A 54,776-nucleotide genomic window follows, 5' to 3' on the forward strand; every position below is an offset into this window, starting at 1 on the left:
TGAGTTCTCAAGGAACGGTCGCTTCCTTTGTACTCACCCTCTCGGGCTTTCCTCCGGGCTTCCCTTCGTTCTTGCGTTTCCGACTCTATCAGATCCTTTCGGCGTCCGATTCCCGGTCGGCGGGATTGTCTGGGGCTTTCCGGCTTTCGCCTGTCGGCCTTTCGACATTCACTACGTTAGCCGATTCCCTGCGAGACTCATAATCGAGTTCCGCGAGTTCGAATTCGGGCATGCGGGCATGACGAATTCGACCCCGCCAAGGGAAGTCGTAGTAGTGGGTGGCCGCTTCCGGCTGCTGGCGAATGCCGTACCCGGTTCAAGCGGCTCGGGCTACGTTACGCACCTTCCAGGGACGCGTCAACTTGAGCGGCGCCGGGGTGCATGTGCCCTATAGGGGCTGACCGTCGGGTCATTGGCGATCCAGTACCGCCAGGGATGGACGTCACCATTGCCTCCCTCGCCGGCGACTCCGGTGCGTGGACCGTTCCAGACCTGGTCGGGAGGCACGGGGGTGCCGGTCAGTATCCGCAGCGGTGTCTCGCCGGCGGCACACGCGTCCGTGCCGTCCAGGGCCCGGTCGACGCCCAGTGCGGTGGCCAGGCGGGCCGGGCCTTTGGCCAGTTCTCTGTCATATCGGGCCGAAACTCGACGTTTGCGTGCGAGCTCGGCGCCCTCGACGATCTCGCCGGCGCGGAGCAGGACCGCGCTCGCGGTGCCCGCCGGACCGCAGACGAGGTTCATGCAGAACCACATGCCGTAGGTGAAGTAGACGTACACATGTCCGGGCGGACCGAACATCACCTCGTTGCGGGGTGTGGGCCCGCGATAGGCGTGCGACCCGGGATCGTTCGGGCCGTCGTACGCCTCCACCTCTGTGAGGCGCACCGCGATCGGACCGTCCGGGGTGGTGCGGAGGAGGATGCGGCCGAGGAGGTCGGGGGCGACCTCCAGTACAGGGCGGTCGAAGAAGTCCCTGGGGAGTGGCGTACGGTCCGGGGGCGCGATCATGGCGTCCGAGCCTAGTCCAGGCCGGGCGTGCCAAGGGGTGGTCAAGGATTCGTCTCCTTGCCAGGGTGTGGGCCGGAACCGGTCGCGGCCGGATCGCGTTTGTAGGGATCAAGGGTCCGTACGTAAAGGGAGAGTCATGGGGTTCAAGAAGCTGCTCGCGAGCCTGGGGGCCGGTGGGGCTTCCGTCGAGACGGTGCTCACCGAGGTCAACGTCGTGCCGGGCGGTGTCGTCCAGGGCGAGGTGCGGATCCAGGGCGGCTCGGTGAACCAGGAGATCCAGGGGCTGTGCGTGGGTCTTCAGGCGCGGGTCGAGGTGGAGCGCGGCGACGAGGAGTACAAGCAGAACATCGACTTCGGCAAGGTGCGGCTCGGTGGTGCCTTCGAGCTTCAGGCCGGGGCGGTGCACGCGGTGCCGTTCGGGCTGGAGATCCCGTGGGAGACGCCGGTCACCATGATCGACGGGCAGGCGCTGCGCGGAATGCACATCGGGGTGACCACCGAGCTGGAGATCGCGCGGGCCGTGGACTCCGGTGACCTGGACCCGATCAACGTGCACCCGCTGCCGGCGCAGAAGGCGATCCTGGACGCCTTCATCCAGCTGGGCTTCCGCTTCAAGAACGCGGACCTGGAGCAAGGCCACATCCGGGGGACCCGGCAGACGCTGCCGTTCTACCAGGAGGTCGAGTTCCACCCGCCGTCCCAGTACCGGGGTCTGCACCAGGTCGAGCTGAGCTTCGTGGCGGACGAGCACGCCATGGACGTCATCCTCGAAATGGACAAGAAGCCGGGGCTGTTCAGTGAGGGCAGTGACACCTTCCGGTCCTTCCAGGTGGGTCTGCACGACTTCCAGGGGACCGACTGGGCGGCTTATCTCAACCAGTGGCTGTCCGAGGTCGGCAGCAAGCGCAACTGGTTCTAGGCTCGGGAACCACGGAGTCCGTATCGGCCTCCGTAAGCGATTCAGTATCGATCAGGAGGTACCGAGGTGACCGAGCTCAAGCGGCGGCCGCTCCCCCATGACTTCCACCCGCCCGTCCCGTCGTTCACGGTGACGAGCGAGGACGTCGAGGAAGGGGCGACGCTCAAGGACGCTCAGGTCTACGCGAAGGGCAACACCTCGCCGCAGCTGCGGTGGGAGGGCTTCCCGGCCGGGACCAAGAGCTTCGCCGTGACCTGCTACGACCCGGACGCGCCGACGGGGAGCGGGTTCTGGCACTGGTCCGTGTTCGACATCCCGGCCTCGGTGACCGAGCTGCCGGCGGGTGCGGGCAGCGGCAAGTTCGAGGGCCTGCCCGAGGGCGCCGTACAGGTGCGCAACGACTACGGGTCGAAGGACTTCGGCGGTGCCGCGCCGCCGCCCGGGGACGGTTCGCACCGGTACGTCTTCACGGTGTACGCGGTGGACCAGGAGAAGCTCGGCCCGGACGCCGATGTGTCGCCGGCCGTCGTCGGGTTCAATCTGCGGTTCCACGCGATCGCCCGTGCCCAGTTGATCGGCGAGTACGAGAACCCCGAGAAGGGCTGACGCACCGCGCGAAATCAGCCAAGCGTTCATTGAACGTTTGCCCGTCCCTGGTCTTGGAAGTGATCAGGGGCGGGCAGTTTTTATTGCGTTGTCCATCTCGGCGCGCCCGTCCAGAGTTGATCCAAGCCTGCCGGGGGTGGGCACGGTGCACATGGGAGGTGGGCTGGATGCGTGACACGCTGGTGCTGAACGCGAGCTTCGAGCCACTGTCTACGGTGACTTTGAATCGAGCCGTCGTCCTGGTGCTCCAGGACAAGGCCGTCGTCGAGCAGGCCCACCCCGAACTGCGCATGCGCGGTGCGGATGTGGACATACCCGCGCCACGGGTGATCAGGCTGTGCCGTTATGTACGGGTGCCGTTCCGGAGACAGGCGCCCTGGTCGAGGCGGGGGGTGCTGGTCAGGGACCGGCACCGGTGCGCGTACTGCGGGCGGCGGGCGACGACCGTCGACCATGTGGTGCCTCGGGCCCAGGGCGGTCAGGACTCTTGGCTGAACACGGTGGCCTCGTGCGCGGAGGACAATCACCGGAAGGCGGACCGGACGCCGGAGCAGGCGGGGATGCCGTTGCTGCGGAGGCCGTTCGAGCCTTCGCCGCAGGATGCGATGCTGTTGGCGATGGGGGCCGAGGACTTGGCCGCGCTTCCTGAGTGGCTGTCGGGGGATGTCGCAGCCTAGTCGTCTGCCTGGCTGAGCCCGTCGCGCGAGTGCGGGTGGTTCGTGGCTTCTCGCGCAGTTCCCCGCGCCCCCAAGAAGGTGGGCGCGGGGAACGTTCGCTTACAGGTAGCCCTTAGTCGATGTTCGGCTTCTCGCGGCGTTCCTGGGCCGGGACGCTGCCGCTGCCGCCCGAACCGCCGCCCAGGTTGCCGAAGTTGCCCATCGCGCCGGACAGGCCCTTGAGGGCGTCGCCGATCTCGCTGGGGACGATCCAGAGCTTGTTGGCGTCGCCCTCGGCGATCTTCGGGAGCATCTGGAGGTACTGGTAGGAGAGGAGCTTCTGGTCCGGGTCGCCGGCGTGGATCGCCTCGAAGACCGTGCGGACCGCCTGGGCCTCGCCCTCGGCGCGCAGGGCGGCCGCCTTGGCCTCACCCTCGGCGCGCAGGATCTGGGACTGCTTCTCACCTTCGGCGGTGAGGATCGCGGCCTGCCGCGTACCTTCCGCGGTGAGGATCGCGGCGCGCTTGTCACGGTCGGCGCGCATCTGCTTCTCCATCGAGTCCTGGATGGAGGTCGGCGGCTCGATCGCCTTGAGTTCGACGCGGTTGACGCGGATGCCCCACTTGCCGGTGGCCTCGTCGAGGACGCCGCGCAGGGCCGCGTTGATCTCCTCGCGGGAGGTCAGGGTGCGCTCCAGGTCCATGCCGCCGATGATGTTGCGGAGCGTGGTGACCGTGAGCTGCTCGATGGCCTGGATGTAGCTGGCGACCTCGTAGGTGGCCGCTCGCGCGTCGGTGACCTGGTAGTAGATGACCGTGTCGATGTTCACGACCAGGTTGTCCTGGGTGATCACCGGCTGGGGCGGGAACGGTACGACCTGTTCACGCAGGTCGATGCGGTTGCGGATGGTGTCTATGAACGGGACCACGATGTTCAGGCCCGCGTTCAGGGTCCGCGTGTAGCGGCCGAAGCGCTCCACGATGGCGGCGCTTGCCTGTGGGATGACTTGGATCGTCTTGATCAAGGCGATGAAGACCAACACCACCAGAATGACCAGGACGATGATGACCGGTTCCATCGTCGCTCCCCGTACCCTTCTCCGCCTCGGCGCTCGGCAGATCTTATGGTTGTTGAAGATCTTGCTGGACGAGCATGACAGACCCTCGCCCAACTCGGGAGTCCTTCCGCTGAGTTGCGTCGTACGAGGTCAGATGACGATGGCCGTGGCCCCCTCGATCTCCACGACATCCACTTCCTCTCCGGCTTCGTAGGCGCGTCCGCCGTCGAGCGAGCGTGCCGACCAGACCTCGCCGGCCAGCTTGATCCGGCCGCCGGAGCCGTCGACGCGTTCCAGTACGACGGCCTGCTTGCCCTTCAACGCGTCTATGCCCGTGGCGAGTTGGGGTCGCTGGGCGGCGTGCCTGGCCGCGATGGGCCGTACGACGGCGATCAGGGCGACGGAGACGAGGACGAAGACGAGTACCTGGAGCACGACGCCCGCGCCGAGTCCGGCGGTGGCCGCGGCGGCCAGCGCGCCGACCGCGAACATGCCGAATTCCGGCATCGCGGTCACCACGAGCGGGATTCCGAGCGCCGCCGCGCCGACGAGCCACCACACCCATGCGTCGATGCTGTTCACATCGTCATGGTAGGGCCGCGGGTGCCGACCCCGACAGGGCGCTTTCCCGGGGCGGAACGCCCGTCAGGACCCGTCAGGACAGGGGGAGTCCGTGGGCCGTCCAGCGGTCGCCGAGCTGTTCGACGACGAGCGGGAGGCCGAAGCAGAGGGAGAGGTTGCGGGAGGAGAGTTCGAGCTCCAGGGGGCCGGCGGTGAGGACCTTGCCCTGGCGGATCATCAGGACGTGGGTGAAGCCGGGGGCGATCTCCTCGACATGGTGGGTGACCATGATCATGGAGGGGGCGATCGGGTCGCGGGCGAGCCGGCCGAGGCGGCGGACCAGGTCCTCGCGGCCGCCGAGGTCGAGGCCGGCGGCGGGCTCGTCGAGCAGCAGCAGCTCGGGGTCGGTCATCAGGGCGCGGGCGATCAGGGTGCGCTTGCGCTCGCCCTCGGAGAGGGTGCCGAACTTCCGGTCCACGTAGTCGGTCATGCCGAGGCGGTCGAGGAAGGCGCGGGCGCGCTGCTCGTCGACCTCGTCGTACTCCTCCTGCCAGTGGGCGGTCATGCCGTAGGCGGCGGTGAGCACGGTCTCCAGGACGGTCTGGCGCTTGGGGAGCTTCTCGGCCATGGCGATGCCGGCCACGCCGATGCGGGGGCGCAGGTCGAAGACGTCGACCTTGCCGAGGGTGTCGCCGAGGATGGTGGCGGTGCCCTTGCTGGGGAAGAGGTAGCTGGAGGCGATGTTCAGGAGGGTGGTCTTGCCGGCGCCGTTGGGGCCGAGGATGACCCAGCGCTCGCCCTCCTTCACCGACCAGGAGACCTGGTCCACCAGAGCCCGGCCCTCCCGGACCACGGATACGTCCTGAAGCTCCAGAACATCGCTCATGAGCGCGTTGTCTCCCCTTGCAGTGTGGCCGGTCTCGGCTGGCGCGTACGCCTGTGGCTCGGGCGGCGGCGCCGGTGGGCGCAGCCCTTATGAAATCTACGCCACGAGTGCGGCGCCCCATTCCATCGGTCCGGTCCTTAGGGTGGAGGCATGCTTTCGGAACCGCGTTCAGGACGCCTTGCCGCATGGGGAAATGCCCTATTGCTCGGACTTGTCTCCCCGGATGACGCCGTGCTCGCCATCGTCGGCGAGGACGCGGTGCATCGGGTGGAGGGGCTGCCCGGGGAGTCCGCTCCGGTCGGGCTCACGCTGGCGCTGGGGCGGCTGCGGTCGCTGGGGGCGACCGGGCTGCGGGTCGCGCTGCCGGCGTCGGGGCATCCGCTGGGGCTGAGCGGTCCGCCGGAGTTCAACGCGCGGGCCCTGGAGGCCGAGGAGGCCGTGCTCTGTTACGGCACCGCGCTCGGGCTGGTGCCGGAGGTGTACGAGGCCGGTCCCGCCGGTGATGTGCATGTCGAGGTGGTCTGGCATGTGCTGCCGGTGCGGGAGGCGCCGCCTGCGGACGTGCCCTCGCTGGGCGAGGCCGAGCGCGAGCTGGCGGAGGCGCTCAGGGACGCGACCGAGATGCTGTCGAAGCTGGATGTCGCCGGCTCGGGCCCGGTGGCGGAGGCGGCGATCGACGCGTACCGGGCGCGGGCCGAGCGGGGGCGGGAGGTACTGGCTCCCGGGTATCCCCCTCGGGCGGTGCGGGTCCTCGAGCTGGCGCAGCGGGTCGGGTTGCTGATCTCGCTGGCCCACGAGAACGGTCACGGGGGCGCGGTGAGCGCGTCGGAGATGGCGGCGCGGTCGCTGGCCCTGCGGCCGGTGGAGCGGACGGCCCGGCGGGCGCAGGTGGCGGCGTACAACTCGGTGGTGGAGGAGCGCGAGCGGGGGCGTTAGAACGCCCGAGGGCTACGCCGGACGGCGTAGCCCTCGATGGTGGCGCCGGTCCTACTTGTTGACCGCGGTGTTGCCGAACGCGGGGTTCAGGAGGCCGACCAGGTGGGCGGTGAGACCGCTGGCGTTGACCGGCACGTGGAGCGGGATCTGGGCGACCAGGCCGGAAGCGACGCCCGGGGAGGCGACCGCGGCCTTCTTGGCGATGTTCATGGGAGGGGTTCCTCCTGCGTGTGCGGGTCCGACCCGGCCGTGGGTCGCGCGCTGGTCAACGTCGGAGGAGTCCTCGGTGGTACGGGGCCCCGGACCCTGACTGCCCGTTCGGATCATTGGACGTAAGAGTCACTGGGCCTGAGAGTCACTGGGCCTGAGAGTCACTGGCCGTAGGAAGCGTTGGGAGTAAAAGCCGACCGGCCTTCCGGGGGTGCCCGAAAGGCCGGAGGTCGATGCCGCTGTGCGGCGCGGTCTCAGTGGTTGAGGCCGAGGTTGCCGAAGGCGGGGTTCAGCACGCCGATGACGTTGACGCTGTTGCCGACGGCGTTGACCGGGATGTGCACCGGGGCCTGGATGACGTTGCCCGAGACGACACCCGGAGAGCCCTGGGCCTGGCCGTCGGCGTGCGAGCCGCCGGTGTGGGCGGAGGCCATCCCCGCGCCCGCGGCCATGATCCCGCCGGCCACCATCGTCACGGCCGCTGCCTTCTTCAGGTTCTTCACTTCTTGAGCCCTCCTTGGCGATCGCCACGGCGGTCGCCGCGGCACGCACTGAAGAACGCCGGTGGCCGGGAGAGGATGCGCCGTCCGGGTGACATTCCCACGACGGTATGAATCTCAGCCCGGAAGGCGACCCTCCATGTTGCCGTCGGTGAAGCGTTGCGGAGGGCGTTTCAGCCGGCCACGCCATGGCGTACGGCCCACAGGGCGGCCTGGGTGCGGTCGGCGAGGTCGAGTTTCATCAGGATGTTCGAGACGTGCGTCTTGACGGTCTTCTCGGAGAGCACCAGGGCGCGGGCTATCTCGCGGTTGGAGCGGCCGTCGGCGATCAGCCCGAGCACCTCGCGCTCCCGCTCGGTGAGCGAACCGCCCCTGCCCTGGCCGGAGTTGGCCTCCTCCTGGGAGAGCAGGGCGCCGGCCACCTCGGGCTGGAGCAGGACGTGTCCGGCGTACACCGAGCGGATGGCGGTGGCGAGCGCGTCGGGATCGACGTCCTTGTAGACGTACCCGGCGGCGCCGGCGCGCAGGGCCGGGATCACCGTGCGCTGCTCGGTGAAGCTGGTGACGATGAGCACGCGCGCGGGGTTGTCGAGTTCGCGGAGCCTGCGCAGGGCCTCCACGCCGTCCATGCCGGGCATCTTGACGTCCATGAGGACGACGGCGGGGCTCAGCTCCTGGGCGCGCTCGACCCCTTCGGCTCCGTCGGCGGCCTCGCCGACGACCTCTATGTCGTCCTGGACCTCCAGGAAGGTACGCAGGCCCCGGCGGACGACCTGGTGGTCGTCCACGAGCAGGACCCTGATCGCGTCAGCCACCGGGGACCTCCATCTCGATCGTGGTGCCCTTGCCGGGCGCCGATTCCACGGTCAGCGTGCCACCGGCCCCGCTCGCCCGGTCCCGCATGGAGACCAGGCCGAGGTGGCGTCCGGCACTGCGGGTGAGGTGCGGGTCGAAGCCGCTGCCGTCGTCCGTGACCCGCAGCACGGCCCCGCCGCCGCGCCGGTTCACCGTCACGTCGACGTGCTCGGCACCGGAGTGCCGCAGGGCGTTGTGCAGGGCTTCCTGGGCCACCCGGAGCAGTGCCTCCTCCTGGGCGGCGGGCAGGGCGCGGAATCCGCTGGCGGCGAAGGTCACGCGCGCGCCGTGGGCACGGTCGAGGACCTGGACCTGGGTGCGGAGGGTGGCGACCAGGCCGTCCTCGTCCAGGGCGGCGGGGCGCAGCTCCACGACGGCCGCGCGCAGTTCGTCGGTGGCCTCGGCGGCGAGCGCGGCCACCTGCTGCAACTCGCCCTTGGCCCGGGAGGGGTCGCGGTCGACCAGGGCGGCGGCGGCCTGGGCGGTCAGGCGCAGGGAGAACAGTTTCTGGCTCACCGCGTCGTGCAGCTCGTGGGCGAGCCGGGAGCGTTCCTCGGCGATGGTCAGCTCGCGGCTGCGCTCGTAGAGGCGGGCGTTGGTGAGGGCGATCGCGGCGTGCTGGGCGAGGATGGAGAGCAGTTCCTCGTCCTCGGCGGTGAAGCCGCAGCCGCCCTCGGGTTTCTGACAGTTCTTGTTGGCCAGGAACAACGCGCCGATGATCTCGTCGCCGTCCCGGATCGGCAGGCCGAGGAAGTCGGACATCTCGGGGTGGGCCGACGGCCAGCCCTCGAAGCGGGGGTCCTTGCGGACGTCGGCCAGCCGCTCGACCTTCGCCTCGTGGAGCATCGCGGCGAGGATGCCGTGCTGGCGCGGGAGCGGGCCGATGGCCTTCCACTGGGCGTCGGTGACGCCGTCGACGACGAACTGGGCGAAGCCGCCGTGGTCGTCGGAGACCCCGAGCGCGGCGTACTGCGCGTCGAGCAGCTCACGGGCGGAGGCGACGATCGTCTTGAGGACGTCGCGCACCTCCAGGTGCCTGCTCATGGCCAGCAGCGCGGAGCTGACCGCGGCGAGGCCGGACCGGGGACCTTGACTCATGCCCTCACGGTACCGGCGGGGTGTGACACCGCGGATCGGCCGATGGTGGCGGGGCCCGGGCCGATGGCCGTAGGACCAGGGTCCTAGGGCGCAGGCCCCGGACCGGCGGCGTAGTCCGAAGGACCCCGCCGGATTGCGGCCCGCGTCCGAGGCGGCCGGGGCGGTGCGGTTCCTAGGTTGAGGTCACCGCCGACGGAGGCGGACGGAGCCGAGGGGACGGTTGTCATGCCGGTAGCGATCATCACGGGGGCGTCGAAGGGTCTGGGGCGGGCGCTGGCGGAGGCGCTGGCCGCGCGCGGCTGGGACCTGGTGCTGGACGCCAGGGGTGCGGGGGCGCTGAAGGAGGCGGCGGAGTCCGTCGCGGGGCCGGGGACGCGGGTGGCGGCGCTGCCCGGCGATGTCACGGACGCCGGGCACCGGGCCGAGCTGGTGGCCGCCGCGCGTCGGCTGGGCGGGCTGGACCTGCTGGTGAGCAACGCCAGCGCGCTGGGTGCCGAGCCGCTGGTGCGCCTCGGCGAGCTGCCCCTGGCGGGGCTGCGCCGGGCGCTGGAGGTGAATGTGGTGGCCGCGCTGGGCCTGGTCCAGGAGGCGCTGCCGCTGCTGCGGGAGTCGGCGGCGGGGGCGGTGATCGCGGTCAGCTCGGACGCGGGCGCGGAGGCGTACGAGACGTGGGGCGGCTACGGCGCCTCGAAGGCGGCCCTGGACCAGCTGGCGGCCGTGCTCGGCGTGGAGGAGCCGGGGCTGCGGGTGTGGGCGGTGGATCCCGGGGACATGGCGACCGGCCTGTACGCGGCGGCGGTACCGGACGACGACGATCCGCGGCCGGCACCGGTGAGTGTCGTACCGGCCTTCCTGCGGCTCCTGGACGAGCGGCCGGCGAGCGGGCGGTACGGGGCGCCGGCTCTGGTGGCGGGGCGATGACGACGGCTCTGCGGGTGCCGGAGGAGCTGTCCGCGCGGGTGCCGGCCGAGCAGCGCGGGCCGGGTCTTGAGCGGGATGCCGTACGGCTGCTGGTGTCGCGCGGGACGGCGGTGTCGCATCACGCCTTCGCCGAGCTGCCGGTGCTGCTGCGGGCCGGGGACCTGCTGGTGGTGAACACCTCGCCTACGCTGGCGGCCGCCGTGGACGGGCGGATCGGGCACGCGCGCGTGGTGGTGCACTTCTCCACGCGCGGCGACGACGGCCGGTGGGCGGTCGAGCTGCGGGAGCCGGACGGCACGGGGACGACACGCGCGCGTGCGGGCGCATTCGCGGGGAGCGAGGTGCGGCTGCCCGGGGGCGGGCGGCTGGTCCTGGCGGAGCCGCTGAGTGCGCGGGGCGAGCGGCTGTGGTGGGCGCGGGCCTCGGGGAACGTGCCGGGGATGCTGCGGGAGCACGGGCGGCCCATTCGTTACTCCTATACGGAGCGGGATCAGCCGTTGTCCGTGTACCAGACGGTGTTCGCGCTGCCCTCGGCCGACGGGGCCGGGAGTGCGGAGATGCCGAGTGCGGCGCGGCCCTTCACCGCGCGGCTGGTGGCGGAGCTGGTGAGCCGGGGTGTGCAGTTCGCGCCGATCACGCTGCACACGGGGGTGTCGTCGGCGGAGGCGCACGAGCCGCCGTACGCGGAACGTTTCGCCGTGCCGGCGGCGTCGGCGCGGCTGATCAACGCGGCCAGGGCGGGTGGCAGGCGGGTCGTCGCCGTCGGGACGACCGCCGTGCGGGCCGTGGAGTCGGCCGCGGGCACCGACGGGGTGGTGCGGGCGGCCGAGGGGTGGACGGAGCTCGTCGTGACGCCCGAGCGCGGGGTGCGGGTGGTGGACGGGCTGCTGACCGGGCTGCACGAGCCGGAGGCCTCGCATCTGCTGATGCTGGAGGCGGTCGCGGGCCGGGCCGCCGTCGACCGCAGCTACGAGGAGGCGCTGCGTGGGCTCTACCTGTGGCACGAGTTCGGGGACGTGCACCTCATCCTCCCGGAGGAGGAGCCTCACACAGAGCATTGCGTCAGCAACTCCCGGTGAGATTCATGTGTGGCTGATGTGAGGCCGCACATAGGGCGCACATCACGTACGAACGGACATAGGAGATAAAGGGTCCCACGGTGAACGGGGCAGACTGCCTAATCTGTCCCGTTTTGCCCTTCCGGTCTCTACTACCGGGGATCGTACGTCACACCTTTGCCAGGGCATTTTGCGGCCGCTAACAATGGCTCCCGTCGCTCGGCACCGCGGGTTCCCCCCGCGGTGTTCGTGCAGGAGGAGCCGGTCTCCCCCACGGACAACGAGCGACCTCCGCGCTATCCGAAGAGGTCCACCGCTATGCCCAAGCACTCCCACAGTCCCACGCTGACCAAGCATCACAAGATCGCGCTCGCCGGTGTCGCCACGCTCGGCGCCGCCGCCCTCGCCTTCTCCGCCGTGCCCAGCAGCGCGGAGACCGTCGCGACCGGGTCCCCCCAGGCCGCGGCCCAGGTGGCCTACGGCACGGAGCAGATCAAGGACGTCAAGGGCACGGTCACCGACCAGCTCGCGTTCCAGAACGTCAAGGTCGAGGCGATCGCCGCCAAGAAGAAGGCGGCCACGCCCCACACCCTGCACATGGCCCACGTGAAGCAGGCCCACGCCCTGCACGTGGCCCACGTCAAGAAGGTCCAGGCGGCGCACGCGGCCCACACGGCGCACGTGAAGAAGGCCCACGCGGCCCACACCGCCAAGGTCAAGGCCGCCCACGCCGCCCACGTGAAGCACGTCGAGGCCGCCGCCAAGCAGGCCGCCCACGCCGCCCACGTGAAGCACGCCGCCAAGCAGGCCGCGAGCCGGTCCGCGCTGCGCCCGCAGATCCAGCAGGTCGCCGCGAAGACCTACTCGAACACCCTCGACGGCTGGATCCGCCAGGCCCTCGACATCATGAAGGCCAAGGGCATCCCGGGCTCCTACAACGGCCTGCACCGCAACATCATGCGGGAGTCCTCCGGCAACCCGAACGCCATCAACAACTGGGACATCAACGCCATCAACGGCATCCCGTCCAAGGGCCTGCTCCAGGTCATCCCGCCGACGTTCGCCACGTACCACGTCAACGGCACGTCCTGGAACATCTACGACCCGGTAGCCAACATCACCGCCGCCGCCAACTACGCGGCCAACCGGTACGGCTCGATCGACAACGTCAACAGCGCGTACTGAGGCCTGCGCGGACCTCTGCACGCACACGCCGAAGGGCGGCACCCCATTACGGGGCGCCGCCCTTCGGCGTCGTACGGGCGACTACTTGCGCATGACCTCGGGCTCGTGGCGGCGCAGGAAGCGGGCCACCAGGAAGCCGCAGATCACCCCGAGGACGATCAGGGCGGCCATGTCCATGGTCCAGGCGCCGGCCGTGTGGTTCCACAGCGGGTCCGTGTTGGTCGGGTCGTCGGTGTTGGGCGCGATGTTGTTGAAGTCCAGCGTGGCGCCGTCGGCGCCCACCGCCCAGCGGGACGGCATCAGGTACGAGACCTGGTTGACGCCGACCGCTCCGTTCAGGTTGAACAGGCAGCCGGTGAAGACGACCTGGATGATCGCGAACATCACCAGCAGCGGCATGGTCTTCTCGGAGGTCTTCACCAGCGAGGAGATGACCAGGCCGAACATCATCGAGGTGAAGCCGAGCCCCATGATCGGGATACAGAGCTCCAGGAGGGTGGAGTGGCCGAGGACCACGCCCTCGGCGGGGATGTCGCGGCTGGAGAAGCCGATCAGCCCGACCATCAGGCCCTGCAGCACGGTGATCACACCGAGCACGACCACCTTGGACATCAGATACGCCGACCGGGACAGGCCGGTCGCCCGTTCCCGTTCGTAGATGACCCGTTCCTTGATCAGCTCACGCACGGAGTTCGCGGCGCCCGCGAAACAGGCGCCGACGGCGAGGATCAGCAGGACCGTGGTCGCCGTGCCGTTCGGGACGGGCACCCCGGTCTTCGAGTTCACCGGGTTGACCAGCAGGCCCTTGTCGCTGTCGATCAGCAGGCTGACCGCGCCGAGCACGGCCGGCAGGATCACCGTCAGCAGCAGGAAGCCCTTGTCGGAGGCGATGACCGCCACGTACCGGCGCACCAGGGTCAGCAGCTGCGACCCCCAGCTCTGCGGCTTCTTCGGCCGCATCGCCTGCATCGCGGGCATCTGTACGGACTGCGGGGCAATGGCGTCGATGTCCGCGGCGTACATCTGGTAGTGCTGGGAGCCCTTCCAGCGGCCCGCCCAGTCGTAGTCGCGGTAGTTCTCGAAGGCGGAGAAGACATCGGCCCAGGTGTCGTAGCCGAAGAAGTTCAGCGCCTCCTCGGGCGGGCCGAAGTAGGCGACCGAACCGCCCGGCGCCATCACCAGGAGCTTGTCGCACAGCGCCAGCTCGGCCACCGAGTGGGTGACGACGAGGACCGTACGGCCGTCGTCGGCGAGGCCGCGCAGCAACTGCATGACATCGCGGTCCATGCCCGGGTCGAGGCCCGAGGTGGGCTCGTCGAGGAAGATCAGCGACGGCTTGGTGAGCAGCTCCAGGGCCACCGAGACACGCTTGCGCTGGCCGCCCGAGAGGGACGTGACCTTCTTGTCCTTGTGGATGTCGAGCTTCAGCTCGCGCAGCACCTCGTCGATGCGGTCGTCGCGCTCCTGCCCGGTGGTGTCGGCCGGGAAGCGCAGCTTGGCCGCGTACTTGAGGGCCTTCTTGACGGTCAGCTCCTTGTGCAGGATGTCGTCCTGCGGGACCAGACCGATGCGCTGGCGCAGCTCGGCGAACTGCTTGTACAGGTTGCGGTTGTCGTACAACACCTCGCCCTCGTTGGCCGGGCGGTAGCCGGTGAGCGCCTTGAGCAGGGTCGACTTGCCGGATCCCGACGGGCCGATGACCGCGATCACGGACTTCTCCGGGACACCGAAGGAGACGTCCTTGAGGATCTGCTTGCCGCCGTCGACCGTGACCGTCAAGTGCCGTGCGGAGAAGGAGACTTCGCCGGTGTCGACGAACTCCTCCAGCCGGTCGCCGACGATCCGGAAGGTGGAGTGGCCGACGCCGACGATGTCGTTCGGGCCGAGCAGCGCGGTGCCGCCCTTGGCGATCGCGACACCGTTGACGTACGTGCCGTTGTGCGAGCCCAGGTCACGGATCTCCATACGGCCGTCCGGCGTGGAGTGGAACTCCGCGTGGTGGCGCGAGACCTGCAGGTCGGACACGACCAGCTCGTTCTCCAGGGCACGGCCGATGCGCATCACGCGGCCGATGGAGAACTGGTGGAACGTGGTCGGGCTGCGGTCGCCGTAGACCGGCGGCGCCCCCGCGCCACCGCCGGAGGCCATGGCCGGGGCGCCCTGCTGCTGCGGGATCGCCGACGAGGCCTGCTGCCAGTCCTGTTGCGGAGCCGACTGCTGCGGAGCCGGCGGCTGGGACCAGCCCGCGCCGCCCGCGCCCTGCGCCGCGAACGGCTGCTGCTGGGGCTGCGGTTGGGCGACGGCGGCCGCGGTGCCGGACAGGCTCAGCAGCGGTCCGTCGTTCGCGTTGCCGAGGTGTACGGCCGAGCCCGGGCCGATCTCCGTCCGCTGGACCCGCTGGCTCCGCACGAAGGTGCCGTTGGTACTGCCGTGGTCCTCGATGGCCCAACTGCGGCCGTCGAAGCTGATCGTGGCGTGCCGCCAGGAGACCCTGGCGTCGTCGAACACGAGGTCCCCCTGCGGATCGCGTCCGAGGGTGTAGGACCTGGACGGGTCGAGCGTCCAGGTACGTCCGTTTGATTCCAGTACGAGTTCCGGCACTCCAAGCCCCATGAGTAGTCCCCCGAGTTACCCCCATCACAGGGAGTCTAGGGATGTCGAACATCGTCGGGAACTATTTCAGGCTCGGCCCTCTGACCGAAAGTCGGGCCTTGTGGAGGCCTCGCCCGAGCGCTTCAACTCTTTCCGTTGACGGGGTTGAAACCGGGCCGGAGAGTGGTAATCCACGCGAGGGGGACAAGCGCGGCGGAGCGGTCCGGCGCGTCCGCGGATCGGGGGGTCAGCCATGGGTTCTGGCACGTCCGGCACGGGAGTCGAGAACACGAGGCACGGCGCGCGGCTGCCGTGGGGCGACATCCTGCTGTCCGCGATCGCCGCGGTGAGCTGGGCGTTGATCGGCATGGCGGGTACCGCGGCGTTGGGTCTGCACCTGCTGCAGGCCGACGCTGCGGGCTCGCTGGGCCCGATGACAGCGGCGGTCGTGGCGCTCGGGGCGGGTGGTTCGGTCACGCCGAACGGCGATCTGTCTGCATTCGGTCTGAAAGGGGCGGAGGCCACCACGGCCATCGAGATCACGCCATTGGGTGTGAGCCTGGTGGGAGCCCTCCTGCTGTCCTGGTTCTTCTTACGGTCCCTGCGCACGGCCGGAGTTGTGATCGCACCGGCCGAACTGCTCGCCCGCGCGGGCTCGGTGGTGGTGCTGTTCGTGGCGACGCTGGGCGGACTGGCCTGGGCCGGGCACTCGGTCGTGACCATCGACGGCGGTGCGCTGGGGCTGGACAAGCTGCCGGGCACCGGCGGGGGCGGGGGCGGTCTCAAGATCCCCGGCATCGGGGATGTCGGCGGGCTGCTGCCGGACCGCCTCGGCGACCTCGTGCACGCGAACGCGGCGGTCGGTTTCAGCGTGGACACGGCGGCGACCCTGCTCGGCGGCCTCGGCTGGTCGGCCGGCGTCCTGCTGATCGCCCTGCTGGCCTCGCGCCGCACTCCGCTGCCGCGCGGCTGGGAGGCGGCGCACCGGGTGGTACGGCCCGCGGCCTCGGCGCTGGTGACGGTCCTGCTGGTGGCGGTCGCGGCGGGCTGGGCGGCGGCCGCCTTCGCGGCGGTCGGCGACCCGCACCCGGCCCGGATCATGGGCGCGGCGCTGCTCGGCGCCCCTGACGGCGTCTGGCTCGGCATCCCGATCGGCCTCTTCGTGCCGTTCGACGCCAGGGCGACGGGCGTCCTCACCATGTTCCTGCCGCACCCCCTGGACGACCTCCTGAACTCGCCGTCCGACCAGTCGGTGACGCTGGGCCGCCTGGCCGACCTGGACGGACGGGTGTGGCTGCTGGGCATCGCCGCGGCCCTGCTGATGCTGCTGGCCGGGGTGTTCACGGCGGTCCGGACGCCGGTGGCCGGCCGCGGGGCCGGGGCGGGTACCGGGGCGGGTGCCGGCGGGGGTGGTACGGCGGGTGCGTCGGGTGCGCCGCGGGGCTCACGCGGTGACGCGGACGGCGGGGGCGGCGGGGGCGGGGGCGGGGGCGGCGGGGGCGGATGGGACTCACGCGGTGATGCCGGCGGCACGGACGGGCGGGGCTCGCATCCGGGCGCGCTCGGGTTCGCCGGGCGGTGTGCGGTGCGGCTGGGGTTCGCGACCGCGCTCACGCTGCCGCTGCTGGCCTGGCTGACGAACGTGTCCGTGAACGCCTCGCTGTCGGTGCTGGGCTTCGACGCCTTCGGCGCCGGCATCGAACTGCACGGGCAGCTGGGCATGGCCCTGCTCCTCGGCGCGGCCTGGGGTGCGGCGGCGGGGGCGGCGGGGGCCCTGCTGGCATGGGCGACCGGCGCGGCCGGCACCCGCACGGCACGACTGGCACTGGGTGACGCGGGGGCCGGTGACGCGAGCAGCGGGCCGGCGTACCCGGTGGGGCCCGGGACGCCGGGCCGGGCCGGAAGCGGCGGGGCGGCGGGGCCTTACGCACCGGTGCCCCCGCACCGCGCGCCGAATCCGCACACGAACCCCTATCTCCGGGTACCGGACGAGCTACGCGAGCCGGGGAACACCGACCGGAAGGCCCGGCCCGAGAGCCCGGCGGATCGGCGGGGACCGGGGCGGTACGACGGAGGGCCACCCTGGCCCGATGCACCGCAGGAACCGCAGGCCCAAGCGCCGTACGAAAGCCGGACGCCCCGGCCCGACACGCCGTGGCAACCACAGGCGCCGGGCCCGTACGACCGGCAGACGCCCCGGCCCGACACGCCGCGGGAACGGCAGCCCCCGGGGCCGTACGACGGACTGGCGCCCTGGCCCGACACGCGGCAGGAACCGCAGGACTCCATGCCAGCTGACGAGCGAGGCGGCCGGCCCGGGGGCGGGCAGGGGTCGCGGGATGCGGTGGGGCCGTACGGCGGTCCGGGGCCGGGGGCTGCGGGCGGTTCTAGGCCGGGGACGGCGCCGGCGGATGGTCCGGGCTATCGGTCGCCGTCGGGCGCGTCGTCCCCGGCGGACGGTCGGTCCCCCGACGACAGGCGGTCGGCGGAGGAGTGGCGGCACGGTAGCGGCGGTGACTCCTCCGACGTACCGCCCGGTGCCGGCGATGTGTACGGCGCTCCCACCATGGCCCGGCCGGTCGACCCGCCGCCCCGCTCCCCGCGACGCGGCCGAAGGGCAGCGGACGGTCCGGACGGTCCTGCCGCGGGCCCTCCGCCGCCACCTCCCCCACCTCCCCCACCTCCCCCACCTCCCCCACCTCCACCGCCGCCGCCACCCAGGCGGCCCCGGTGAGGTCGCCCCGTCGGGACGGGGCACGGCGGTGGGGCCGGTGTCGTCTGGACGGTGCGTGGAGCGGCACTGAACTGAGCGTGAAGGCGCGGCCAGGGAGTACCTTCTTCCCGGCCGTCGCCATCGCACGCACGTTCGCCCGTTGTACGGAAGCAAGGCCTCCGACACCGATCCGACACTTATTGTTCCGTGTCCGTCAGGCGGACCACCTGCGCCGCAGGCACTGCGTGCCGGTTACGGTGGTTACACCATGAGCGATCCTCAGACCTCCGAGGTCCCCACTCTCCTCGTCAAGATTTTCGGCAAGGACAGGCCGGGCATCACGGCCGGCCTCTTCGACACTCTTGCCGCGTACATGGTCGACGTGGTCGACATCGAGCAGGTCGTCACGCGAGGCCGTCTGGTGCTGTGCGCGCTCGTGACCCAGCCCGCGGCCGGGCTTGAGGGCGACCTCAGGGCAACCGTGCACAGCTGGGCCGAGTCCGTGAAGATGCAGGCGGAGATCATCTCCGGCCACGGCGACAACCGCCCGCGCGGACTCGGCCGCTCCCTGGTCACCGTCCTCGGTCACCCCCTGACCGCCGAGTCGACGGCCGCCATCGCCGCCCGGATCGCCAAGGCGGGCGGCAACATCGACCGTATCTTCCGGCTCGCCAAGTACCCGGTGACGGCAGTGGAGTTCGCGGTGTCCGGTGTGGGGACCGAGGCGCTGCGCACCGCCCTGGTCTCGGAGGCGGCGGAACTCGGCGTGGACATCGCGGTCGTCGCGGCCGGCCTGCACCGGCGGGCCCAGCGTCTGGTGGTCATGGATGTGGACTCGACGCTCATCCAGGACGAGGTGATCGAGCTCTTCGCCGCGCACGCCGGCTGCGAGAACGAGGTCGCCGAGGTGACGGCGTCCGCCATGCGCGGGGAGCTGGACTTCGAGCAGTCGCTGCACGCACGCGTGGCGCTACTGAAGGGGCTGGACGAGTCGGTCGTGCAGAAGGTGCGCTCCGAGGTGCGGCTGACGCCGGGCGCCCGTACCCTGATCCGCACACTGAAGCGGCTCGGCTACCAAGTCGGCGTCGTCTCGGGCGGTTTCACCCAGGTCACCGACGATCTGCAGGAGCGGCTGGGGCTGGATTTCGCCCAGGCCAACACGCTGGAGATCGTCGACGGGAAGCTCACCGGCCGCGTGACCGGCGAGATCGTGGACCGTGCGGGCAAGGCGCGGCTGCTGCGCCGGTTCGCCGCCGAGGCGGGCGTGCCCCTGTCGCAGACGGTGGCCATCGGTGACGGCGCCAACGACCTGGACATGCTGAACGCGGCCGGTCTCGGTGTCGCCTTCAACGCCAAGCCGGTCGTCCGCGAGGCCGCGCACACGGCGGTGAACTTTCCCTTCCTGGACACGGTCCTGTACCTGCTGGGTGTCACCCGCGAAGAGGTCGAGGCGGCGGACACCCACGACGAGAGCTGAACCGCCCTGCGGTCCTGTCGGGAGGGGCCCGGCACCGAGGAGATCGGTGCCGGGCCCCCTGTCGTCCCGTGCCGGAGCGCGGCGGTCGTACGGTGGTCTCAGTCGGAGGGCGCCCAGTAGTCCACGAGCGTGGCCGCGCCGGGTTCCAGGCTCTTCCAGGAGCCCTCGAAGGTCATGACGGCGAAGGCGGCGGCGGGAAAGCCCCGGCTGTTCATCCGGTCGCGGGCGTCGCCCTCGGCGTTCCCGGCCAGGATCTCGGTCACGCCGTGCACGCTGGGGTTGTGGCCGATGAGGATAACGTCCTGCGCGTCATCGGGCACCTCGTTGAGCACGGCGATCAGCTCACCCGGAGAGGCGTCGTACACCCGCTCCTCGTAGACTGTTTTCGGCCGGTGCGCGAGCTCATGGACGGCGAGCTTCCAGGTCTCCCGGGTGCGCACGGAGGTGGAGCACAGGGCCAGGTCGAAGGCGATACCGCTGTCCGCCAGCTTGCGTCCGGCGATGGCGGCGTCCATTCGGCCCCGGTCAGCGAGCGGTCGCTCGTGGTCGGTCACCTCTGGCCAGTCGGCTTTCGCATGACGGAAGAAGACGATCCTGCGGGGTTCTGCGACGCTCATGTCACCCAGCTTCGCATGAAACAGGCCATCGGGCGCAGGGAGTTGACATGCGGCTTCGCCCAGTCCGGAGGTTGTGGGGCTAACGCGTGACGATCTGCTGGACCCGCTCGACGAGATGGGTGACGGCCGGGTCACCGGTGGTCGCGTGGGCGTCCGCCGGGTTCAGTATCAGCACCAGCAGGGCGACGAAGGCGAGCGCGGGCAGGGCGAGGGCCCACCAGGGCAGCCGGACGTCGACGCTGCCCGGGGTGGCGGGGTGGGGCAGGGTGTGCGTACGGGCCGGCATGGTCGCCTCCGCTGGTCTCCGGGCTTCGGTGACCACCTCTCGCGGCCACAACTCGAAATTACGGAATCCGCGGCCGTCAACCCATCCGGTGATCCACCCACTTGACCCTGACCCTCACCCCCTAGGGGATGGTGGTGCTAGCCCCACCATCGACCGCGGGGGCGGTGGTCAGGGTGACGCGAGGGTCGCGATGACGGCGATGACGATGAAGATGGCGAAGAACGAGCCGAAGACGATCAGCATCTTCTTCTGACCGTTCTGGGGGTTCGGGTCGAGCACTGGCATGCGACCAGTCTGGCACCCCTCGAAGGGGACGGATCGGGCGGGGTGGCCACAACACGCCGCCGGAACGCAAAACGCCGCCTGGACGCAACAGGCGGCCCGGACGCCGACAGGACCGGGCGCGACGGGACCGGGCGCGACGGGACCGGGGCGGCACCCTGGCGGGCCACGTCCGCATCAGCCGACCGCGGGCGGTCGGTATGCGACGGCGTCGGTATCAGCGTCAGCGTCAGCCAGCTTTGGCCGGTCGGCCTCGGCATCGTCCGGCTACGGCCAGTCGGTATCGGCCTCTGCCTCAGCCGGCCGTCGCCGCCTCGTCCTCGACCGTGCGGTCGCGGCCCGCCAGGACGCCGACGGCCATCTGCGGGATCATCAGGCCGGCCATGAGGGCGATCGGCAGGCCCCAGCCGCCGCTGTGCTGGTAGAGCACGCCTACCAGCAGCGGGCCCGGGATGGAGATGAGGTAGCCGACGCTCTGGGCGAAGGCGGAGAGCTGTACGACGCCCGCGCCGGTCCGGGTCCGCATCCCGACCATGGTGAGGGCCAGCGGGAAGGCACAGTTCGAGACGCCGAGCAGCAGGGCCCAGGCCCAGGCACCGCCGGCGGGGGCGGCCCACAGGCCGGCGTATCCCGCGAGGCCGCAGACGCCGAGCGCGATCACGATCGGGCCCTGCTGCGGCAGCCGGGTGGCCACCCGCGGGATGACGAAGGCCAGCGGTACGCCCATCACCATGGTGACGGCCAGCAGCAGTCCGGCGGTGCCCGCGGGCACGCCCGCGTCCCGGAAGATCTGCGCCATCCAGCCCATCGTGATGTAGGCGGCGGTGGCCTGGAGCCCGAAGAACACGGCGAGCGCCCAAGCGGTACGGCTGCGGGTGATCCGCAGGGCGGGCGGCTGCCGGTCCGCACGCGCGCGTGCCTCGGCCACGGGCGCCGGCGCCGGTCCCCGGTCCCGCACCAGCGGAAGCCACGGCAGCACCGCGACCGCCGCCAGCCCCGCCCACACCCCGAGCCCGGACTGCCAGCCGCCGCCCAGCGCGTCGGTCACGGGCACGGTCACCGCGGCGGCGATCGAGGTGCCGGCGGCGAGGGCCATCGAGTACAGGCCGGTCATGGAGCCGACCCGGTCGGGGAACCAGCGCTTGACGAGGACCGGCATCAGCACGTTGCTGACCGCGATGCCCATGAGCGCGAGCGCGCTGCCGGCCAGGAATCCCGCGGTGCCGCCGACGTACGGGCGTATCAGCAGGCCGGCCGTGATGGCGACCATGCCGGCGCAGACCACCGCCGGCGGGCCGAAGCGGCGGGCCAGGCGGGGGGCCATGACACCGAAGACGGCGAAGCAGAGCGGCGGTACGGAGGTGAGCAGTCCGGCCACGCTGCCGCTCATGCCGAGCCCGTCGCGAACCTCCTCCAGGAGCGCGCCGAGGCTGGTGATGGCGGGCCGGAGGTTGACGGCCGCCAGCAGGATGCCGACGACGAACAGCCGTGTCGTCCACGCGCGCGTGCCGTTCGCCGGACCGCCGCCGGGTTCCGTCGGACGTGCTGTCGTGGATGTCGTCGTGGCGGTGTCCTCGGCTCCCATGACGCCCATCATAGAATCATGGGATGATTGGTTGTCCAGTCCCGGGCGCAGGACCACGGCTGACCCCGCCGTCCTCTCCCGGCCCTCGCGTGCGAAGGTGTGTCATGCCTCTGAGCCACCCGCGCCGCTCGGCGCTGTCCGAGCAGGTCATCGCCGAGCTGCGGAACCAGATCGCCTCCGGCGAGTGGCCGGTGGGCTCGCGCATCCCCACCGAGCCGGAGCTGGTCGAGCAGCTCGGGGTGGCCCGCAACACCGTCCGGGAGGCCGTCCGCGCGCTGGCGCACAACGGCCTGCTGGACATCCGGCAGGGCTCCGGCACGTACGTCGTGGCGACCAGTGAGCTGGCCGGTGTGATGCACCGCCGGTTCGCCGGGGCCGACCCCCGGCACATCGCCGAGCTGCGTTCCACGCTGGAGTCGTCGGCGGCCCGGCTGGCCGCGGCTCGGCGCACGGAGAAGGACCTCAGGCAGCTCGACGCGATCCTGGCGCACCGCGAGCGGGCCTGGGAGTCGGGTGAGGCGGAGGCCTTCGTGACGGCGGACGCGACCTTCCACCTGGCCGTCGTGGCCGCCTCCCACAACGACGTGATGACGGCGATGTACGCCGACCTGGGCGAGGTGCTGCGGGACTGGCTCCGCGCGGACGTCGGCGCCGAGCTGACGCCGGAGACGTACATGGACCATGCCCGTCTGGTCGACGCGATCCGCGCGGGCGACGCGGACGCGGCCGCCAAGGAGGCGGCCAGCTACCCGTACCTGTGCCGTCCGGGCAGGTTCAGCTCGCCTTCTGGTGACTGATCCACACCGAGCGGACGTCCTGCCAGCAGCGGCCGGTGAGCCGTACGGTCATCGCGGGCCCGGTGTCGACCGGGGAGCCGTCGGTGTCGATGTCCCACCACTCGGCACACTCGATGTGCAGCCGTACCCGGTCGGTGTCCACATAGGGGTTGTGGCAGTAGGCCACCACATGGGAGCCGCGGACGGTCGACCGGCACGACGCGCCGAACAGCTGCGGGGCCGGCTGGTGACCGCCGGGCACGCGCGCGTGGGACACGGCGTCGTACGGCAGGGCCAGCACGAGGGCGAGGGCCACGGTCACTGGGGCCAGGCTGCGGGACAGGCGCACAAGGGGACCTCCTCGGCCGGGCTGGGGAGGGAATCGCGCGGTGAACGTGTAATCCGACGCGTATCCCCAGGGTGCGCCGCCCGGGCGACGAGGGCCCGGCCGGTGGGCCGAACGGGTGAGGCCCGCGCCCCTCACGGGATGCGGGCCTCGGAAAATCCGTGCCGATGATGTCCGTACGGATGGTGCCTGTACGGATGGTGCCCGTACGGGTCAGGCGCCGATGGCGTGCAGACCGCCGTCCACGTGGACGATCTCGCCGGTGGTCTTCGGGAACCAGTCGCTCAGCAGGGCGACGATGCCCTTGCCGGCCGGCTCGGGATCCTTGAGGTCCCACTCCAGGGGCGAGCGGTGGTCCCAGACCGAGGCCAGCTCGGTGAAGCCCGGGATGGACTTGGCGGCCATGGAGCCGAGCGGGCCCGCGGAGACGAGGTTGCAGCGGATGTTCTGCTTGCCCAGGTCACGTGCGAGGTAGCGGCTGGTGGCCTCCAGGGCGGCCTTGGCCGGGCCCATCCAGTCGTACTGCGGCCAGGCGTACTGGGCGTCGAAGGTGAGACCGACGACCGAGCCGCCGTTCTGCATCAGCGGCAGGCAGGCCATGGTCAGCGACTTCAGGGAGTACGCCGAGACGTGCATGGCGGTGGCGACGGACTCGAAGGGCGTGTTGAGGAAGTTGCCGCCGAGCGCGTCCTGGGGGGCGAAGCCGATGGAGTGCACGACACCGTCGAGCCCGCCGAGCTCCTCACCGACGAGGTCGGCAAGGCGGCCGAGGTGCTCATCGTTCGTCACGTCGAGCTCGATGACCTTGGTCGGCTTGGGGAGCTTCTTGGCGATGCGCTCGGTCAGCGTGGGCCGCGGGAACGCGGTGAGGATGATCTCGGCGCCCTGCTCCTGGGCCAGCTTGGCCGCGTGGAAGGCGATGGAGGACTCCGTCAGCACACCCGTGATCAGGATGCGCTTGCCCTCAAGGATTCCACTCATGGTGATCAGTGACCCATTCCCAGTCCGCCGTCAACGGGGATGACGGCTCCAGTGATGTACGAGGCGTCGTCCGAGGCGAGGAACCGCACCGTCGCGGCGACCTCCTCGGGCTCCGCGTACCGGCCGAGCGGCACCTGCGACACGATGGTGGCGCGCTGCTCGTCGGTGAGCACCTTGGTCATGTCGGTGTCGACGAAGCCGGGCGCGACGACGTTGAAGGTGATGTTGCGCGAGCCCAGCTCACGGGCGAGGGAACGCGCGAAGCCGACCAGCGCGGCCTTGGAGGCGGCGTAGTTGGCCTGACCGGGACCACCGTAGAGGCCGACGACCGACGAGATGAGGACGACACGGCCCTTCTTGGCGCGCAGCATGCCCCGGTTGGCGCGCTTGACCACGCGGAAGGTGCCGGTGAGGTTGGTGTCGACGACCGAGGTGAAGTCCTCCTCGGACATACGCATCAGAAGCGTGTCCTTGGTGATGCCGGCGTTGGCGATCAGGACCTCGACCGGGCCGTGGGCGTCCTCGATCTCCTTGTAGGCCTGCTCCACCTGCTCGGAGTCGGTGATGTCGCACTTGACGGCGAGGCAGCCCAACTCCTTGAGGACGGCCGGCGGCTCGCCCGAGCGGTACGTGATGGCAACCTTGTCGCCGTTGTCGGCGAAAGCACGGGCGATGGCGAGGCCGATGCCCCGGTTGCCTCCAGTGACGAGAACCGAGCGGCTCAACGGATCACCCTTTCGTTCGGTCTGACCGCCCGCCGGAACAGCTGGCACGACAGGCGGCTTCATCGAAAACCTATCGGTCCCGCCATCACCGCGAGCAAGCGGGCACCGACAGTGGCTCGGGGGTGTCGCTGTCGGATCCCTACAGAAAGGCCCGGCACCGGGCCGAAACCTGTGGTCCGTACACCCGCGGGCGCGACATGATCGGACGGACAGGCCACGACAGCAGGGAGACCTCCGTGCCTCATTCCATCGACGAAGCCTTCACGGCGCTTCCGCTACGGGCCCTGGCCGACGCCGCGCTGGCGCGCGCGCGTGCGCTGGGGGCCCAGCACGCGGACTTCCGGTTCGAGCGGGTGCGCAGCGCGTCCTGGAGGCTCAGGGACGCCAAGCCCGCCGGATCGTCGGACACCACCGACCTCGGCTACGCGGTCCGGGTCGTGCACGGCGGTACCTGGGGCTTCGCCTCCGGGGTGGACCTGACCCTGGACGCGGCCGCCAAGGTCGCCTCCCAGGCGGTGGCGATGGCCAAGCTCTCGGCACAGGTGATCAAGGCCGCCGGGTCCGACGTGGGGGCACCTCCCACGCCTTTCGGGCAGTGGGGGAGGGTCGAGCTGGCCGACGAGCCGGTGCACGCGGAGCGGACGTGGATCTCGTCGTACGAGATCGATCCGTTCACGGTGCCCGACGAGGAGAAGGCCGCGCTGCTCGCGGACTGGAGCGCCCGGCTGCTGGCGGCGAACGGCGTCAACCATGTCGACGCGTCGCTGCTCACCGTGCACGAGAACAAGTTCTATGCCGACACGGCGGGGACCGTGACCACCCAGCAGCGGGTGCGGCTGCACCCGCAGCTGACCGCCGTGTCGGTGGACGAGTCGAGCGGCGAGTTCGACTCGATGCGGACCATCGCGCCGCCGGCCGGCCGCGGCTGGGAGTACCTCACCGGCACCGGCTGGGACTGGGACGCCGAACTGGAGCAGATCCCGGAGCTGCTCGCCGAGAAGATGCGGGCGCCGAGCGTGGAGGCGGGGCTGTACGACCTGGTGGTCGACCCGTCCAACCTGTGGCTGACCATCCACGAGTCCATCGGCCACGCCACCGAGCTGGACCGCGCGCTCGGCTACGAGGCCGCCTACGCCGGCACCTCGTTCGCCACCTTCGACCAGCTCGGCAAGCTCAGGTACGGCTCCGAGCTGATGAACGTCACCGGCGACCGCACCGCCGAGCACGGCCTGGCCACCGTCGGCTACGACGACGAGGGCGTCGAGGCCCAGTCCTGGGACCTGGTGAAGGACGGCACGCTGGTCGGCTACCAGCTGGACCGCAGGATCGCGAAGCTCACCGGTTTCGAGCGCTCCAACGGATGCGCGTACGCCGACTCCCCCGGGCATGTGCCCGTGCAGCGCATGGCCAACGTCTCGCTCCAGCCCGACCCGGGCGGTCTCTCGACGGAGGACCTGATCGGCGGGGTCGACCGCGGGATCTACGTCGTCGGTGACCGTTCCTGGTCGATCGACATGCAGCGCTACAACTTCCAGTTCACCGGCCAGCGGTTCTTCAGGATCGAGAACGGGCGGATCACCGGGCAGCTCCGGGATGTCGCCTACCAGGCGACGACCACCGACTTCTGGGGCTCCATGGCGGCCGTCGGCGGCCCGGGGACCTACGTCCTGGGCGGCGCCTTCAACTGCGGCAAGGCCCAGCCGGGACAGGTCGCCGCCGTGTCCCACGGCTGCCCCTCGGCCCTCTTCAAGGGCGTCAACATCCTCAACACCACGCAGGAGGCCGGTCGATGAGCGCCCGTGACAACAAGCCGCACGAGATCGTCGAGCGGGCCCTGGAGCTCTCCCGGGCCGACGGCTGTGTGGTCATCGCCGACGAGCACTCCACCGCCAACCTGCGCTGGGCCGGCAACGCGCTCACCACGAACGGCGTCACGCGCGGCCGTTCGCTCACCGTCATCGCGACCGTCGACGGCAAGGAGGGCACGGCCTCGGGTGTCGTGTCCCGGTCGGCGGTGACCGCCGACGACCTGGAGCCGCTGGTGCGGGCCGCCGAGGCCGCCGCGCGCGGCGCCGGTCCCGCCGAGGACGCGCAGCCGCTGGTCAGCGGCGTACCGGAGGCGCCGGACTTCACGGACGCGCCCACCGAGACCTCCTCCGCCGTGTTCGCCGACTTCGCCCCGGCGCTCGGCGAGGCCTTCGCACGCGCGCGTGCCGGTGGCCGCGAGCTGTACGGCTTCGCCAACCACGAGCTGGTCTCGACGTACGTGGGCACCTCGACCGGACTGCGGCTGCGCCACGACCAGCCCACCGGCACCCTGGAGCTGAACGCCAAGTCGCCGGACCGTACCCGGTCGGCCTGGGCCGGGCGGTCCACGCGGGACTTCAAGGACGTCGACCCGGGCGCGCTCGACGCCGAGCTGGCCGTACGGCTCGGCTGGGCCGAGCGGCGCGTGGACCTGCCGGCCGGCCGGTACGAGACGCTGCTGCCGCCGACCGCCGTGGCCGACCTGCTGATCTACCAGCTGTGGTCGGCGTCCGGGCGGGACGCGGCCGAGGGTCGGACGGTGTTCTCCAAGCCGGGCGGCGGCACCCGCGTCGGCGAGCGGCTGACCGACCTGCCGCTGACCCTGCGCAGCGACCCGAACGAGCCGGGCCTGGAGTCCGCGCCGTTCGTCGTGGCGCACTCCTCCGGCGGTGACCAGTCGGTCTTCGACAACGGGCTGCCGCTCGCCGCCACCGAGTGGGTCGCGGGCGGCGAGCTGAAGCACCTGGCCACCACCCGGCACACGGCGGGCCTGACCGGGCTGCCGGTCGCCCCGGCGGGCGGGAACCTGATCCTGGACGGCGGGCAGGACCGCTCCCTGGAGGACATGGTCGCGGCCACCGAGCGCGGGTTGCTGCTGACCTGCCTCTGGTACATCCGCGAGGTCGACCCGGCGACGCTGCTGCTCACCGGCCTGACCCGGGACGGCGTGTACCTGGTGGAGAACGGCCAGGTCACCGGGCAGGTGAACAACTTCCGGTTCAACGAGTCGCCGGTGGACCTGCTGGGGCGGGCCACGGAGGCCGGGCGCACGGAAAAGACGCTGCCGAGGGAGTGGAGCGACTGGTTCACTAGGGCTGCGATGCCCGCGCTGCGCGTGCCCGACTTCAATATGAGCTCTGTCAGTCAGGGCGTATAACCTCGTAGCCGGTGGTCGCACGACTGCCCCGAGATCATCCATAGATCATCCGAGATCGCCCAAGGAGATACGAGAACCGTGACGGACATCGTCGACGAGCTGAAGTGGCGGGGGCTCATCGCCCTCTCCACGGACGAGGACGCATTGCGCAAGGCGTTCGCGGACGGTCCTGTCACGTTCTATTGCGGCTTCGACCCGACCGCGCCCAGCCTGCACCTCGGCAACCTCGTGCAGATCCTGACGATGCGCCGGATCCAGCAGGCGGGCAACCGCCCGCTGGGCCTGGTCGGGGGTGCCACGGGCCTGATCGGCGACCCGAAGCCGAATGCCGAGCGCACGCTGAACGCGCCCGAGACCGTCGCCGAGTGGGTCGAGCGGCTGCGCGCGCAGATCGCCCCGCTGCTGGACTTCGAGGGGCCGAACGCGGCGGTCATGGTCAACAACCTGGACTGGACGCAGGGCCTGTCGGCCATCGAGTTCCTGCGGGACATCGGCAAGCACTTCCGCGTGAACAAGATGATCGCGAAGGAGGCCGTCGCCCGGCGGCTGGAGTCCCAGGAGGGCATCAGCTACACCGAGTTCAGCTACCAGATCCTCCAGGGCATGGACTTCCTGGAGCTGTACCGGCGGTACGGCTGCACGCTGCAGACCGGCGGCAGCGACCAGTGGGGCAACCTCACCTCGGGTACCGACCTGATCCACAAGGTCGAGCCCGACGCCGTGGTCCACGCGCTGGGCACGCCGCTGATCACCAAGGCCGACGGCACCAAGTTCGGCAAGACGGAGTCCGGCACGGTCTGGCTCGACCCGGAGATGACCACGCCGTACGCCTTCTACCAGTTCTGGCTGAACGCGGACGACCGGGACGTCTCCAAGTTCCTGCGGATCTTCAGTTTCAGGTCGCACGACGAGATCGAGGACCTGGAGAAGCAGACCGAGGAGCGTCCGCAGGCGCGGGCTGCCCAGCGGGCGCTGGCCGAGGAGCTGACGACGCTGGTGCACGGCGCCGACCAGACGGCCGCGGTGATCGCCGCGAGCCGTGCCCTCTTCGGGCAGGGGGAGCTGGCGGAGCTGGACGAGAGGACTCTGGCCGCGTCGCTCTCCGAGGTGCCGCACATCCAGGTCGCCGAACTGGGGCCGGTGGTCGACCTGTTCGCCGAGGTCGGGCTGGTGGCGAGCAAGTCCGCCGCCCGGCGGACCGTGAAGGAGGGCGGGGCCTACGTGAACAACGTCAAGGTGACCGCCGAGGACGCGGTACCCGTCGCGGACGAGTTGCTGCACGGGCGGTGGCTGGTGTTGCGGAGGGGGAAGAAGAATCTGGCGGCTGTGGAGGTCGTCGGTTCGTAGGCGCCATGAGGGGTGCGGGTGCTTCCACACAGCCCCGCGCCCCTCACGGGTCGCTTCAGACCCGCTGCTTTCGCTTGCCCAGCGTTGCCATGTAGAGCATGTCGCCCAGGAAGACGATGATGATCGCGGCGACCAGCTGGAAGATGTGGCGGCTCCAGTCGATGCCCCTCGTCTCCGCCACGCCCACCGCGCGGGCGATCGCGTTGCCGGCGATCGCGCCCAGCATGCCGAAGATGGTCGTCAGCCAGAGCGGGCTGTGCTGCTTGCCCGGGATGACCGCCTTCGCGATCAGGCCCAGCACGAATCCCACGATGATCGCCCACAACCAGCCCATGGCTGCCTCCTCGTACGGCTCGACGTGAGCATTACGCCAAGTTTCGGCCCGTACGCCGTACGGCGCATGTCGGTACGCCCGTACGCGGTACGGCGCAGGACGTTCACGCAGGCGGGAGGGCGACCCGGTCTCGAAGGCGGCGCAGGCGCGGCGTAACGTAAGAGGCGTCCCGGCCCGGTTCCCCGTACGGGGGCGGACAGGGTACGGGCCGGGGAGAGTCCGATGCGGGCGGATGGTGGAATGTGATGCGGAAGCAGCGCGGCGGCGGCAGCGTCCAGGTGTTCCGGATCACCGGGGCCCGCACCGGCCTTGCGGAGGACGTGCGTGGCCGGCAGCGGCGGTATGTCATCTCGATGACCGTCCGGACCATGTCGGTGATCCTCGCGGTCGCGTTGTGGAACGTCGAACGGTATGTCGCCGTCGTGGCGTTGGTGCTGGGGGCGCTGCTCCCCTATGTCGCGGTGGTCATCGCCAACGCGGGCCGGGAGCGTCCGCCCTCGCTCCCGTCGACGTTCGGTGTCGCGCCGACCCGGCTGATGATCGCGCCGCCGCGCGCTGAGGACCCGCATATGGAGTCCGTCCCGGAGGACGCGGTGGCGGATCCGGCGGCCGGGGTGCGCGACGAGCAGCCGGGGCCGGTCTGAGCATCGGGGATGCGGCGTAGGCGGACGGCTGCCACGTACAAAGCTCAGGAAAAGCTCAGATCAATCGTGCAGTTCCGGTGCCGGGCGGCGGGTGACCCGTGACATACTGCGTACGCGCTCCGCATCCCCCGTCGGAGCGACGGACCGACGCCGGGCAGCTCCCCCCGTGGCTGCTCGGCGTCGCCTTGTTTGCGGGGCTTCTTGCAGGACGAAGCAGTGAGTGACGTTATCTGTTCAGCGAAGGGCTGCCGGGCCGACGCCGTGTGGGTGCTGGCGTGGAACAACCCGAAGATCCACACGCCGGAGCGGCGGAAGACCTGGCTCGCGTGTGAGGAGCACCGGGAGCACCTCTCGCAGTTCCTGAGCGTGCGGGGGTTCTTGAAGGACGTCGTGTTGTTGAAGGAGTGGGATCCGTCCCAGTAGGGCTCCGGTAGAGCGGCCGCCGGGCGGCCGCTAGCCCCCGATCGCGGACATCGGCCGGTCCGGCTGCACGAACGACGGGTCGTCCAGGCCCGCCCCCGCCTTCTTCCCCCACATCGCCAGTCGCCAGATGCGGGCGATCTCCTCGTCGGATCCGCCCGAGCGCAGTGCGCCGCGCAGGTCCGTCTCCTCCCTGGCGAACAGGCAGTTGCGTATCTGGCCGTCGGCCGTGAGACGGGTGCGGTCGCAGGCCGCGCAGAACGGGCGGGTGACCGAGGCGATGACGCCGACGCGGTACGGGCCGCCGTTCACCAGCCAGCGCTCCGCCGGGGCGGCACCGCGCTCGGCCGCGTCCTCGGGAGTGAGGTCGAAGCGGGTGTGGAGCGAGGCGAGGATGTCCCCCGCCGTCACCATGCCGTCGCGCTTCCAGCCGTGCTGGGCGTCCAGCGGCATCTGCTCGATGAAGCGCAGCTCGTACTCGTGCTCCACCGCCCAGGCCAGCAGGTCGGGGGCCTCGTCCGCGTTCAGGCCCGGCATCAGGACCGTGTTGACCTTGACGGGGGTGAGGCCGGCGTCGCGGGCTGCCTGAAGGCCGTCGAGGACGTCCTGGTGGCGGTCGCGGCGGGTGAGGGTCTTGAAGGCCTCCGGGCGGAGGGTGTCGAGGGAGACGTTGACCCGGTCCAGGCCGGCCGCCTTCAGGGCCGTGGCGGTGCGCCGCAGGCCGATGCCGTTGGTCGTCAGGGACATCTGGGGACGGGGGGCCAGGGCCGCCACCCGCTCCACGATGCCGACCAGGCCGGGGCGCAGCAAGGGCTCGCCGCCGGTGAAGCGGACCTCCTCGATGCCCAGCAGACGGACGGCGATGTCGATCAGGCGGACGATCTCGTCGTCCGTGAGCAGGTCGGACTTGGTCAGCCACTGCAGGCCCTCCTCGGGCATGCAGTACGTACAGCGCAGATTGCACCGGTCGGTCAGCGAGACCCTCAGGTCGGTGGCCACCCGGCCGTAGGTATCGATGAGCACGTGGGCCCCCTCCCTCGTTACGGATCGGATCTTTTCCGTCACTTGCGAGCCTACGTGACCGCGCTGACATCGCGAGGGGCCCGATGCCACGAGGTACGACGCGGCCGCGTCGTAGGACCCTACGATCCCGTCGACGCGGCCAGTCGTACGAAGGTCAGTGCGCTCCGGTGCCGGTGAGGGACCGCACCTCCAGTTCCGCGTACTTCGCGTCGTCCGGGACCTCCTTGGAGAGGTAGGTGCCCACGACGCCGAGGAGGAAGCCGACCGGGATCGAGATGATGCCGGGGTTCTCCAGCGGGAACCAGTGGAAGTCGACGTCGGGGAACATCGACGTCTCCTTGCCGGACACCACCGGCGAAAAGAGGACCAGGCCGACCGCGGTGACCAGGCCGCCGTAGATCGACCAGAGGGCGCCCGCGGTGGTGAAGCGCTTCCAGAAGAGGCTGTAGAGGATGGTCGGCAGGTTCGCGGAGGCGGCGACCGCGAAGGCGAGCGCGACCAGGCCGGCGACGTTGAGGTCGCGGGCCAGCGCGCCGAGCACGATCGAGACCGCGCCGATGCCGACGGTGGCGTAGCGGGCCGCGTTGATCTCCTGCTTCTCGGAGGCCTGGCCCTTCTTGATCACGTTGGCGTAGATGTCGTGCGCGAAGGAGGACGACGAGGCCAGGGTGAGGCCCGCGACCACGGCGAGGATCGTCGCGAAGGCGACCGCCGAGATGGTGGCCAGCAGGATCGCGCCCCAGTTGGAGTCGACGCCGCCCAGATGGAGGGCGAGGAGGGGGGCCGCGGTGTTGCCCGACTTGTTGGAGGCGATGATCTCGTCCGGTTTGATCAGCGCGGCGGCGCCGAAGCCGAGGGCGAGGGTCATCAGGTAGAAGGCGCCGATCAGGCCGATCGCCCAGAGCACGGACTTACGGGCGGCCTTCGCGGTGGGCACGGTGTAGAAGCGGATCAGGATGTGCGGCAGACCGGCGGTGCCGAGGACCAGGGCGATGCCGAGGGAGAGGAAGTCCAGCTTGCTGGTGCCGGTGGCGCCGTACTTCAGGCCGGGCTCCAGGAAGGCGGTGCCCTTGCCGCTGTTGTCGGCGGCCTTGCCGAGCAGGTCGGAGATGTTGAAGTGGAACTTGGCCAGGACCATGAAGGTCAGCAGCAGGGCGCCCGCGATGAGCAGCACGGCTTTGACCATCTGCACCCAGGTGGTGCCCTTCATGCCGCCGATGGTGACGTAGACGATCATCAGGACGCCGACCAGGGCGACGATGGCGATCTTGCCGCCGTCACTGGTGATGCCGAGGAGGAGGGAGACGAGGACGCCCGCTCCCGCCATCTGGGCCAGCAGGTAGAAGATCGACACCACGATCGTCGAGGTGCCGGCCGCGGTGCGGACCGGGCGCTGGCGCATGCGGTACGCCAGCACGTCGCCCATGGTGTAGCGGCCGGAGTTGCGCAGCGGTTCGGCGACCAGGAGCAGGGCGACCAGCCAGGCGACCAGGAAGCCGATGGAGTAGAGGAAGCCGTCGTAGCCGAAGAGGGCGATGGCGCCGGCGATGCCGAGGAAGGACGCGGCGGACATGTAGTCGCCGGAGACGGCGAGGCCGTTCTGGAAGCCGGTGAACTGGCGGCCGCCCGCGTAGAAGTCGGCGGCGTCCTTGGTCTGGCGGCCGGCCCAGATGGTGATGACGAGGGTCGCGGCGACGAACACCGCGAACAGGGTGATGATCAGCGTCCGGTGCTCGCTGGCCTCGCCGGCCGCCATGGTGATCGCGGGGCTCATGCGCCGCCCTCCATCCGGGACTTGATGGCCTCGGCCTTGGGGTCGAGCTTGGCGGCGGCGTGGTGCGCGTACCACCAGGCGATGAGGAACGTGGTGAGGAACTGGGCGAGGCCGAGGACCAGGGCCACGTTGATGTTGCCGACGACCTTGGTGCCCATGAAGTCGCCCGCGTAGTTGGAGAGCAGGACGTACAGCAGGTACCAGGCGATGAAGCCGACGGTCAGCGGGAAGGCGAAGGAGCGGTGGGAGTGCCGCAGTTCGGCGAACTCCGGACTCTGCTGCACCTCGGTGAACTCCTCGCTGGAGGGGAGCCGGGTCTGCGTTTTCGAGGGCGGTGGTGTCTCGGTAGCCACGGAGTCTCCTCGCGATACGGACATGCGGATTCTGACCTCACAGACATGTGGATCACCTACCCGGAGTGATGCGGCGGCTCCGGTAAGTGATTCCGACGGGGGGCCTCGATCCTGCTGTGGCTCCCTCCTCAAGGTCACGGCGCCACGCGTGGACAGGTTCAACTCGCCCGAGTTCTTTCGGAAGTCGTTCGCGTGATCCCACTCCGGTCATTGCTGGCCGGTGAGTGCGGGAGATAGCTTCGCCCTGCACTACCCGTCATGTACCTGCCCAGGCAGCACGCACGGCTCGGGCGGGCCCGCTCTCGGTTGATGTTCCGGATGATGTGGAGACCCCATGGCTCATCTGCGTTCCAGACGCGCGCTGGCGCTCGCCGTACCGCTTGCCCTGTCGCTGACCGCCTCGCTCGGCCTGCTGCCGGCGGCGGCCTCGGCGGCACCGCTGACGGCTTCGGCGACACCGGCGGCGGACGGGCCGAACCTGGCCTATGTCGTCAACACCAGGACGGATCACCGCACGATCGAGTCGGTGCAGCGGGCGATCACCCGCAACGGCGGCACGGTCGTCGTGTCGTACGACAGGATCGGCGTGATCGTCGTGCACTCGGCGAACCCGGACTTCGGCGCCGCGATGCGCGCGGTGCGCGGGGTGCGGTCGGCGGGGGCGACGCGGACGGCTCCGCTGAGCGCGGCGGGGACCACGTCCGAGGGGGCCGTGCAGGTCCTGTCGAAGGCGGAGGCCGCGCAGGTCGAGAAGAGGTCGGCGGCGGGCCAGGAGCCCCTGGAGGCCGACCAGTGGGATCTGCGGACGATCGGCGCCGACAAGGCCGCCGCGGTCAACCCGGGGAGCCGGTCGGTGACGGTCGGCGTCATCGACACCGGCGTCGACGACACCCACCCGGACATCGCCCCCAACTTCTCCGCCGCGCAGTCCGCCAACTGCGTGAGCGGCAAGGCCGACACGACGTACGGCGCCTGGCGGCCGGTGGACGCCGACCACTACCACGGCACGCATGTCGCCGGTGAGATAGCCGCCGCCCGCAACGGCATCGGCGTGGCGGGCGTGGCACCGGGGGTGAAGGTCGCGAGCATCACCGTGGCCCAGCCCGACTCGACGCAACTGTTCTACCCGGAGAGTGTCGTCTGCGCCTTCGTGTTCGCCGCCGACCACGGTGTGGAGATCACCAACAACAGCTACTACGTTGATCCATGGCTGTACAACTGCATGGACGACCCGGATCAACGTGCCATCGTTGACGCGGTCAACAGGGCCCAGTTGTACGCCCGGAGCAAGGGCACGCTCAATGTGGCCTCGGCGGGCAACTCGAACGACGACCTCGACTCGCACGCCCTCGTCGACGATTCCAGCCCGGACGACTCGACCGCCACGACCCGTACGGTCGACCCGCACGAGTGCTTCGACGTGCCGACCCAGCTGCCCGGTGTGGTCACCGTGAGCGCGGTCGGCGTCAACAACGCCAAGTCCTACTACTCCAGCTACGGACAGGGCGTCGTCGACGTGGCGGGCCCGGGCGGCGACAAGTACCAGATCCCGGACACGCCGTCGCAGAACGGCCGCATCCTGTCCACCCTGCCGAACGACCAGTACGGCTTCCTCCAGGGCACCTCGATGGCGTCCCCGCACGTGGCCGCGGTCGCCGCGCTGCTGAAGTCGGCCCACCCGCACGCCTCCCCGGCCCGGCTCCAGGCGCTGCTGAAGGCCGAGGCGGACAACCCGGGCTGTCCGGCGGGCCCCTACGACGGGGACGGCGACGGCGTCGTGGACGCCACCTGCGTGGGCGGCAGACACGTCAACGGCTTCTACGGCTCGGGGGTCGTGAACGCGCTCCGCGCGGTCAAGTGACCACCTCACAGCAGGACTTCCCGCACGGCATGCTCGTTTCGCGAACGAACCGGAGGCTCACCCACATGACAGCGCCCCAGTCGCGCCACCGCCGCGCGCTCGCCATCCCGCTCGGTATGGCCATGGCCACGGCCCTGGCGTTCCTGCCCAACGTCTCGGCGTCCGCCGCCGACACCACGGTCACGGCCACGGCCACGGGCGCTACGGACGCGAGTGACGCGACGCCCCTCAGCTATGTCGTCAACGTCCGCCCCGGGCACGGCACCTCGCAGCGCGTCCAGCGGGCGATCGGCCGGGCCGGCGGCACCGTGGTGATCTCGTACGACGAGATCGGCGTGATCGTCGTCCACTCGTCCAACCCCGACTTCGCCAAGGCCATGCGCAAGGTGCCCGGCGTGGACTCGGCCGGTGCCACCCGGAACGCGCCGCTGCCCGCCCAGTCGACCACCGACGTCGGCACGCCCAAGGTGCTCAGCTCCGAGCAGGTCACGGAGGCGGACGCACAGGCGGCCGACGGACAGGACCCGCTGGAGCCTCTGCAGTGGGACCTGCCCGCCATCAAGGCCGACAAGGCGCACGAGAAGACCCTGGGCAGTTCGAAAGTCACCGTCGCCGTCATCGACACCGGCGTCGACGACACCCACCCGGACATCGCCCCGAACTTCTCCGCCGCGCAGTCCACCAACTGCGTGTCGGGCAAGCCGGACACGACGTACGGGGCCTGGCGGCCCAGCGCCGTGGAGAGCCCGCACGGCACTCATGTGGCGGGTGAGATCGCGGGTGCCAGGAACGGGATCGGCATCACCGGTGTGGCGCCGGGCGTCAAGGTGGCGGGCATCAAGGTCGCCACCACCGCCGGGTACTTCTACACGGAGGCCGTGGTCTGCGGCTTCGTGTGGGCGGCCGAGCACCACATCGACGTCACCAACAACAGCTATTACACCGACCCCTGGTACTTCAACTGCACCGACGACCCGGACCAGAAGGCGCTCGTCGACGCCATCACCCGGGCCTCCCGGTTCGCGGAGAAGAAGGGCACCGTCAACGTGGCGGCGGCCGGCAACGAGAGCTACGACCTGGCCTCCGACTCGATCACCGACCCGGTCTCGCCGAACGACGGCACGCCCAGCGACCGGGTGATCGACCCGCACAAGTGCTACGACATACCGACCCAGCTGCCGGGCGTGGTCACCGTCGCGGCCACGGGCGCGAAGGGCCTCAAGTCGTCCTTCTCCAACTACGGCCTCGGGGTGATCGACATCGCCGCGCCCGGCGGCGACTCGACCGCGTACCAGGCCCCCGCGCCCCCGGCGACCAGCGGCCTGATCCTGGGCCCGCTGCCGGGCGGCAAATGGGGCTACATGGCCGGTACGTCGATGGCGACCCCGCATGTCGTCGGTGTCGCGGCATTGATCAAGTCAACCCATCCGCACGCCTCCCCCGCCCTGGTGAAGGCCCTGCTGTACGCCGAGGCGACCGCCACACCGTGCACCGACCCGTACGACATCAACGGCGACGGCAAGGTCGACGCGGTGTGCGAGGGCACGAAGAACCACAACGGTTTCTACGGCTGGGGCACCGCGGACGCGCTGGCGGCGGTGACCCGGTAGGCGCATATATTGATTCAGTCAATACTGCATGATGCAGTCATGACTGAAATCAACTACGCGTGGTCCGCGCTGGGCGGCGATCCCTCACTGCCCGCGCGGATCACGACCGTGGCACGCGCGGGCACGCTCCCGTCACGCCTTCCCGTACGACGGCTCGCACGCGCATGTGTCGGAGCGTGCGCGCTGGCCGCCGCCGAGTTGGGGGCGCGGCGGACCGGAACGGTGGAGGTGCCCGCGGTCCGAGTCGACGACGGGGCCGTGGCGGCGGCGTTCACCAGCGAGCGGCAGTTGCTGGTCGACGGGCGGGCGCCGGTGTCGTTCGCCCCGCTGTCCCGGTTCTGGCGCACGGCGGACGGATGGGTGCGCACCCACGCCAACTACCCGCACCACCAGGCCCGGTTGCTGACCTCGCTGGGACTGCCGGAGGGCGCCTCGCCGGAGGAAGCCGCGTCCCGGATCGCCGGACTGCCCGCACGGGACGTGGAGGACGCGGCCTACGGCGCCGGCGGGCTCGCCGTGGCGCTGCGCTCGCCCGAGGAGTGGGCGGCGCACGAGCAGGCGGTCGAGGTGGCCGCGCGCCCCCTCGTCGAGCGGGGCCGTCTGGACGCGGCCCACGCGCGCGTGCTCCCGCCGCTCGACGCCGGTGCCGCTCCCCTGCTGCCCGCCGCCGGGCTGCGCGTCCTGGACCTGACCCGGGTCCTGGCCGGCCCGGTCGCCACCCGCACCCTCGGGCTGCTGGGCGCCGACGTCCTGCGCCTGGACGCGCCCTGGCTGCCCGAGCTCGCCGACCAGCACGCCGACACGGGCTTCGGAAAACGGTCGGCGACGCTCGACCTCACGACCGGCCGGGCAGTCTTCGAGGAACTGCTGGCCTCGGCGGACGTCGTGGTCACCGGCTACCGGCCAGGCGCCCTGGACCGGTTCGGGCTCTCCCCCGAGGCGCTGGCCGAACGGCGGCCGGGGCTGGTCGTGGCCCAGGTGTCTGCGTGGGGTGCGTACGGGCCGTGGGCCGGGCGGCGTGGCTTCGACAGCCTGGTGCAGGTCGCCACCGGCATCGCGAGGACCGAGGGCTCGGCGGAGCGGCCGGGTGCGCTGCCCGCGCAGGCGCTCGACCACGGCACGGGGTATCTGCTGGCGGCGGGCGTGCTGCGAGCGCTGACCGAGCAGTCCTACGACGGCGGCAGCCGGTTCGTGCGGCTGGCGCTGGCGCGCACCGCTCGGTGGCTGACGGCGGAGACGGAGCCGGGGCCCGAGGGCGGCGAGCCGTACGAGGGGCCGGACAGCCGGCTCGCCGAGACGGACAGCGCGCTGGGGCGGCTGCGGTACGCCCGGCCGCCGGTATCCTTCGCGGGCGGCCCGGCCGACTGGGCGCGACCGCCGGTGCCGTGGGGGTCGGATCCGGCCACGTGGGCATGACCGCACCGCCCGACCGGCCGGAAACGCACGAAGAGGCGGAATGACGCTCCGTCAGTTGTATTCCGCTACTTGCCCGGTTCTGTCATGACTGGCGAGGATCGTGGGGTGACGGCGACACGACCGACCACCGAAGCGGCCGACGCGAACGGCCCCGCGAGATACCCCGGTGCCGGCCGGGCCGTCGCCGTCCTGGTTCTGGTGGCGCTGGGCACGCTGGTGGTGCCGCTGCTCGGGCCGTCCGTCGCCCTGCACGACACCGGGGAGGCCGCGGCGCCGGGGGTGGGCGGCATCGCCTTGCTGCGCGGGGTGCTGTTCGGCGCCCTGTGCGTGCCGTTGGGCGAGCTGTTCGTGGACCGGCTGGCCCGCCGGCTGCCGGACCCGCCGCCCGAACGGCCGTCCAGCTGGGCGGTGTTCGCGGCTGCCGCCGGTTTCGTCGCCGCGCTGGGGCTCGCGTCGGTCGTGTCGACGGGCAACCTGGTGCCGCGCTCTCTCGCGGACGTCGACGTGGGCGGCCTGTACCAGTCGCGTGACGGCAAGTTGGCGCTGATCGAGGTCAACGCCTTTCTGCTGGCCGGTCTGTGCGCCCGCGCGCGCCGCCCGGCGCTCCAGGTGTGGCCGCCGGCCGCGGTGGTCGTCGCCGAGGCGCTGCGCGCCCACCCCGCGCCCGAGCACACCCCGTTGCTCGGCTCGGCGCTGACCCTGGTGCATCTGAGCTGCGCGACGCTGTGGGCGGGCGGTCTGCTGCACGCGCTGCGCCTGCTGCACCGGTGGCGCGGCAGGGAGGCCGGGGCGGCGCTGCTCGGTGTCTACGCGCGCGTGGCCGCCGTGCTGCTCGCGGCCATCACCGCGACGGGCGTGTGGAGTTCGCTGCGGCGGATGCCCGCGGGCACGATCCTGGACCAGCTGACGACGACGGCGTACGGGCGCACCCTGCTCGCCAAGGTGGTCCTCGTCGCCGCTGTCGCCGCGCTCGCGCTGTGGGCGCGGTTCCGGCTGCGCCGGGCGGCCGACCCGCTCACCGCGCACCTCCCCGCGCGGGCCGAGGTGGCCGTGCTGGGGGTGGTGGTCGCGGTGTCGGGGGTGCTGACGGCGCTGCCGGTGCCGATCAGGTGGACGTGATCAGATGGACGTGATCAGGTCGCCCCGATCAAGTGCGCTCAATCAAGTGGACCTGATCAACCATTGACCGGGACGTTGATTCAGTCGTTGGTGACGAGCACCTTGAGGGCGGTGCGCTCGTCCATCGCCTTGTAGCCGTCGGGCACGCCCTCGATGCCGACGGTCAGGTCGAAGACCGGCGAGGGGTCGATGGTGCCGGCGAGGACGTCGGGCAGCAGGTCGGGGATGTAGGCACGGACCGGGGCGACACCGCCGCGCAGGGCGATATTCCGGTCGAACATGACGGAGAGGTCCAGACCGGTGCCGCTGCCGTGCGGGACGCCGACGAAGCCGATCGCGCCGCCGTCCCGGGTGATCTCGACGGCCGTCCGCATGGACTGCTCGGTGCCCACGGCCTCCACGACGGAGTGCGCGCCCTGCCCCCGGGTGAGCTCGCGGACGGCCGCCACGGCCGCGTCCCCGCGCTCGGCGACGACGTCGGTGGCGCCGAAGCGGCGCGCGATGTCGGTGCGGACCTCGTGCCGGCCCAGCGCGATGATCCGCTCGGCACCCAGCCGCTTGGCGGCCAGCACGGCGCACAGGCCGACCGCGCCGTCCCCGACGACGGCGACCGTGGCCCCGGGACGGGCGCCCGCGCCGAGGGCCGCGTGGTGGCCGGTTCCGAGGACGTCGGAGAGGGTCAGCAGGGCGGTCAGCAGGTGGTCTTCGGAGGCCGCGTCCTTGGGCAGCTGGACCAGGGTGCCGTCGGCGAACGGGACGCGCACGGCCTCGCCCTGGCCGCCGTCGTACCCCACCGAGCCCCAGAAACCGCCGTGCTCGCAGGACGTCGTCAGACCCTCGCGGCAGTAGTCGCAGACGCCGTCGGACCACATGAAGGGGGCCACCACGAGGTCGCCGCGCCGGACGGTGCCCACCTCGGAGCCGGTCTCCTCGACGACGCCCAGGAACTCGTGCCCGATGCGCTGCCCCGGCTGCCGGGCCGCCTCGCCCCGGTAGGCCCACAGGTCGCTGCCGCAGATACAGGCGCGCAGGACTCGTACGACGGCGTCGGTGGGCAGTTGCACCACCGGCTCGGGCACGTCCTCCACGCGCATGTCGTACGGGGCGTGGATGGTGGTGGCGCGCATGGCGAGGATCCCTCTCGTGCGGTGTCGTGGGTGCGCTCAGGGGGTGGTCGGGCGCACTTCACGGTACGCCGTCGCCGGTGCGGGCCGCGCGACGAGGGTGCCCCGGACCAGCAGGAACTGTCCGGCCACGTAGGTCAGCATGATCCAGAAGTCGGGCCTGGGCAGCTGCGGCCAGTCGGCGACACCGGTCGCGATGAGGGTGTCGGAGAGCATGAAGAGCGCGCCGCCGAGCCCGGCGACCGGTCCGAGCCGGGTGACCGCCGTGTACGCCATGGCGGTGAGCAGGGTGCTGTAGCCGGCGACGGGGACACGGAGGCCGGCGGGCAGGTCCGGCCACAGCAGGACGACCAGGATGACGAGGGCGGCGGCGTAGCCGACGGCGAGGACACCGGCACGCGCGTGTGCCGGTCCGTGGCGGCGGAACAGCGCGAGGTAGCAGACGTGTCCGGCGGCGAAGCAGGCCATCCCCGCCATGAAGGCGGGGTCGGCGTCGGAGAGCAGCAGCACGTCGCCGCCCCAGCCGCACAGCAGGGCGGCGACGAGCAGCCGCGGGCCACCCGCCCGGGCGGTCCAGGCGGCGAGCAGCGGCATCAGGAGCACCTTGGCCACCACGTGCCCGATGTGGAAGCCGGCGGCGAGGCACCCGAGGTCGGCCGCGGCGGCGAGGGCGAAGGCGGCGAGCAGCGCCCGGGACGCTCTCACGCGGCCATGGACTCCTCGGCCTGCTCCACGGCGGCCGGGGGCGCCCAGCCGGGCCCCCCGAACACCCGCCCGGCCCGCTCCCGCCAACTGCGGGCGGCCTTCAGGTCCCTGCCGATGGCCAGGTACTCATGGGTGGCCACCTTGATCGGGTTGAACGTGTTGATGTTCTTGGTCAACCCGTACACCGGCCGCTCGACCTCCGGCACCCACGAGCCGAACAACCGGTCCCAGATGATCAGGATCCCACCGAAGTTGCGGTCCAGGTAGCCGCCCTGGGAGGCGTGGTGCACGCGGTGGTGGGACGGCGTGTTGAACACGAACTCGAACCACCGGGGCATCTTGTCGATGCGTTCGGTGTGGATCCAGAACTGGTAGACGAGGTTCGCGGAGGAACAGAAGGCGAGCGCGGCCGGGTGCACACCGACGGCGACGAGCGGGACGTAGAACGGCCAGACCGTCAGCGAGGTCCAGGGCTGGCGCAGTGCGGTGGTGAGGTTGAACTTCTTGCTGGAGTGGTGGACGACGTGGCAGGCCCACAGGACGCGGATGACGTGGTGGCCGCGGTGGGACGAGTAGTAGAAGAAGTCCTGCGCGAACAGCATCAGCGGGACCGTCCACCACAGGACGGGAATGCGCAGCGGGGTGAGTTCGTAGACCGCCGTGTAGATCGCGACGATCGGGATCTTCCAGACGAAGTCGAAGACGAGCGACCCGAGCCCCATGCCGACGCTGGTGGCGGCGTCCTTGGCCTCGTATCCGTCGGCGTCGTCGTCGGGATGGATGCGGTAGCTGACCACCTCGATCACGGTGAGCAGCACGAAGGCGGGTATCGACCACAGCACGACATCGGGCAGGTTCGGCATGGGGGCACCGTAGAACCGCTGGTCGGCTGCGGCTAGACGTTGTTACCCACAAGTATTGCCCGCGGTATGCGCTTGCTTGTTGGCGATCTCCGCCAACGGCCGGGCCGCCGCTAGACCCCCACCGCCCCCAGCAGGGTCCCCGCCGCATAGGTGACGCCCATGGCCAGCGCGCCGCCCGCCATGTTCCGTACCATCGCCGGACCCACCGCCGCCGCCCCCAGCCGCGCGCTGCTCCATCCCGTCAGGACCAGCGCGGCCAGCACCGACCCCACGGTCACCGGAAGCCGCCAGCCGGCGGGCGGCAGGACGATCGCCAGCAGCGGCAGCAGCGCCCCGACCGTGAACGCCAGGAAGCTCGCCAGCGCCGCGTTCCACGGGTTGGTCAGCTCGTCCGGGTCGATGCCCAGCTCCACGCTCGCGTGGGCCTTCAGCGCGTCCCGCTCGGTGAGCTGGACCGCCGCCTCCCGCGCCACCTCCCGGGACAGCCCGCGCCGCTCCAGCAGTTCGGTCAGCTCCTCCAGTTCCGCCTCGGGCTGCTCCTTCAGCTCGCGTTTCTCCAGCGCGAGCGCGGCCAGTTCCGAGTCGCGTTGGGTGGACACCGACACGTACTCCCCCGCCGCCATGGACATCGACCCGGCGAGCAGCCCCGCCAGGCCCGCCGTCAGCAGGGCGCCCCGGTCGTCGGTGGCGCCCGCGACGCCGACGACGATGCCCGCCGTCGACACGATGCCGTCGTTGGCCCCCAGTACGGCCGCCCGCAGCCAGTTCAGCCGGGAGCCGAGCGCTCCCCCGTGGGCCTCGTTGTCGTGCGTCTGTTCCGTCACGACACGGAGGATCGCACCCCGCTCCCGGTGAGGGGAGTACCGACGTCACCAGACCCGTACCGAAGCCCCCCGCGCGAACACCGGACTCGTGGCGTCCGTCGGCGGTTCCCGCAGCGGTTCCGCGATCTCCGCCACCGTCGGTCCCACCTGGGCCGCGATCGGGTCGAGGAGGCCGAGGTCGAAGCCGTACACGCGGGCCGCGTTGCCGCCGAGCATCGCCGCGACCTCGTCGCGCGGGACGCCCGCGTAGGCGAAGCGCAGGCCCTCACGGGTGTAGGGGTAGGTGCCTTCGTCGTGCGGGTAGTCGCTGCCCCACATGATCTTGTCCAGGCCGATGCGGTCGCGCAGCGGCACCTCGTGCGGACGCATGAAGCTGGCACCGACGAAGCAGTTCGACCGCCACACCTCGGACGGCGACCCGCCCATGCCCTCGGCCAGCCCCGCCCCGAACTTCGCCTCCGCGGTCGTCGCCGTCGAGGCCGCGGCCAGCAGGCGGCCGTGGTAGTAGTCCAGCATGGCCAGGACCCCGGGGATCCAGCCGGAGCCCTGCTCGGTCAGGACGAGCCTCAGGTCCGGGTGGCGGCGGAAGGCGCCGCCGAACACCAGGTGCCACAGCGCCCGGTGCGAGAACCAGGTCGTCTCGACCATGAAGACCGCGCGGGCGGCCGGTTCGTCGCCGAGCGGCGGGGACGCCGAGCCCGCGTGGTGGTTGACGGGGACGCCGAGTTCCGCGCAGACGGCCCAGATCGGGTCGTACACGCGCGCGTGCAGTTCGGGCAGGCCCGAGTTCGGTGGGGTGCCGGGCAGCATCAGGCCGCCCTTCAGGCCCGCCGTCGCCGCCCGGCGGATCTCCTTTACGGCCTCGTCGACGTCGTTCAGGAGGATCTGGAAGACACCGGCCCGGCGGCCGGGCGCGGCGGCGCAGAAGTCGGCCAGCCAGCGGTTGTGGGCGCGCAGGCCCGCCCAGCGCAGCTCGGTCTCCGCACCCGTCGGCGCGGGGGCCATCAGGGAACCGGACGGGAAGAACGGCGGGATGGTGTTCGGGAAGATCACCTCCGCGACGATCCCGTCCTGCTCCAGCTCCGCGAGCCGCCGAGCGGAGTTCCAGTTCCGGTCGGCGGAGTCGGAGAGCAGGTCCTCGTACGGGTTGACGTACGTCGCCGCCCAGTCGTCGAAGTCGTCGTGGTACCGCTTCTCCAGGTACGGCCGGTAGTCGAGGAGGTCGGCGCCCGCGTGGCAGTCGGCGGAGATCACCGTGTAGCGCTCACCGTTCATGAACTCACGCCCAGAGCCGGGAAGTCGTGGTCCGTCAGCCAGTGGCGGCCCACCTCGCGCGAGCGCGCCCAGGAGGCCGCGACGGCCGTCTGGTCGGCCGGCTGGCCCAGGTCGGCGGGGGTGGGGCCGATACGGCGGGCCAGCGGCGTCAGGCGGGCCACGTCGAAGCCGAAGACCTCGGCCGCCGCCAGGCCAAGCATCCGGCGGGTCTCGGCCACCGGGATGTCGTGGAAGGTGCGGCGCAGCCACGCGCGCGTGTCGGGCCAGGTGCCCTCCGGGTGCGGGAAGTCGCTGCCCCAGAGGATGTTGTCGACGCCGACCTCGTAGCGCTGGGCGAGTTCACGGCGTTTGGTGTTGGTGGCGCAGATGAAGACCTGCCGGTCCAGGTACTCGTGCGGCGGGCGCTTCAGTTCCTCGAAGGGGGACAGCTTCTTGCCGCCGTGCGCGCCGAGGTAGAGGCGGTCCATGAACCAGAGCAGGTTCGGCAGCCACCAGCAGCCCGACTCCGCCACGCCGAACCTGAGCCCGGGGTGGCGTTCGAAGACCCCCGACCAGAGCAGGAACCACAGCGGCCGGGCCGGCCACCAGGTCACCTCGCTGACGTAGATGCCGAGATGGTCGCCGTACTCGTGGCGCGGGGCGGCGCCGGAGTGGGTGAGGACCGGCATCCCGCACTCGGCGGCGGCCGCCCACACCGGGTCGTAACGGCGGTCGTGGTACGGCTCCTTGTCGACCCACATGGCGGGGATCATCAGCGCGCCGAGGCCGGTCTCCTTCGCGCGGTGCACCTCGGCGACGACGCGGTCCACCGGGGCCGTGACCGGCAGCAGGGCGACCCCGCAGTGCCGTTCGGGGTGTTCGGAGACGAAGTCGGCCAGCCAGCGGTTGTGGGCCCGGGCGCCCGCCATGCCCAGCTCCGGGTCGTGGTCGCCGGAGAGGCCGAGGCCCACCCCGAAGGGCGCGGCCGTCCGGCTGTCGACCGCGTCGGCGTCCGGGAAGACCACCTCGGCGGCCACCCCGTCGCCGTCCAGCTCCTTCAGCCGCTGTGCGCTGTCCCAGCCGCCGCGCAGCCCCTCCTCGTTGTCCTGGAACCACTTGCTCGCGAACGCCTCGTTGCGGATGCCGAGCCGGGTCATCTCCTCCCGGCGGCGGTCCCGCCCGGCGAGGAACTCGTCGAAGTCCCGGTGGAACCGGGCGTCCAGATAGGGCCGGTACTCCTCGGTGGGCAGCCCGGCGTGGCAGTCGGAGGAGATGATCAGATACGGGTCGTCAAACGAGGTCACGACAGCCCCCTGTCGATCCAGGTGCTCAGTCCAGGATGAAGCTTTCGAGGTACGACGGGTTCGCCCGGTCCAGCATCGAGCGCGCCCGCGCCCGGATCTGGGCGTCGCTGTGCCCGCTCTCCGGCAGCAGCCAGAAGCGGTCCGCGCGGATGCCCGCCACGACGAACTCGGCGACCTCCTCGACGGGCATGAAGGCGACCTCCTTGCCCGCCGCGCGCATCGCCGCCTCCCACTGGTCGAGGCTGCGGTACGGCGTCCTGCGCGGCCGCTGTTTGGCGTAGCGCTCGGGCCGGTTGCGGTGCGACTCCCACAGGCCCGTGCGCAGCATGTGCGGCCCCGGGAAGAGCACCGAGGCGCCCACGCGCGCGTGCTCCGCCCTGAGATGGGCGTACAGGGACTCGGTGAGCGTGACCACGGCCGCCTTGGTGACCGCGTAGACGGAGGCCGTCGGCAGCGGCGCGATACCGCCGTCGCCGGAGGATGTATTGACCACGTGACCGGGTTGACCCGACTTGATCATCCTCGGCAGGAAAGCCTGTACACCGTGGAAGACACCCCACACATTGACCTCGAACGCCCACTTCCAGTCGTTGGGTTCGTGCTCCCACATGCGGCCCTCGGCGCCCGAACCGACCCCGGCGTTGTTGCACAGGACGTGCACCGCGCCGTAGGTGTCGTAGGCCGACTCGGCGAGTTCCAGGACCTGTTCGCGCACGCCGACGTCGACCACGCGCGTGTGCACGTCGGCGCCGGCCGCGCGGAGGTCCGCCGCGGCCTTCTCCAGGGCGGCCGGCTCCACGTCGGCGAGGACCACCTTCAGGCCCTCGGCGGCGAACCGCCGGGCCATCGCGAGCCCGATCCCGCTCGCCGCGCCGGTGACGACGGCGACCTGTCCGGCACAAAGTTCCATCAGGCCTCGCTCCCTTCCGGGGGCGCGTCGACGACCTGGCGGGCGTCGTCGTAGCGCTGGTGGACGTAGGGCAACAGGGCCTGCGGATCGACCCGTTCGGCGACCCGGCCGCGCTGGTCGCTGGTCTTCTCGCCGAGGGTGATGTCCAGCAGGCGCAGCACCGGGAGGTCGGCGACCGGGTCGTACGCCGACTCACGGAGGATCACCTCCCCCGTCACGCGCTCCAGCCGGCGGACCTTCTCCTCGCGGACGCAGTGCACCAGCAGCGGGTCACCGTCGAAGCCCGAACCGTCCACCGCCGGGAGGAACTTGAAGTAGAAGTCGGTCTTCGGCGCGGGTTCCGGCAGCGGCAGCGGGGTGCCGACCGTGCCGCACACCTCCACGAAGGCGACGCCGTGCCGGGCCAGCGCCGCACGGACGAGGCCGCCCTCGCGCTCGACGGTCACCTCGCCGAGCTTCTTGGGCTCCCCGAAGACCTCACGGCCGCCGGTGAGGGCACGCTCGTGGGTCATCGGCATCACCAGCGGATACCAGCCCTCGGCCGTGCCGTGCGCGGCGGCGACCGCGAACGAACCCGCGCCCAGCGGGTATCCGGGCAGCTGGACCTGGCTGATGTTGACGCGGACCAGGGGGCGGCCGGTGGGTTTGAGCGGGGGCGGCAGCACCGCCGCGACCGCGTCCGGGTCGCTCTCCCAGACGGCCACCACGCCGGTGGACCAGACGTCCGGGAGCCTCGTGGTGCGCGCGGCCGCGATCTCCGCCTCGGTCCGAGCGCCGTACCGTACGCGTGCCATCCGCCGTACCGCCCTTCCGTCGACCGTCCGAGCGCCGCGCCACCGCGGAGTCGTCGCCGCGTCAGCGCCGGGCGGGGTGCACGGTGGCACCGGGCGGCGAAAAGGTCCATAGCCACGCGAAGGGCAATCAGGACATGCGAACGGGCGGTGGCGGCGGGCGACCTGACGGACCGGACTGTCGGCCGGGGCCCGTATCCTCAATGACCATGCTCGAAGACCTGACGACCGCAGTCTCCGCCGGCACCCCGTGGCCTGCCGCGTATCCCGAGGGGTACGCGGTCGTCGACGTGGAGACCACCGGACTGGCCCGGGACGACCGGATCATCTCCGCGGCCGTCTACCGGCTGGACGAGCGCGGCGAGGTCGAGGACCACTGGTACACGCTGGTCAATCCCGAGCGCGACCCGGGCCCGGTGTGGATCCACGGTCTGACGAGCGAGGTCCTCGAAGGGGCGCCGCTCTTCACCGACGTCGCCGAGGAGTTCGCGGCCCGGCTCGACGGCCGGGTGCTGGTCGCGCACAACGCGGTCTTCGACTGGCAGATGATCGCGCGCGAGTACGCGCGCGCGAAGAGCGAGCCCCCGGTGAAGCAGCGGCTGTGCACGATCGCGCTCTCCAAGGAGCTGGGGCTGCCGCTGCCCAACCACAAGCTGGAGACCCTGGCCGCGCACTTCGGTGTCGTGCAGCGGCGGGCGCACCACGCGCTGGACGACGCGCGGGTGCTCGCGGAGGCGTTCCGGCCCAGTCTGCGGGCCGCGGCGGCGGGCAACGTACGGCTGCCGCTGCTGGAGTGCCGGCCGCTGACGGAGTGGTCGGAGACGCCCCGGATCGGGCAGCAGGCGAGCGGCGGCTACGGCGGCGGCTACCGTGCGAACAGCTGGCGTCCGGCCCGCAAGCGGCCGGCCTGCCCGTATCCGAACCCGGGGCGGTACGAGGACGGCAGCCCGCTCAGGCAGGGCATGCGGGTGGCGTTCTCCGGGGACACCTCGACCGAGCGGGAGCTCCTGGAGGACCGGGCCGTCGAGGCCGGCCTGCATGTGTCGACGAGCATCTCGCGGCTCACCAGCCTGCTCGTCACCAACGACCCGGACTCGGGCACGTCGAAGGTGCTCAAGGCACGCCAGTTCGGCACGCCGGTCGTCGACGAGGCGGCCTTCGGGCAGTTGCTGCGGGACGTGGCGCCGGCATCGACACCGGCAGCGGGGAAGTGACCGCTCGGCGGGGCCGTACGGACGGGTGATTGCCGGGCGACTCGCCCGGCGCCCGCTCGCCCGCGGGGGGCCGACCGCCCACCCTGTGCCACATGGCGAAATGCGAAGTATGCGGCAATGACTACGGAATGACCTTCGAGGTGCACGCACAGGGCGCGGTCCATGTCTTCGACTGCTTCTCCTGTGCGATCCATCGCATGGCCCCCCTCTGCGAGCACTGCAAGGTCTCGATCATCGGCCAGGGCGTCGAGGCCGAGAACCAGTGGTACTGCGGCGCCCACTGCGCCCGCGAGGCCGGGAAGGCGGGCATCGTCGACCGCGTGTGACCGCCGAGGCAGGGATGTCTCCGGCCCTCTGGGGGACCCTCCCTCAGAGGGCCGATACGCGAGGGGTACGGTCTTTGTTCGTGTACCGCTTCCTGTTGACCCGGCAGTGGGTGATCCTCACCCTGATCTCCCTGCTCCTCATCCCCACGATGATCCGGCTGGGGTTCTGGCAGAAGCACCGGTACGAGGAGCGCAGCGCCCGTAACGCACTGGTGGCCCAGGCGCTCGACGCCAAGCCGGTGCCCGTGGAGCGGGTGACCGAGCCGGGGCACGCGGTGACCCGCAAGGAGCGGTACCACACCGTCACCGCGACCGGCACCTTCGACACCGCCCACGAGGTCGTCGTCCGGCGTCGTACCAACGACGACGACGAGGTCGGCTACCACGTCCTGACCCCGTTCGTGCTGGCCGACGGCAAGGTGCTGCTGGTCAACCGGGGCTGGATCTCCTCGGACGGCCCGAGCCAGACCGCGTTCCCCAAGGTTCCGGCCCCGCCCGGCGGCCGGGTCACCATCCAGGGCCGGCTGATGCCCGACGAGACCACCGCGGCGAGCGGCATCAAGGATCTCAAGGGCCTGCCCGACCGGCAGATCATGCTGATCAACAGCGAGGAACAGGCGCGCCGGCTCGGCGAGCAGGTGCTGGGCGGCTACATCCAGCAGACCGCGCCCGAGCCCAAGGGCGACACCCCGGAGCAGATCTCCGACCCGGGTAAGGAAGACGCCCCGCTGAACTACGCGTACATGATCCAGTGGTGGCTGTTCGCCGCGGGCGTCCCCTACGGCTGGTTCGTGCTGGTCCGCCGTGAGGCCCGCGCCCGCGAGGAGGCGGCGAAGGAAGAGCCGGCGGCCCGAGCGGAGCCTGCGGCCGCCGTCTGAGCACGGTGTCACTCCCCCGGACCACCCCCTGATTGGCCTACCGGCCCGGCGGGAAACCGGAACCCGTGGACCGACGCATCGAGGACTACGCCCTCATCGGCGACGAACAGACCGCGGCCCTGGTCGGCCGGGACGGTTCCATCGACTGGCTGTGCGTGCCCCGGTTCGACTCGGCGGCCTGCTTCGCCAGGCTCCTGGGCGACGAGGACAACGGCCACTGGCGGATCGCCCCGCAGGACGCCACCACGTGCACCCGGCGCGCCTACCGGCCCGACACGCTGGTCCTGGACACCGAGTGGGAGACCCCCGAGGGCACGGTCCGCGTCACCGACCTGATGCCCCAGCGCGACCGCGCCCCCGACGTGGTTCGCATCGTCGAGGGCGTCAGCGGCCGCGCCACCGTGCACAGCACGCTCCGCCTCCGCTTCGACTACGGCTCGGTCGTCCCCTGGATGCGCCGCTCACGCGGTCACCGGGTCGCCGTCGCCGGTCCCGACTCGGTGTGGCTGCGCAGCGAACCGTCCGTACGGACCTGGGGCGAGGACTTCGGCACGCACTCGGAGTTCACCGTCGCGGAGGGCGAGCGGGTCGCGTTCGTGCTCACCTGGCACCCCTCGCACGAGCCGCGGCCGCCGCTGCTGGACCCGTACGAGGCGCTGCGCTCCAGCGTCACCGGCTGGCGGCGCTGGACCGCCCGCTGCACCTACGACGGCCCCCACCGGGACGCGGTGATGCGCTCCCTGATCACCCTCAAGGCGCTAACGTACACGCCGACCGGCGGTATCGTCGCCGCCGCCACCAGTTCGCTGCCCGAGGAGCTGGGCGGGGTGCGCAACTGGGACTACCGCTTCTGCTGGCTGCGTGACTCCACCCTCACCCTCGGCGCCCTGCTGTCGGCCGGCTACCACAAGGAGGCCGAGGCCTGGCGTGACTGGCTGGTGCGCGCGGTCGCCGGCGACCCGGCGGACCTGCAGATCATGTACGGCCTGGCCGGCGAGCGTCGGCTGCCCGAGTTCGAACTGCCCTGGCTGGCCGGCTTCGCCGGCTCGGCGCCGGTCCGCGTCGGCAACGGCGCCGCCGACCAGCTCCAGCTGGACGTGTACGGCGAGGTCATGGACTCGCTGTCGCTGTCCCGCAACGCCGGCCTGTCCACCAGGCCGCACATGTGGGCCATCCAGTGCTCGCTGATGAAGTTCCTGGAGAAGATCTGGCGCCAGCCGGACGAGGGCCTGTGGGAGGTGCGCGGCGGCCGCCGGCACTTCGTGCACTCCAAGGTGCTGGTGTGGGTGGCCGCGGACCGCGCGGTACGCACCCTGGAGGAGCACGCGGAGCTGGAGGGCGAACTGGAGCGCTGGCGCGCGCTCCGCGACGAGGTGCACCGGGAGGTGTGCGAGAAGGGGTTCGACCCGGAGCGCAACACCTTTACCCAGTACTACGGTTCGCGCGAACTCGACGCCGCCCTGCTGCTGATCCCGCGCTTCGGTTTCCTGCCGCCGGACGACCCGCGGGTGATCGGCACGGTGGACGCGATCCGCGACGACCTGGGCCGCAGCGGCTTCGTACGCCGCTACGACACCGACGCGATCGGCGTCGACGGCATGCCGGGCGGTGAAGGCGCCTTCCTGGCCTGCTCCTTCTGGATGGCCGACGCGCTGCACATGACGGGCCGTACCGACGAGGCGAAGGAACTGTTCGAACGGCTGGTGGGACTCGTCAACGACGTGGGACTGCTCTCCGAGGAGTACGAACCGGAGCTCGGACGCCAGCTGGGCAACTTCCCACAGGCGTTCAGCCACATCGGACTGGTGAACACCGCCCTCACACTGTTCGGCGGCGACGAGGCAGGATGAGGCTCATGGATCTTGGACTGAAGGACCGGGTGTACGTCGTCACCGGAGCGACCCGGGGGCTGGGCAACGCGACCGCGCGCGAACTGGTCGCCGACGGGGCGAAGGTCGTGGTGACCGGACGGGACGAGAAGGGGGTCGCCGAGGCGGTGGCCGAGCTGGGGCCGAACGCGGCGGGCATCGCCGTCGACAACGCGGAGGCGGACGCACCGGAGCGGGTGATCTCGGCGGCACGTGAGCGGTTCGGGCGTTTCGACGGCATTCTCGTGAGCGTGGGTGGGCCCCCGGCCGGGTTCATCGCCGACAACACGGACGAGCAGTGGCAGACCGCCTACGAGGCGGTGTTCCTGGGGGCCGTACGGCTCGCGCGCGCGGCCGCGGCCGAGTTGGCGGACGGCGGTGTCATCGGGTTCGTGCTGTCCGGGTCGGTGTACGAGCCGATTCCCGGGCTGACGATCTCGAACGCGCTGCGGCCGGGGCTCGCCGGGTTCGCCAAGTCACTCGCGGACGAGTTGGGGCCGCGCGGGATCCGGGTGGTGGGACTGCTGCCGTCGCGGATCGACACGGACCGGGCGCGGGCGCTGGACGCGCTGTCGGCCGACCCCGCGGCCACCCGGATGGAGAACGAGTCCCGGATTCCGCTGCGACGGTACGGGACACCGGAGGAGTTCGGGCGGGTGGGCGCGTTTCTGCTGTCGCCGGCGGCGTCCTATCTGACGGGTGTCATGGTGCCGGTCGACGGGGGTATGCGGCACGGGTTCTGACGGCCGGGACGCCATAGGGACTCCCTATGGCAGCTGCTGCTATTTCGTCTTTGCCACCGGTTCTTTTCCCTCCGTACCGTGAACAGCGAAACGGAACACGAGGGAAAGGAACGGTGGCATGGCCACAATCGAGAACGGATCGGGAACACGGGAACTCGCCGGAAAGCGGGCCCTCGTCACGGGTGGTACTCGCGGAATCGGCGCGGCCGTGGTGCGCCGGCTCCTGGACGCGGGCGCCGAGGTGCTCACCACCGCCCGGTCGGCGACGGGCACGGTGCCGGAGGGGGCCGCCTTCGTGGCGGCCGACGTGCGGACCCGGGCCGGCGCGGAGGCCCTGGCCACGGCCGCGCGGGAGGTGCTCGGCGGGGTGGACGTCCTGGTCCACAACGCGGGCGGGGGGCGGCCGTACGAGGGCACCTCGGCCATCCCCGACGAGGAGTGGCAGGAGGCGCTGGACCTGAACTTCCTGGCGTCGGTGCGGCTGGACTCGCTGCTGGTGCCGGGGATGCGGGAGCGGCGTTCGGGGGTGATCCTGCATGTCTCGTCGGCCGCGGTACTCACCCCGGTGGCGCCGTTCCTGCACTACACGGCGGCGAAGGCGGCGCTGGAGAACTACAGCCGGGGACTGGCCGCGGAGCAGGCCCCGTTCGGGATCCGGGTCAACACCGTGACTCCCGGCAGGGTCGACACTCCCGGCGGTGAGGAGGCACGGGAGCAGTGGGCACGCCTGGACCTGAAGCCGGGCGCGGTCAACGCCGCCGACACCGCGCCGCTGGGGCGGGACGGCCGGCCCGACGACATCGCCCACGCGGTGCTGTTCCTCGCTTCCGAACGGGCGAGCTGGCTGACCGGGAGCAATCTCATCGTGGACGGCGGAGAATTCCCCCGGGGCTGACGCCCACGGAATTCCGACGGATTTCCAGAGCGCCGTTTTCCACAGAATTAATTCGGTGACGCCCGCCTCCTTGTCGGGCCTCAGGAAACCGGCGTGGAAACCGCTGCGAAGAAATCGGAATCGGACCAGGTCTCCTTGCGCAGGAATTCGAGCAGGGCCGCCTCCGCCGGGCCCGCGCCGGGCCGGAGCACGGCGACGACGGGCTGGGTCACGGCCGGGAACACCGGGCGTACGAGGTGCTCGTGGCCCTGCGGCACCGCGGAGGCCGGGACGAGCGTCACCCCGAGCCCGTGGGCGGCCCAGCGCACGGCGGTCGCCGTCTGGGACACCCGGGCGGCCGTGGCCGGGGCCAGTCCGTTGGTCCGCAGTACGTCCAGCAGGACGGCGTCGAGCGCGCTGTCGCGGTCGAACCGCACCCACGGCTCCCCCGCCAGTTCACGCAGGTCGACGCGGTCCGCGGCGAGTTGCGGGTGCCCGGCGCCCAGCACCACGACGAACTCCTCGTCGCCCAGGTGGTGGGCGTCGGAGGAGGTTCGCTCGCACGCCGCCATCAGGGCGAGGTTCAGCACGCCCTGGCGGCACAGCCGCTCCAGCTCGGCGGAGCCCGGCTCCTCGAAGACGGTGATCTCCAGGCGCGGGTAGCGGTGGCGCAGCGCGCCCAGCGCACCCGGCAGCTGCCGGGTGCCGAAGCCCATCTGCACCGCGACCACCAGCTCGCCCACCAGCTCGTCGGCGCCGGCCCGCGCCGTCGCCCTGGCCCGCCGCGCCGCGGTCACCGCGGTCTCCGCCTCCCGCAGGAACGCACGGCCGACGACGGTGGGCACCAGTCCGGTCGGCGTACGGGCGAACAGTTCCACGCCGAGTTCCCGCTCCAGGGCGCGGATCTGCTGGGACATCGACGGCTGGGCGACGTGCAGCCGTTCCGCGGCCGCGGTCACCGAGCCCTCCTCGGCAACGGCCAGGGCGTACTCGAACTGACGAAGGCTCATCGGCGCCCGTCACCTTCCCGTCTTCCCGTCGTCATCATGGCAACGGGAAGCAACCCGGTTCCGCGTGCGGAGATTCCCAGGGCCGGGGAAGGGGCCGGAGCCGGTCCGTCGGGCGGTGTGTCAGGTGACCCGCTCCGCGCGGTGTTTCACCGATGTCAGCCGGACCT

Annotated in this window: 54 protein-coding genes and 1 pseudogene (1 of these 55 running past the window's edge); 25 read left to right on the forward strand and 30 right to left on the reverse strand. The window is 71.2% G+C overall.

The genetic code is table 11. The features are described from left to right. Nucleotides 1–357 precede the first annotated feature (357 nt). Nucleotides 358–1,008 carry a DNA-3-methyladenine glycosylase gene (locus ACGFZQ_RS45740; protein ID WP_393845481.1) on the reverse strand — a complete coding sequence of 217 codons (651 nt, stop codon included), beginning with the start codon at nucleotides 1,006–1,008 and terminating at the stop codon, nucleotides 358–360. Nucleotides 1,009–1,144: 136 nt separating this feature from the next. Between ACGFZQ_RS45740 and ACGFZQ_RS45745 the strand changes: the two genes are divergently transcribed. The 3 genes from ACGFZQ_RS45745 to ACGFZQ_RS45755 all read left to right on the forward strand — a co-directional run bounded on the left by ACGFZQ_RS45745 (nucleotide 1,145) and on the right by ACGFZQ_RS45755 (nucleotide 3,210). Next, nucleotides 1,145–1,927: a sporulation protein gene (locus ACGFZQ_RS45745; protein ID WP_351733305.1), complete on the forward strand. Its 783-nt coding sequence runs from the start codon at nucleotides 1,145–1,147 to the stop codon at nucleotides 1,925–1,927. Between the two features lie 66 nt (nucleotides 1,928–1,993). Then, entirely contained in the window at nucleotides 1,994–2,533 is a 540-nt protein-coding gene (locus ACGFZQ_RS45750; RefSeq protein ID WP_351733302.1) for a YbhB/YbcL family Raf kinase inhibitor-like protein, read from the forward strand. A 167-nt stretch (nucleotides 2,534–2,700) separates the two neighbouring features. After that, nucleotides 2,701–3,210, forward strand: coding sequence for an HNH endonuclease (locus tag ACGFZQ_RS45755; RefSeq protein WP_351694568.1), 510 nt, complete (start codon nucleotides 2,701–2,703; stop codon nucleotides 3,208–3,210). A 112-nt stretch (nucleotides 3,211–3,322) separates the two neighbouring features. On the opposite strand, the gene ACGFZQ_RS45760 is transcribed toward ACGFZQ_RS45755, so the two are convergent. From ACGFZQ_RS45760 to ACGFZQ_RS45770, 3 genes are all read right to left on the reverse strand, one after another. Further along, on the reverse strand, nucleotides 3,323–4,267 hold the full coding sequence (locus ACGFZQ_RS45760; RefSeq protein ID WP_351705772.1) for an SPFH domain-containing protein: 945 nt from the start codon (nucleotides 4,265–4,267) through the stop codon (nucleotides 3,323–3,325). Nucleotides 4,268–4,396: 129 nt separating this feature from the next. After that, complete coding sequence (locus ACGFZQ_RS45765) at nucleotides 4,397–4,828, reverse strand: NfeD family protein (protein WP_393845482.1); 432 nt, start codon at nucleotides 4,826–4,828, stop codon at nucleotides 4,397–4,399. 73 nt (nucleotides 4,829–4,901) lie between these two features. Next, complete coding sequence (locus ACGFZQ_RS45770) at nucleotides 4,902–5,693, reverse strand: ABC transporter ATP-binding protein (RefSeq protein WP_351694571.1); 792 nt, start codon at nucleotides 5,691–5,693, stop codon at nucleotides 4,902–4,904. Nucleotides 5,694–5,843: 150 nt separating this feature from the next. On the opposite strand from ACGFZQ_RS45770, the gene ACGFZQ_RS45775 reads away from it, so the two are divergent. Beyond that, nucleotides 5,844–6,629, forward strand: a complete 786-nt coding sequence (locus tag ACGFZQ_RS45775) for a hypothetical protein (protein WP_351733293.1) — start codon at nucleotides 5,844–5,846, stop codon at nucleotides 6,627–6,629. A 51-nt stretch (nucleotides 6,630–6,680) separates the two neighbouring features. On the opposite strand, the pseudogene ACGFZQ_RS45780 reads toward ACGFZQ_RS45775, so the two are convergent. The 4 genes and pseudogenes from ACGFZQ_RS45780 to ACGFZQ_RS45795 form a co-directional block, all read right to left on the reverse strand. Continuing rightward, nucleotides 6,681–6,830 (reverse strand): annotated as a pseudogene (locus tag ACGFZQ_RS45780) (chaplin); the annotation flags it as partial. Between the two features lie 263 nt (nucleotides 6,831–7,093). Then, nucleotides 7,094–7,342, reverse strand: a complete 249-nt coding sequence (locus ACGFZQ_RS45785; protein ID WP_351694577.1) for a chaplin — start codon at nucleotides 7,340–7,342, stop codon at nucleotides 7,094–7,096. A 170-nt stretch (nucleotides 7,343–7,512) separates the two neighbouring features. Further along, nucleotides 7,513–8,154 (reverse strand): response regulator, encoded by a 642-nt coding sequence (locus ACGFZQ_RS45790; RefSeq protein ID WP_393845483.1) that lies wholly within the window; start codon nucleotides 8,152–8,154, stop codon nucleotides 7,513–7,515. Then, entirely contained in the window at nucleotides 8,147–9,292 is a 1,146-nt protein-coding gene (locus tag ACGFZQ_RS45795) for a GAF domain-containing sensor histidine kinase (RefSeq protein ID WP_393845484.1), read from the reverse strand. The genes ACGFZQ_RS45790 and ACGFZQ_RS45795 overlap by 8 nt, the downstream gene beginning before the upstream one ends. 225 nt (nucleotides 9,293–9,517) lie before the next feature. Between ACGFZQ_RS45795 and ACGFZQ_RS45800 the strand changes: the two genes are divergently transcribed. From ACGFZQ_RS45800 to ACGFZQ_RS45810, 3 genes are all read left to right on the forward strand, one after another. Then, nucleotides 9,518–10,213: an SDR family NAD(P)-dependent oxidoreductase gene (locus tag ACGFZQ_RS45800; protein ID WP_393845485.1), complete on the forward strand. Its 696-nt coding sequence runs from the start codon at nucleotides 9,518–9,520 to the stop codon at nucleotides 10,211–10,213. Next, nucleotides 10,210–11,292 carry an S-adenosylmethionine:tRNA ribosyltransferase-isomerase gene (locus tag ACGFZQ_RS45805; protein WP_351733280.1) on the forward strand — a complete coding sequence of 361 codons (1,083 nt, stop codon included), beginning with the start codon at nucleotides 10,210–10,212 and terminating at the stop codon, nucleotides 11,290–11,292. Before ACGFZQ_RS45800 ends, ACGFZQ_RS45805 begins: the two co-directional genes overlap by 4 nt. A gap of 297 nt (nucleotides 11,293–11,589) precedes the next feature. Then, the gene (locus ACGFZQ_RS45810; RefSeq protein WP_393845486.1) at nucleotides 11,590–12,456 is read left to right on the forward strand and encodes a transglycosylase SLT domain-containing protein; all 867 of its coding nucleotides are present in this window, start codon (nucleotides 11,590–11,592) and stop codon (nucleotides 12,454–12,456) included. A gap of 81 nt (nucleotides 12,457–12,537) precedes the next feature. On the opposite strand, the gene ACGFZQ_RS45815 is transcribed toward ACGFZQ_RS45810, so the two are convergent. Further along, nucleotides 12,538–15,069, reverse strand: coding sequence for an FHA domain-containing protein (locus ACGFZQ_RS45815; protein ID WP_393845487.1), 2,532 nt, complete (start codon nucleotides 15,067–15,069; stop codon nucleotides 12,538–12,540). A 232-nt stretch (nucleotides 15,070–15,301) separates the two neighbouring features. Between ACGFZQ_RS45815 and ACGFZQ_RS45820 the strand changes: the two genes are divergently transcribed. Both ACGFZQ_RS45820 and serB read left to right on the forward strand, forming a co-directional pair. Next, nucleotides 15,302–17,782: a streptophobe family protein gene (locus tag ACGFZQ_RS45820; protein WP_393845488.1), complete on the forward strand. Its 2,481-nt coding sequence runs from the start codon at nucleotides 15,302–15,304 to the stop codon at nucleotides 17,780–17,782. 247 nt (nucleotides 17,783–18,029) lie between these two features. Further along, entirely contained in the window at nucleotides 18,030–19,238 is a 1,209-nt protein-coding gene (serB, locus tag ACGFZQ_RS45825) for a phosphoserine phosphatase SerB (protein WP_393845489.1), read from the forward strand. A 98-nt stretch (nucleotides 19,239–19,336) separates the two neighbouring features. Here serB and ACGFZQ_RS45830 read toward each other — a convergent pair whose 3' ends face one another. From ACGFZQ_RS45830 to ACGFZQ_RS45845, 4 genes are all read right to left on the reverse strand, one after another. Next, nucleotides 19,337–19,855, reverse strand: coding sequence for a histidine phosphatase family protein (locus ACGFZQ_RS45830; protein WP_351733267.1), 519 nt, complete (start codon nucleotides 19,853–19,855; stop codon nucleotides 19,337–19,339). Between the two features lie 79 nt (nucleotides 19,856–19,934). Then, complete coding sequence (locus ACGFZQ_RS45835) at nucleotides 19,935–20,141, reverse strand: hypothetical protein (protein ID WP_351733264.1); 207 nt, start codon at nucleotides 20,139–20,141, stop codon at nucleotides 19,935–19,937. A gap of 168 nt (nucleotides 20,142–20,309) precedes the next feature. Then, the gene (locus ACGFZQ_RS45840) at nucleotides 20,310–20,426 is read right to left on the reverse strand and encodes an SGM_5486 family transporter-associated protein (RefSeq protein WP_089107830.1); all 117 of its coding nucleotides are present in this window, start codon (nucleotides 20,424–20,426) and stop codon (nucleotides 20,310–20,312) included. A gap of 292 nt (nucleotides 20,427–20,718) precedes the next feature. Beyond that, on the reverse strand, nucleotides 20,719–22,020 hold the full coding sequence (locus ACGFZQ_RS45845) for a CynX/NimT family MFS transporter (RefSeq protein ID WP_393845490.1): 1,302 nt from the start codon (nucleotides 22,018–22,020) through the stop codon (nucleotides 20,719–20,721). A gap of 92 nt (nucleotides 22,021–22,112) precedes the next feature. Here ACGFZQ_RS45845 and ACGFZQ_RS45850 point away from each other — a divergent pair, with 92 nt between their 5' ends. Further along, nucleotides 22,113–22,805: an FCD domain-containing protein gene (locus ACGFZQ_RS45850; RefSeq protein WP_351733259.1), complete on the forward strand. Its 693-nt coding sequence runs from the start codon at nucleotides 22,113–22,115 to the stop codon at nucleotides 22,803–22,805. Here the strand turns inward: ACGFZQ_RS45850 and ACGFZQ_RS45855 are convergent. The 3 genes from ACGFZQ_RS45855 to fabG form a co-directional block, all read right to left on the reverse strand. Then, on the reverse strand, nucleotides 22,783–23,133 hold the full coding sequence (locus ACGFZQ_RS45855; RefSeq protein ID WP_393845491.1) for a hypothetical protein: 351 nt from the start codon (nucleotides 23,131–23,133) through the stop codon (nucleotides 22,783–22,785). The two genes, ACGFZQ_RS45850 and ACGFZQ_RS45855, sit on opposite strands and share 23 nt — an antisense overlap. A 210-nt stretch (nucleotides 23,134–23,343) precedes the next feature. Further along, nucleotides 23,344–24,111: an enoyl-ACP reductase FabI gene (gene fabI / locus ACGFZQ_RS45860; RefSeq protein ID WP_351694605.1), complete on the reverse strand. Its 768-nt coding sequence runs from the start codon at nucleotides 24,109–24,111 to the stop codon at nucleotides 23,344–23,346. 5 nt (nucleotides 24,112–24,116) lie between these two features. Further along, entirely contained in the window at nucleotides 24,117–24,836 is a 720-nt protein-coding gene (fabG, locus tag ACGFZQ_RS45865; protein WP_351694607.1) for a 3-oxoacyl-[acyl-carrier-protein] reductase, read from the reverse strand. A 197-nt stretch (nucleotides 24,837–25,033) separates the two neighbouring features. On the opposite strand from fabG, the gene ACGFZQ_RS45870 reads away from it, so the two are divergent. The 3 genes from ACGFZQ_RS45870 to tyrS all read left to right on the forward strand — a co-directional run bounded on the left by ACGFZQ_RS45870 (nucleotide 25,034) and on the right by tyrS (nucleotide 29,367). Continuing rightward, nucleotides 25,034–26,629, forward strand: a complete 1,596-nt coding sequence (locus ACGFZQ_RS45870; RefSeq protein ID WP_393845492.1) for a TldD/PmbA family protein — start codon at nucleotides 25,034–25,036, stop codon at nucleotides 26,627–26,629. Next, nucleotides 26,626–28,020: a metallopeptidase TldD-related protein gene (locus tag ACGFZQ_RS45875; RefSeq protein ID WP_351733252.1), complete on the forward strand. Its 1,395-nt coding sequence runs from the start codon at nucleotides 26,626–26,628 to the stop codon at nucleotides 28,018–28,020. The genes ACGFZQ_RS45870 and ACGFZQ_RS45875 overlap by 4 nt, the downstream gene beginning before the upstream one ends. A 78-nt stretch (nucleotides 28,021–28,098) precedes the next feature. After that, nucleotides 28,099–29,367 carry a tyrosine--tRNA ligase gene (tyrS, locus tag ACGFZQ_RS45880; RefSeq protein WP_351733249.1) on the forward strand — a complete coding sequence of 423 codons (1,269 nt, stop codon included), beginning with the start codon at nucleotides 28,099–28,101 and terminating at the stop codon, nucleotides 29,365–29,367. Nucleotides 29,368–29,422: 55 nt separating this feature from the next. On the opposite strand, the gene ACGFZQ_RS45885 is transcribed toward tyrS, so the two are convergent. Beyond that, nucleotides 29,423–29,701: a GlsB/YeaQ/YmgE family stress response membrane protein gene (locus ACGFZQ_RS45885; RefSeq protein WP_351733247.1), complete on the reverse strand. Its 279-nt coding sequence runs from the start codon at nucleotides 29,699–29,701 to the stop codon at nucleotides 29,423–29,425. Nucleotides 29,702–29,946: 245 nt separating this feature from the next. Between ACGFZQ_RS45885 and ACGFZQ_RS45890 the strand changes: the two genes are divergently transcribed. Then, nucleotides 29,947–30,345 (forward strand): DUF3099 domain-containing protein, encoded by a 399-nt coding sequence (locus ACGFZQ_RS45890; protein ID WP_382545644.1) that lies wholly within the window; start codon nucleotides 29,947–29,949, stop codon nucleotides 30,343–30,345. A 216-nt stretch (nucleotides 30,346–30,561) separates the two neighbouring features. After that, complete coding sequence (locus ACGFZQ_RS45895; protein ID WP_351694619.1) at nucleotides 30,562–30,768, forward strand: hypothetical protein; 207 nt, start codon at nucleotides 30,562–30,564, stop codon at nucleotides 30,766–30,768. A gap of 30 nt (nucleotides 30,769–30,798) precedes the next feature. Here the strand turns inward: ACGFZQ_RS45895 and moaA are convergent, their stop codons facing one another. The 3 genes from moaA to ACGFZQ_RS45910 all read right to left on the reverse strand — a co-directional run bounded on the left by moaA (nucleotide 30,799) and on the right by ACGFZQ_RS45910 (nucleotide 33,915). After that, complete coding sequence (gene moaA, locus ACGFZQ_RS45900; RefSeq protein WP_393845493.1) at nucleotides 30,799–31,788, reverse strand: GTP 3',8-cyclase MoaA; 990 nt, start codon at nucleotides 31,786–31,788, stop codon at nucleotides 30,799–30,801. Between the two features lie 154 nt (nucleotides 31,789–31,942). After that, complete coding sequence (locus ACGFZQ_RS45905) at nucleotides 31,943–33,562, reverse strand: cation acetate symporter (protein ID WP_393845494.1); 1,620 nt, start codon at nucleotides 33,560–33,562, stop codon at nucleotides 31,943–31,945. Beyond that, nucleotides 33,559–33,915 (reverse strand): DUF485 domain-containing protein, encoded by a 357-nt coding sequence (locus ACGFZQ_RS45910; protein WP_351733234.1) that lies wholly within the window; start codon nucleotides 33,913–33,915, stop codon nucleotides 33,559–33,561. The genes ACGFZQ_RS45905 and ACGFZQ_RS45910 overlap by 4 nt, the downstream gene beginning before the upstream one ends. A gap of 334 nt (nucleotides 33,916–34,249) precedes the next feature. Between ACGFZQ_RS45910 and ACGFZQ_RS45915 the strand changes: the two genes are divergently transcribed. The 4 genes from ACGFZQ_RS45915 to ACGFZQ_RS45930 all read left to right on the forward strand — a co-directional run bounded on the left by ACGFZQ_RS45915 (nucleotide 34,250) and on the right by ACGFZQ_RS45930 (nucleotide 39,921). After that, the gene (locus ACGFZQ_RS45915) at nucleotides 34,250–35,776 is read left to right on the forward strand and encodes a S8 family serine peptidase (protein WP_393845495.1); all 1,527 of its coding nucleotides are present in this window, start codon (nucleotides 34,250–34,252) and stop codon (nucleotides 35,774–35,776) included. A 65-nt stretch (nucleotides 35,777–35,841) separates the two neighbouring features. Further along, a complete protein-coding gene (locus ACGFZQ_RS45920; RefSeq protein ID WP_393845496.1) occupies nucleotides 35,842–37,386 on the forward strand; it encodes a S8 family serine peptidase in 1,545 nt (514 codons plus the stop codon). A gap of 39 nt (nucleotides 37,387–37,425) precedes the next feature. Beyond that, nucleotides 37,426–38,802, forward strand: a complete 1,377-nt coding sequence (locus ACGFZQ_RS45925) for a CoA transferase (protein ID WP_393845497.1) — start codon at nucleotides 37,426–37,428, stop codon at nucleotides 38,800–38,802. A 105-nt stretch (nucleotides 38,803–38,907) separates the two neighbouring features. Then, on the forward strand, nucleotides 38,908–39,921 hold the full coding sequence (locus tag ACGFZQ_RS45930; protein WP_393845498.1) for a CopD family protein: 1,014 nt from the start codon (nucleotides 38,908–38,910) through the stop codon (nucleotides 39,919–39,921). An 80-nt stretch (nucleotides 39,922–40,001) separates the two neighbouring features. Here ACGFZQ_RS45930 and ACGFZQ_RS45935 read toward each other — a convergent pair whose 3' ends face one another. The 8 genes from ACGFZQ_RS45935 to ACGFZQ_RS45970 form a co-directional block, all read right to left on the reverse strand. Next, nucleotides 40,002–41,048: a zinc-dependent alcohol dehydrogenase family protein gene (locus tag ACGFZQ_RS45935; protein ID WP_393845499.1), complete on the reverse strand. Its 1,047-nt coding sequence runs from the start codon at nucleotides 41,046–41,048 to the stop codon at nucleotides 40,002–40,004. A 36-nt stretch (nucleotides 41,049–41,084) separates the two neighbouring features. Next, a complete protein-coding gene (locus ACGFZQ_RS45940) occupies nucleotides 41,085–41,750 on the reverse strand; it encodes a lysoplasmalogenase (protein ID WP_393845500.1) in 666 nt (221 codons plus the stop codon). Beyond that, nucleotides 41,747–42,613 (reverse strand): sterol desaturase family protein, encoded by an 867-nt coding sequence (locus ACGFZQ_RS45945; protein WP_393845501.1) that lies wholly within the window; start codon nucleotides 42,611–42,613, stop codon nucleotides 41,747–41,749. The genes ACGFZQ_RS45940 and ACGFZQ_RS45945 overlap by 4 nt, the downstream gene beginning before the upstream one ends. Nucleotides 42,614–42,723: 110 nt before the next feature. Continuing rightward, nucleotides 42,724–43,437, reverse strand: coding sequence for a VIT family protein (locus ACGFZQ_RS45950; protein WP_393845502.1), 714 nt, complete (start codon nucleotides 43,435–43,437; stop codon nucleotides 42,724–42,726). Between the two features lie 45 nt (nucleotides 43,438–43,482). Continuing rightward, on the reverse strand, nucleotides 43,483–44,712 hold the full coding sequence (locus ACGFZQ_RS45955) for an amidohydrolase family protein (RefSeq protein WP_393845503.1): 1,230 nt from the start codon (nucleotides 44,710–44,712) through the stop codon (nucleotides 43,483–43,485). Continuing rightward, nucleotides 44,709–45,995: an amidohydrolase family protein gene (locus tag ACGFZQ_RS45960; protein ID WP_393845504.1), complete on the reverse strand. Its 1,287-nt coding sequence runs from the start codon at nucleotides 45,993–45,995 to the stop codon at nucleotides 44,709–44,711. Before ACGFZQ_RS45960 ends, ACGFZQ_RS45955 begins: the two co-directional genes overlap by 4 nt. 25 nt (nucleotides 45,996–46,020) lie before the next feature. Next, the gene (locus ACGFZQ_RS45965) at nucleotides 46,021–46,905 is read right to left on the reverse strand and encodes an SDR family NAD(P)-dependent oxidoreductase (RefSeq protein ID WP_393845505.1); all 885 of its coding nucleotides are present in this window, start codon (nucleotides 46,903–46,905) and stop codon (nucleotides 46,021–46,023) included. Next, nucleotides 46,905–47,699, reverse strand: a complete 795-nt coding sequence (locus tag ACGFZQ_RS45970) for an acetoacetate decarboxylase family protein (RefSeq protein WP_393845506.1) — start codon at nucleotides 47,697–47,699, stop codon at nucleotides 46,905–46,907. Before ACGFZQ_RS45970 ends, ACGFZQ_RS45965 begins: the two co-directional genes overlap by 1 nt. Before the next feature lie 206 nt (nucleotides 47,700–47,905). On the opposite strand from ACGFZQ_RS45970, the gene ACGFZQ_RS45975 reads away from it, so the two are divergent. The 6 genes from ACGFZQ_RS45975 (at nucleotide 47,906) to ACGFZQ_RS46000 (ending at nucleotide 53,620) form a co-directional block, all read left to right on the forward strand. Beyond that, nucleotides 47,906–48,910: a DEDDh family exonuclease gene (locus tag ACGFZQ_RS45975; protein WP_393845507.1), complete on the forward strand. Its 1,005-nt coding sequence runs from the start codon at nucleotides 47,906–47,908 to the stop codon at nucleotides 48,908–48,910. Between the two features lie 92 nt (nucleotides 48,911–49,002). Next, on the forward strand, nucleotides 49,003–49,236 hold the full coding sequence (locus ACGFZQ_RS45980; protein ID WP_361284438.1) for a hypothetical protein: 234 nt from the start codon (nucleotides 49,003–49,005) through the stop codon (nucleotides 49,234–49,236). 80 nt (nucleotides 49,237–49,316) lie between these two features. Then, the gene (locus ACGFZQ_RS45985; RefSeq protein ID WP_393845508.1) at nucleotides 49,317–50,114 is read left to right on the forward strand and encodes an SURF1 family protein; all 798 of its coding nucleotides are present in this window, start codon (nucleotides 49,317–49,319) and stop codon (nucleotides 50,112–50,114) included. A gap of 65 nt (nucleotides 50,115–50,179) precedes the next feature. Next, on the forward strand, nucleotides 50,180–51,964 hold the full coding sequence (locus tag ACGFZQ_RS45990; protein ID WP_393845509.1) for a glycoside hydrolase family 15 protein: 1,785 nt from the start codon (nucleotides 50,180–50,182) through the stop codon (nucleotides 51,962–51,964). Between the two features lie 5 nt (nucleotides 51,965–51,969). Beyond that, complete coding sequence (locus ACGFZQ_RS45995) at nucleotides 51,970–52,725, forward strand: SDR family oxidoreductase (RefSeq protein WP_351733195.1); 756 nt, start codon at nucleotides 51,970–51,972, stop codon at nucleotides 52,723–52,725. A gap of 118 nt (nucleotides 52,726–52,843) precedes the next feature. After that, nucleotides 52,844–53,620: an oxidoreductase gene (locus ACGFZQ_RS46000; protein ID WP_393845510.1), complete on the forward strand. Its 777-nt coding sequence runs from the start codon at nucleotides 52,844–52,846 to the stop codon at nucleotides 53,618–53,620. Between the two features lie 80 nt (nucleotides 53,621–53,700). On the opposite strand, the gene ACGFZQ_RS46005 is transcribed toward ACGFZQ_RS46000, so the two are convergent. Beyond that, complete coding sequence (locus tag ACGFZQ_RS46005; RefSeq protein WP_393845511.1) at nucleotides 53,701–54,609, reverse strand: LysR family transcriptional regulator; 909 nt, start codon at nucleotides 54,607–54,609, stop codon at nucleotides 53,701–53,703. 120 nt (nucleotides 54,610–54,729) lie between these two features. Continuing rightward, nucleotides 54,730–54,776: the 3' end of an alkaline shock response membrane anchor protein AmaP gene (gene amaP / locus ACGFZQ_RS46010; protein ID WP_393845512.1), read on the reverse strand. 532 nt of this gene lie beyond the right edge of the window; 47 of the gene's 579 nt are visible here — the last part of the coding sequence; its start codon lies beyond the right edge, outside the window — the gene reads right to left on this strand; it ends in the stop codon at nucleotides 54,730–54,732.

This window comes from Streptomyces sp. NPDC048254, from assembly GCF_043201895.1.
Taxonomy (GTDB): Bacteria; Actinomycetota; Actinomycetes; order Streptomycetales; family Streptomycetaceae; genus Streptomyces.

What these genes read in the sequence shown, in the direction of transcription:
- ACGFZQ_RS45845 (WP_393845490.1), bottom strand. Translation starts at nt 22,020, where the DNA reads ATGATGGGCGTCATGGGAGCCGAGGACACCGCCACGACGACATCCACG.
- ACGFZQ_RS46000 (WP_393845510.1), top strand. Translation starts at nt 52,844, where the DNA reads ATGGCCACAATCGAGAACGGATCGGGAACACGGGAACTCGCCGGAAAG.
- ACGFZQ_RS45830 (WP_351733267.1), bottom strand. Translation starts at nt 19,855, where the DNA reads ATGAGCGTCGCAGAACCCCGCAGGATCGTCTTCTTCCGTCATGCGAAA.
- ACGFZQ_RS45920 (WP_393845496.1), top strand. Translation starts at nt 35,842, where the DNA reads ATGACAGCGCCCCAGTCGCGCCACCGCCGCGCGCTCGCCATCCCGCTC.
- ACGFZQ_RS45795 (WP_393845484.1), bottom strand. Translation starts at nt 9,292, where the DNA reads ATGAGTCAAGGTCCCCGGTCCGGCCTCGCCGCGGTCAGCTCCGCGCTG.
- ACGFZQ_RS45890 (WP_382545644.1), top strand. Translation starts at nt 29,947, where the DNA reads ATGCGGAAGCAGCGCGGCGGCGGCAGCGTCCAGGTGTTCCGGATCACC.
- ACGFZQ_RS45745 (WP_351733305.1), top strand. Translation starts at nt 1,145, where the DNA reads ATGGGGTTCAAGAAGCTGCTCGCGAGCCTGGGGGCCGGTGGGGCTTCC.
- ACGFZQ_RS45885 (WP_351733247.1), bottom strand. Translation starts at nt 29,701, where the DNA reads ATGGGCTGGTTGTGGGCGATCATCGTGGGATTCGTGCTGGGCCTGATC.
- ACGFZQ_RS45740 (WP_393845481.1), bottom strand. Translation starts at nt 1,008, where the DNA reads ATGATCGCGCCCCCGGACCGTACGCCACTCCCCAGGGACTTCTTCGAC.
- ACGFZQ_RS45935 (WP_393845499.1), bottom strand. Translation starts at nt 41,048, where the DNA reads ATGCGCGCCACCACCATCCACGCCCCGTACGACATGCGCGTGGAGGAC.
- ACGFZQ_RS45815 (WP_393845487.1), bottom strand. Translation starts at nt 15,069, where the DNA reads ATGGGGCTTGGAGTGCCGGAACTCGTACTGGAATCAAACGGACGTACC.
- ACGFZQ_RS45925 (WP_393845497.1), top strand. Translation starts at nt 37,426, where the DNA reads ATGACTGAAATCAACTACGCGTGGTCCGCGCTGGGCGGCGATCCCTCA.
- ACGFZQ_RS45980 (WP_361284438.1), top strand. Translation starts at nt 49,003, where the DNA reads ATGGCGAAATGCGAAGTATGCGGCAATGACTACGGAATGACCTTCGAG.
- fabI (WP_351694605.1), bottom strand. Translation starts at nt 24,111, where the DNA reads ATGAGTGGAATCCTTGAGGGCAAGCGCATCCTGATCACGGGTGTGCTG.
- ACGFZQ_RS45965 (WP_393845505.1), bottom strand. Translation starts at nt 46,905, where the DNA reads ATGGAACTTTGTGCCGGACAGGTCGCCGTCGTCACCGGCGCGGCGAGC.
- ACGFZQ_RS45835 (WP_351733264.1), bottom strand. Translation starts at nt 20,141, where the DNA reads ATGCCGGCCCGTACGCACACCCTGCCCCACCCCGCCACCCCGGGCAGC.
- ACGFZQ_RS45975 (WP_393845507.1), top strand. Translation starts at nt 47,906, where the DNA reads ATGCTCGAAGACCTGACGACCGCAGTCTCCGCCGGCACCCCGTGGCCT.
- ACGFZQ_RS45875 (WP_351733252.1), top strand. Translation starts at nt 26,626, where the DNA reads ATGAGCGCCCGTGACAACAAGCCGCACGAGATCGTCGAGCGGGCCCTG.
- serB (WP_393845489.1), top strand. Translation starts at nt 18,030, where the DNA reads ATGAGCGATCCTCAGACCTCCGAGGTCCCCACTCTCCTCGTCAAGATT.
- ACGFZQ_RS45995 (WP_351733195.1), top strand. Translation starts at nt 51,970, where the DNA reads ATGGATCTTGGACTGAAGGACCGGGTGTACGTCGTCACCGGAGCGACC.
- ACGFZQ_RS46005 (WP_393845511.1), bottom strand. Translation starts at nt 54,609, where the DNA reads ATGAGCCTTCGTCAGTTCGAGTACGCCCTGGCCGTTGCCGAGGAGGGC.
- ACGFZQ_RS45970 (WP_393845506.1), bottom strand. Translation starts at nt 47,699, where the DNA reads ATGGCACGCGTACGGTACGGCGCTCGGACCGAGGCGGAGATCGCGGCC.
- ACGFZQ_RS45915 (WP_393845495.1), top strand. Translation starts at nt 34,250, where the DNA reads ATGGCTCATCTGCGTTCCAGACGCGCGCTGGCGCTCGCCGTACCGCTT.
- ACGFZQ_RS45770 (WP_351694571.1), bottom strand. Translation starts at nt 5,693, where the DNA reads ATGAGCGATGTTCTGGAGCTTCAGGACGTATCCGTGGTCCGGGAGGGC.
- ACGFZQ_RS45870 (WP_393845492.1), top strand. Translation starts at nt 25,034, where the DNA reads ATGATCGGACGGACAGGCCACGACAGCAGGGAGACCTCCGTGCCTCAT.
- ACGFZQ_RS45820 (WP_393845488.1), top strand. Translation starts at nt 15,302, where the DNA reads ATGGGTTCTGGCACGTCCGGCACGGGAGTCGAGAACACGAGGCACGGC.
- ACGFZQ_RS45800 (WP_393845485.1), top strand. Translation starts at nt 9,518, where the DNA reads ATGCCGGTAGCGATCATCACGGGGGCGTCGAAGGGTCTGGGGCGGGCG.
- ACGFZQ_RS45850 (WP_351733259.1), top strand. Translation starts at nt 22,113, where the DNA reads ATGCCTCTGAGCCACCCGCGCCGCTCGGCGCTGTCCGAGCAGGTCATC.
- ACGFZQ_RS45805 (WP_351733280.1), top strand. Translation starts at nt 10,210, where the DNA reads ATGACGACGGCTCTGCGGGTGCCGGAGGAGCTGTCCGCGCGGGTGCCG.
- ACGFZQ_RS45945 (WP_393845501.1), bottom strand. Translation starts at nt 42,613, where the DNA reads ATGCCGAACCTGCCCGATGTCGTGCTGTGGTCGATACCCGCCTTCGTG.
- ACGFZQ_RS45755 (WP_351694568.1), top strand. Translation starts at nt 2,701, where the DNA reads ATGCGTGACACGCTGGTGCTGAACGCGAGCTTCGAGCCACTGTCTACG.
- ACGFZQ_RS45760 (WP_351705772.1), bottom strand. Translation starts at nt 4,267, where the DNA reads ATGGAACCGGTCATCATCGTCCTGGTCATTCTGGTGGTGTTGGTCTTC.
- ACGFZQ_RS45905 (WP_393845494.1), bottom strand. Translation starts at nt 33,562, where the DNA reads ATGAGCCCCGCGATCACCATGGCGGCCGGCGAGGCCAGCGAGCACCGG.
- ACGFZQ_RS45955 (WP_393845503.1), bottom strand. Translation starts at nt 44,712, where the DNA reads ATGAACGGTGAGCGCTACACGGTGATCTCCGCCGACTGCCACGCGGGC.
- ACGFZQ_RS45775 (WP_351733293.1), top strand. Translation starts at nt 5,844, where the DNA reads ATGCTTTCGGAACCGCGTTCAGGACGCCTTGCCGCATGGGGAAATGCC.
- ACGFZQ_RS45810 (WP_393845486.1), top strand. Translation starts at nt 11,590, where the DNA reads ATGCCCAAGCACTCCCACAGTCCCACGCTGACCAAGCATCACAAGATC.
- ACGFZQ_RS45840 (WP_089107830.1), bottom strand. Translation starts at nt 20,426, where the DNA reads ATGCCAGTGCTCGACCCGAACCCCCAGAACGGTCAGAAGAAGATGCTG.